Origin of the sequence: Colwellia sp. RE-S-Sl-9 (assembly GCF_048296855.1) — a bacterium.
In the GTDB taxonomy this organism is placed as follows: Bacteria; Pseudomonadota; Gammaproteobacteria; order Enterobacterales; family Alteromonadaceae; genus Pseudocolwellia.
Genome location: NZ_CP182631.1, coordinates 2306860 through 2364530 on the forward strand (window position 1 = coordinate 2306860; position 57671 = coordinate 2364530).

Below are 57671 nucleotides of genomic sequence, written 5' to 3' on the forward strand. Positions count from 1 at the left end.
ATAGTGAACTTGTTTCCTGTTCAACATCAGCGCGAGTAGTGTTTTCAGGCACCCATAATAAATTTTCAAAACGAATATCTTCACCATCATAATATTCTTCATATAATCTAACGGCTGCTTTTTGAGTATCAATTAAATACCAACCATTTAACATATCGCTAGAATAAGCTGAGTTAGTACCGACTAATCCTTCCATAAATCCATCAGGAACAAAAGGCTGTTCACGAGCAACATCAGCAATAGGAATTTGCGAGAAAACTTGCCAAGTATCTACAGGGGTCAATTGCTTAAAGTTACCATTTTCATCAACTTGTGATGTGTCAAAATGTTGTGTGGTAGCGTTAGTAACTTGATACCATTGTGATTCAAACTCTTTAACTCGTTGAGCCCATTTACCACCAAACTCAATCTGGTTAATGTTTTCATGATCAAGATCCCAATCAAAATCTAAATATATAGATTTATTTGTATCTTTAGTACTTCGATTCGTACGGGTGATTTGCTGTACCGTATTAGCATAAGGGTCTGTTGGGGAATAACCACCAAATGCACTAGCAGAACTACCTGCTACGCCATCAGGTTGTGCACCTAATGTTAAATCAGGTGGAACAACAACCATTTGGCATCGACCTAAAGTACAATCGTATCCATTAGGTATGATCTGATCTGATGGTATTTCAAATTTTTGATTGTTGGTTAATCGTCGAGTACTAATACCTAGCGTGTTGCCTGAACCGGGTAATAAATCTAAATCGGTTTTAGAAAGCCCCGCTGATAAATCCATTCTAAAATTATCAGTAAAATAATGACTTAAAGATAATGTTGCTACTTTGTTCTTTGTTTCATTAATACTAACAGATTCGTTATTTCGACCAAATGATTGACGGTTTAAAAATTTAACAAATCTTTTATTATTTGGATCAAGTGTCCACCAATCTTCTTGAGGATCTAATACTCTATCACCGCCGTCTGAACCTGGAGTGGGATCGTAATAGTTATCTCCATCAACGTTACCTGTACTCTCATCTATATCGCGTACATAGCCACTAGCATACAAAGGGCTCATCATTAATTCTTGATTATTAGTATGCACAGTTTGGTTGAATGCACTTAAACTTAACTTAATTTCAGTGTCTTCAGCAGGTACATACTGAAAAACCGCATTGAGTGAGTCTCGGTCTCGTGTATTTTGAAACATTTGATATTTCATTTCTTTGTATACCATACCACCAACACCAGCACTGTTATCACTGCCATCAGTGGTAGAGTAACGCCCGCCTTGTGCAAAAATTTCTTCTGGGGAGGTTTGGAATTGATCGCGTCTTATATCTTGTGTTTCTGTTGTTCCGGTGATCATTGCAGCAAAATTATCGGTAAATTTATGAGAAAAAGTACCCGATATTTTATTATTATCTTTTTCTGAAAATTCATTGTATCTATATTGAACTTCAAGCTGACGTCTATCTTTATCAAAGCTAAGTGGGCTTGGGGTTTTTAATACAACATTCGCGCCCAAAGCTCCTTCATCTTGATCTGCGCTAGATGTTTTGTATACTTGAATTGAAGCGAGTATATCTGATGAGAAACCACTCAAATCTACAGCTGATGAACCATCATTACTCGTTAACTGAACACCATTTAAACTAATATTATTAAAGCTGGCTTCAGTTCCTCGAACTGAAATACGAGTTCCTTCTCCATCTTCTGTTTGAATAGAAACCCCTGTAACTCTTGATAATGCATCAGCAATGTTTTGATCTGTATTTTTACCTATATCTTCAGCAAAAATAGAGTCAACAATACCTGATGAGTTACGTTTATCTGAAATAGATCTCAGAATACTCCCTCTATAACCAGTTACTTCAATTACCTCTACAACATCTTTTTTGTCTTTAGCCTTCTCATCTTTGACTTCATTTTCAGCAGCGTATGAGACACCACTCACTACAAATAATGATGCTATTGCTAGCGACAATGGTTTTAATTTGAATTGATTGACCACTTCGTAACCCCTTTATTTTATTATTTTATAGAAAATACGTTCACAGATTGAAGCTGCTAAAAAGTAACTAATATTTTCTTTATTTTATTTGATTTGAACAAAGCTTACTTTTATTTAAACTCATTCCATTAATGAAAATTGAAAATCATAAACAGTAGCCAACATCATAAACAAACCAGAAACCGTACAGTAATTGTACATTGAAACATACTAACACCCTCAAAAAGAAAACAATAGGTATTTTTTATTTAAAAAACGAAAATTAAATATGATTTTATCTTGTTGGTGATTATATGATTAGAGATCTATCAAGTGCTCTAAAATATGCCTATTAACGAGTTAAATATTTAGAGATATATTCCTAGCTGCTTATTTGATAATGGTTATTTCCTAATAAATATGATCCTAAAACGTATTCGCTTCGTAATAATAGAGTAGCCGTACTATTGTTTATTAAAACAAGAAAATAACTTAAGGATAAAAAGGTATTTATGAGTGATATAACTTCAAATTTACTTAATGATATAAATACACCTGATTGGTTGGTTCAATTTCAGGTGGTATATCAGAGCTTGTCTAAAGACGACTTAAATTCATTAACTCTGGTTTACCATGAAAATATCGTATTTGAAGATCCACTACATAGAGTTGAAGGGTTGCACAACCTAATAACTTATTTTGAAAATTTATACACTAATGTAATTAGCTGCACCTTCGAAATAAATCATTTTATTCATACCTTTGACGAAGCCGCTATATATTGGGAAATGCGATACCAGCATCCAAAACTTAATGCAGCTAAAGTCATATCTGTATCAGGGCACTCTCGTTTAAAAACCATGAATAACAAAATAATTTATCACCGAGATTATCTCGATGTTGGTGCTATGTTATATGAACATGTTCCATTACTAGGCAGTGTTATTGGTTTATTGAAGAAAAGAATAAACAAATGAAAACTATACTGATCACCGGAGCGTCTTCAGGAATAGGAGCTGCAACCGCACTACTTTACGCGCAAAAAGGTTTTACTGTTTTTGCCGGTGGGCGTAATCAGCAACGTCTTAATGAGCTCTCAAAGCAACATGAGAATATTACAACATTCTCTTGCGACTTAACCAGCAAAGCAAACATACAAAACATTGCACTAAGCTTCCCAAGTTTAGACATATTACTGCTAAATGCTGGTGGCTGTGAATATATTGATGATGCTGTAAATTTTGATGGCGATTTATTTGCCCGCGTTATTCGCGATAATTTGATTTCAATAGGCTATTGCTTAGATGTTTGGTTAAAACTCATTAAACCCAACGGACAACTTGCAATAACCAGCTCATGCGCAAGTTTTTTACCTTTACCGCGAGCTGAAGCCTACGGCGCATCAAAAGCGGCTTTGAACTATTTAGCTAAAACATTAGCTATTGATTTAACCCCACAAAAAATAAATGTCAGTGTGATCAACCCTGGGTTTGTTGAAACTCAATTAACCAATAAGAATACCTTTAGCATGCCTTGCATTATTACTTCTGATGCTGCTGCTCAATATATTTTTAAAGGTTTATCCCGTAAGCGTTCAGAAATCAACTTCCCTAAACGCTTTACGTACTTATTAAAACTACTCTCTTTGCTACCATTTTTTATATGGAAATTCCTTGCAAAAAAAATGGTAAAAGGACAATAAAATTATGAAAAATATCGCTATTATTGGCTCTGGCATATCAGGCTTAACCTGTGCTTATTTACTTAATAGAAAACACAGGGTTACCGTATTTGAAAAAAACAATTATATCGGTGGACATACTGCCACTAAAGACATTGTACTTAATAATAAGTCATACGCTATAGATACCGGATTTATTGTATGTAACGATAAAACCTACCCTAATTTTCTTAAATTATTAAAGCAACTTAAGGTTGATTTACAGCCTACAGAAATGAGCTTTAGTGTATTCAATAAACAGTCAAATTTAGAATACAACGGCCATACACTAAACAGCTTATTTGCTCAACGTAGTAATATTTTCAGCATTAAATTTTGGCGTCTAATTAAAGCGATTGTTCGTTTTAATAAACGCTGTAAGGCACTCTATCTAGAAGATAATATTAATAAAAGTGTAACTTTAGGTGATTTTTTAAAACAACATAATTTTTCTGATTACTTTAAGCAAAACTACATTTTACCTATGGGAGCTGCAATATGGTCTACCAGCTTAATAGAAATGGAAGCTTTCCCACTACATTTTTTTATTCGCTTCTTTCATAATCATGGTTTATTAAATATTACCGATCGCCCGCAATGGTATGTGATACCTGGAGGTTCAAGAGAATACATAAAACCATTAACCGAATCATTAGCTGATTGTATTAAACTTAATATTCATATTCGCCATGTAATTCGTCATAAAAACAATATAGAAATAGTTTTTGAAGATGGTACTACAAGACTTTTTGACGAAGTGGTTTTTGCTTGCCATTCAGATCAAGCATTGGGGTTATTAAAAGCACCAACAAAATCTGAAATAAATATACTCGGGAATATCTCCTATAGCGGCAATGAAGTGGTATTACACACTGATACTAATTTGTTACCCAAGCGTAAATTAGCATGGGCCAGTTGGAATTATTTGTTAGACAACACCAGTACAAAGGAACAATTAACTCGTCCGTCTTGTGTTACTTACAACATGAATATTTTACAAGGTTTAAGCGATACTGATGAAACATTCTGTGTAACACTCAACCAAACAGATAAAATTGATCCTAGTAAAATTATCGACATTTTTGTTTATCATCACCCTATTTTTAACCAACAAAGTTTAGATGCCCAATATAGGCGACATGAAATTTGTGGACAAAACCACACCCACTTTGCCGGAGCCTATTGGCGAAATGGATTTCATGAAGATGGTGTGGTGAGTGCACTTGTTGTTGCTAAACGATTCGGAATTGGACTTTAACTGTGCAACCTACTGCAGAAATAAAAAAATGTGAAAGCGGCATCTATCAAGGTGTTGTTTCACATAAACGCTTTTCGCCTAAACATCATGAGTTTTCGTATCAACTATCTATGTTGGGTATTGTAGTAGACGAACTTGATCAAATAACCAATCAACACTCTTTGTTTGGCACTCAATGGTTTAACCCTATTCGATTTAATGAAAAAGATTACATAAAAAGTGAACTAGGTACGTTAAAGCAACGTATAGCAAATAAAGTAAGTCGTTTAGGCGGTGAATGGGACGGACATAAAGTTTTAATGATTGCCCAATGTCGCTGTTTAGGTTTGTATTTTAGCCCAATTAACTTTTATTACTGTTTTGATAAAAATGAACAATGTTTATTTATGTTGGCAGAGGTAAGCAATACTCCTTGGAATGAAAGACATTATTACCTTGTAAATTTAACCGTAGCATCAGAATGTAAAACAAAGAATAAATTAAAAATAACTAAAAAAGAATTTCATGTTTCACCCTTTATGGAATTAAACATGAATTATCACTGGCGTATCAGTCATCCGTCAGAAAAAATATTAGTTAATATTCAAAATTTTACACCCAACAACAGTGAAAAAGTATTCGAGGTAAATATGAAGCTAAACAAACAGCCTCTTAAATCACTCACACTAATAAAGTCATGGTTATGCTTACCTTTTACTATAGTAAAGATTGTAACGTTAATTTATTGGCAGGCTCTACAGCTATTTATTAAAAAAATACCGATTGTAGACAAAGAAAAGCATTAATTTGAGGTAATTATGGAACAAACAAATCATTTAGTACTAAATAACAAACTCAGCTGGTTTGAACAAAAATGCAGAACGCTTGTTTTAAATACTCTCAATAATATGAATGATGCTTGTATTGAAATACATGAAAATTCTTACAGTGAGATATGCGGCGATCCAAAAGCCTCATTAAAAGCCCATATGCAAATTCACGATGCCTCAATTTATGCAGACATCGTAAAAGGCGGCAGTATAGCGGCAGCTGAAGGTTATTTATCACAAAAATGGACATCAACAGACTTAACGCAATTAGTGCGTGTTTTAGCTCGTAATCAAAAAGCGCTTGATAGTGTTGAAAACCAAAGCAGTTGGCTAAACACACTACAAAATAAACTACTTAATTTTAAAAACGCCAATACATTGGGTGGTTCAAAGAAAAACATTCTTGCTCATTACGATTTAGGTAATGATCTTTATACACGCTTCCTTGACCCAGAAATGATGTATTCATGCGCACTTTATTCCGATGAACATACCACATTAGATCAGGCACAAAGGCTAAAGTTAAAAAGCATATGCGATAAATTAGACTTAACAAGCGAAGATCATTTAATTGAAATAGGCACGGGCTGGGGCGGTTTAGCTATTTATGCAGCAACCCACTATGGCTGCAAGGTAACCACCACCACTATTTCAGATGCACAATTTGACTACGCCAAAGAGCGAGTTAATAAGCTAGGATTAAATAAGAAAATCACCTTATTGAAAAAAGATTACCGCTTACTTGAAGGTCAATACGACAAACTTGTTTCAATAGAAATGATTGAAGCCGTTGGACACGACTTTATGGGTGAATTTTTTAAGCAGTGTAATAACTTACTCAAACCCAACGGTAAAATGCTTATACAAGCTATAACCATTGCTGATCAACGTTACGATAATTATCGGAAAAGCACCGACTTTATCCAAAAGTATATATTTCCTGGTGGTTGCTTACCTTCTATAGCCGTAATAAGTGATCATATAGCCCTATCTACCGACATGATGATAGATAACATAACGGATATGGGCTTACATTACGCAAGAACACTAAGTGATTGGCGCAAAAACTTTGATAAAAATTGGGCTAATATTCAACCTTTTGGTTTCGATGATCAATTTAAACGTTTATGGCATTACTATTTTGCTTACTGTGAAGGCGCTTTTATTGAAAGGGTTATAAGCACACATCATATTGTTGCACGCAAACCTGAATATAAAGATGTGAATGATGAGACTATTCTCACTTATTAATTTTATTACCTTTCAGCTTTGTTGGTTTGTATCTGCAACATATCAACAAAGCGGAATATTAATAATCATTGCCTTACTGTGTACTCATTTTACATTAAGTCCCAAAAAAATAGCCGACATTGAAATACTTCCTATTGCTTTAATAGGTATAACCGTTGATCAGTTATTAATTGCAATACAAATAATACAACTGCCTGAAAATTCTGTGTCACCTTTCATAATACCCGTTTGGCTGATGTTTTTATGGTGCGCTTTTGCTTGGTGTTTAAATCATAGCTTACAATGGTTAATTAACTTATCAACAACGAAAGTAACCGTTATTGGCGCGATTTTTGGGTCGTTAAGCTATTACGTTGCTTTACAGCTAAATGTATTTAACAGTGTTTTATCACCTCTATATTTTGCACTGGTTATGGCATTTATTTGGGCCTTACTACTGCCACTATTTACACATATGCACCGCTATATTTTCAAGTAACAGTTAATTTAGCTGCAAAAGAGTTTTATAAACAAGGTAAACACAATGCGTTATATATTATTGATTATAATTATTTTTTCGACTACAACGTATGCTGAGCAACTAACTGACTACGACATAAAAGTTGCAGCTAATGCTGCTAACGTTAATACCGACTCATCATTACTGTCTTCATTAAACAAAATAGGTGAAGGGCAAATGAAAGTACTTTTTTGGAAAGTCTACAAAGCTGAATTTTATACATCAGGAAGCGTTTACCAAGAACAAACATACCCAAAAGCACTAAAACTTACCTACCAAAGAGATATAGAGCAAAAAGAATTTATTGATGCAACAAAAGATCAATGGAATAAATTAAATGCTCACTTCAACGAAAGAATAATTTCTGAAACACTAGAAGCTCAATGGGTAACACAACTCAAAGATATTTTTCCTAATATTACAGAAAAAGATGTGATCCTTTTTATTTTAACTGAACAAAAACAAGCTCACTTTTATCTTAAAACCTTCGATAACAATAAAAATCAATATAACGAAACCTACCAAGTATTAGGCACAATAAAAGACACCAATTTCGGTGATTACTTCCTGTCTATATGGTTATCTGAACACACCACAGAGCCAAAATTAAGAAAACAACTTATTGAAAATAAAAAATAATCAGGCGTACTGATTAACTTACCTATCACCCATATCATCAATAAAAGAAGCGAGATAAACGAATGAATCAATTAATAAAAAGCTCGGTATTGTTAATCTTGTTGTTCTGCGTAACGTCTTGTTCGTCACCCAAAATAGAAGATTACAAAAACACCACACCTGATTTAGTGTTAGAAGATTTTTTTAATGGAAAGTTAGTTGCTTACGGTATAGTACTTGATCGTAGCGGTAAGCTTTCTCGTCGATTTACCGTTAAACTTGAAGCCTATTGGGATAATAACAAAGGTACGATTAATGAATGGTTTGTGTTCGATGATGGTGAAAAATCAACAAGAACTTGGCAATTAATTAAACAAAAAGACAATATATATACCGGAACCGCAAACGACGTAGTAGGAACAGCAAAAGGACAAACAAATGGTTCCGCACTTTATTGGCAATATGACTTATTAATCACTGTTGATGGAAGTGAATATCAAGTTACCTTAGATGATTGGATGTATTTAATAGATAACAAACGATTATTTAACAAAACCGATATTATAAAATATGGTTTAAAGGTAGGCGAAATCATTCTTTACATCGAGCAACTTTAATTGACAACAACGTAAGCTTTACATAAGATTTACACAATATTAACACTAAAAATTTTCTTCAGTGTAAGATTCAGTGTAGTATTAACGATAACTATTATTATTAAAATACTTTAGCAGCTAATCCATTGATGAAAAATTTTATTGTATACTTAATTACCAGCTCAATATTACTATTTGGCGGCTTTAAAACAGTTTACGCAGTAGAAAAACAAGACTGGGTTTATGTTGTTGCTAATGGCGATAGCCTTTGGAATATCACCTCAAAATTCCTTAAAAAAATAGACTATTACACACAGCTACAAAAATTAAATAACATAAAATATCCTAAAAGAATTCAACCAGGTAGTGTCATTCGCATTCCAATGGAATGGATAAAACACACACCAGCCTCTGCCAAGATATCTTTTATACAAGGTGAAAGCTTACTCGTTAGAAATAAAAAATTAAGTCCCCTTACTGTATCTACTAGTTTAATTTTAGGTGATGAAATTCGCACCTCAGATAAAGGCAGTGCAACCGTTGTATTTGCCGACGGTAGTGAAATGGTATTATTTAAAAACACAATTATTGCTTTTGACCATTTATCGTCGTACGGAAAAACCGGCATGGTGGATACGCGCGTTAGCGTAATTCAAGGTAAAGTAGAAACTAACGCAAAGAAAAATAAAGGCCCTGGTTCTCGCTTAGATATTTCAACACCCTCTGCAATTAGCTCAGTTAGAGGAACCATGTACCGCGTATCTAATACTCAAAAAAACATATCAACCGTTGAAGTTATCGAAGGAACAGTGGCTGTTGCTGGAGAAAAATCAAACAATTCTATAAAAGTCGCCACAGGACAAGGTACACGCATAGAAAAAGGAACAGAGCCTACTAAACCCGTTCCGTTATTATCACCTCCTAACATATTAACCACGCAAACATTTTTCGAACAAGCACCTATAGTAAAATGGGATAGTATCGATAAAGCTCAGCGATATAATATTCAAGTTTCACCACAAAAAGATTTTAAAAGTATTGTCTGGGGGCAACTAACTACAGAGACCTCAATTGTATTACCTGAACTTAATGATTCCATGTACTACTATCGCATTACGGCTATTGACTCATTAGGCATTGAAGGTAAGCCTGCCTATAAAAATTTCACGTTAAACTTATCACCTAGAGCACCTCAATTAAAAAATACACCTGAACGTATATTAGGTAATAACGCATCATCTATACTTAGCTGGGAAAACTCTCAAGATCCCGTTGACCGTTACAAAATAGAAATAGCCAAAGATGAAAAGTTTACTCAGCTAGTATTAAATAAAAGCATGACTGGCAATCAATTAGCTCTGCCGAATAACTTAGAGTTTGATCATTATTATTGGAGAGTATCTTCTATTACTGATACCGATAAAGGTCCTGCTTCAGCTCCATTAATGTTTAATTGGACAACAACAATAGAAACACCTAACTGCAATGCCGTTGCCTCATCAGGTATTGTTGATATTTCTTGGAAAACAATAAAAAACGATCGCACTATAATCATTGAAACAGCTCAAAATGATCAATTTACTCAAGGCTTAAAAACTTATCAAATAAGCTCTGAAAAAAATCATATTCAACACACTACAAACGATGAATTATTTGTTCGATGTAAAATAACCGCATCATTAAACGATTCCACACTAGAAAGCCCGTGGAGTAAAACTCAACATGCAACTCAAATAGATAAAGGCATAATGTCTCTATTTGGCCTAATATTGTTAATCATATTAATATGAGTTTAGCTGTTGGCACTCAACCAATGAACTCGCCAACAACTTGGCGCAACAACAAGTTGCGTCTCACTATATTTTTATTAGGTATTTTAGTTTTATTTACAAATGAATTTAATAAATTAGATACCTTGATTTATGATTGGTTATTAACTAAAAATCCTCCCGTTGTTGAAAAAAATACCGTTATTATTGCGATAGACGATAAAAGCATCGGTGAGATTGGTCGTTGGCCTTGGTCAAGAGATGTCCATGCAACGCTGCTCAACACCTTAGAAACATCAAAGGCTAAGGCAATAGGTTTCGATATACTCTTTACCGAGCCAGACAAAGAACATCCTATTCGAGACACTAACTTTGCTAACGCAATAGAAAGAAACAATACGGTAGTTTTAGCTGTAGCTCCCCTTGCTCCACAAAAGAATATTACTTCAGAGCTTTTACCCTTTTCAATTTTAGCGGATAAAAGTGCAGGTCTTGGACATGTAGACTTAGAAGTCGACAACGATGGGCTTGTTAGATCTGTGTATCTATTTGCTGGATGGAAAGAATCAAAATGGCCAAGTTTTTCTTTAGCGCTAGCAAGGCTAGCTGAACCCAATAAAACGTTTGAAACCACAACACTTACTGTTGGCAACTATTGGACAAGACGTCAGCCTATTCTAATTCCTTATACAAGTACTTCAGGCTCAGTCCCCATTTATTCTTATATTGACGTGTTAAACAAAACGATTGATGTTAATACGTTTAAAAACAAAGTTATTCTAGTAGGTATAACCGCCACAGGGCTAAGTGAAAGATTTACAACACCTTTCTCATCAAACCATCAAAACATGGCAGGTGTCGAGATCAATGCACATATTGTTAACGGTCTAATTAACAAAAAATTTATATTAAAAACAGAGCCTTGGTTAAGTCATTCAATTAAATTTATTATTATATTACTAAGTCTTTTATGTACTTATTTTATCGCCAACTTATGGTTAATTCCGGGACTGATTGCCCAAGTGTTATTCAGTGTGGCCATCAGTGCTTTCTTATTATTTGGCTTCAATTTATGGTTTGAACCAGCATTAATGATTATTGCTCAAATACTTATTTATTGTTTAGCCTCATTTATTCACACTAAAAACAATCACAAAACCATAGCCGTATTGGAAAAACATATTGGTTACGATCCCGTTACCTTACTTCCCACTCAGCAGCAACTAAAAAAGAATATTGTAAAAGCACTTAGACAATCTAACGGTAGTTTGAATTTCGCTATTGTTGTCATTAATTTAGGTAAATTTAAAGATGTTAATGAGCTACTAGGATTTAAAGCAGGTGATCACTTATTAAATATTGCATCTACTCGTATTAATACCTGTATAGATCATAAACACGAATGTGCAAGATACAGTGGTCCAGAATTCACCATATTTTTTAAAGATATATTAAACAAAGAACAGCTAAGTCTATATTGCGATGCATTATACGATCTTCTCGGTAAACCTTATCAAATACAAAATGAAAGATTTATATTGCCTATTAGTATTGGTGCTAGCTTCTACCCGGAGCATGCCAATAAAATAGACGATCTATTTGACACCGCTATTACCGCCATGCAAAAAGCTAAAAAGCAAACAGATCGAGGGATTTGTTATTATGATCAAACAATCAAACTCGATATTATTGAACATAATAAACTCATTAATGATCTTCATAACGCATTAAGCAGAGATGAACTTGAAATCTATTACCAACCTCAAGTTACAGCTAAAAACAGTAAAATAATTGGTGTTGAGGCACTTGTTCGATGGAATCATCCTCAACGTGGGCTTATCCAGCCGGATGACTTTATCCCTATGGCAGAAAGCACAGGGTTAATTATTCCGATTGGAAATTGGATACTACAAACAGCATGTCTTCATTTAAAATCTTGGCATAATGCAGGCCACCGTCACTTAAAATTAGCCGTTAATTTATCTACTGTTCAGTTTTCTACTCCTGATCTTATAGAACAAGTATCATATGCACTGAATAATGCACAGTTATCTGCTAACGACCTTGAATTAGAACTTACAGAAAGCTGTTTAATGAAAGATATGGATAGAGCAATAGATATACTTACCAAGCTAAAGGGTATGGGAATTAGATTATCTATAGATGACTTCGGTACAGGCTATTCCTCATTAAGCTATTTAAAACAATTCCCTATCGACAGAATAAAAATAGATCGATTATTTGTAAGTGAGCTAGACACAAGTGTCGATGCAAAAGAAATTACTCTTGCTATCATATCGATGGCCCATTCATTGAAAATGTCGGTTATAGCTGAAGGCGTAGAAACCGTTGAGCAACAAAATTTTCTCGACACAAATAATTGTGAAGAACTACAAGGGTTTTACTTTAGTAAGCCAATCACACAAAGCGACCTAATAAAATTACTAAGTACATCTCCCCTTCACAAAGAATGCTAATTTCAACCTCTATAAAATTCGGGCAAAAAAAAGCGCAAATACAAAAGTAAATGCGCTATAAATAAACATGAAACACTAAGGGAATTAAGGTCTCTATTAAGTAAGAACATGCAATACACATTTAGTTCAAAAATTTTTGTACAATTTTATCTTCTTTTTATAGTCCTATTTAACACCATAAAATTCAGACAAAAAAAAAGCGCAAATACAAAAGTAAATGCGCTATAAATAAACATGAAACACTAAGGGAATTAAGGTCTCTATTAAGTAAGAACATGCAATACACATTTAGTTCAAAAATTTTTGTACAATTTTATCTTCTTTTTATAGTCCTATTTAACACCATAAAATTCAGACAAAAAAAAAGCGCAAATACAAAAGTAAATGCGCTATAAATAAACATGAAACACTAAGGGAAATAAACTTTACATTAAATAAGAACGCTCGAATTCAAATAAGTTCAAAAATTTTTGAACAATTTTTATCTTCTTTTTATAACCCTACTTAGCTCCGTAAAAATCAGGCAAAAAAAAGCGCAAATACAAAAGTAAATACGCTATAAATAAACATGAAACACTAAGGGAATTAAGGTCTCTATTAAGTAAGAACATGCAATACACATTTAGTTCAAAAATTTTTGAACAATTTTTATCTTCTTTTTATAACCCTACTTAGCTCCGTAAAAATCAAACAAAAAAAAGCGCAAATACAAAAGTAAATGCGCTATAAATAAACATGAAACACTAAGGGAATTAAAGTCTCTATTAAGTAGAACATGCAATACATATTTAGTTCAAAAATTTCTGATCAATTTTTTATCTTCTTTTTATAGCTCTATTTAACACCATAAAATTCAGACAAAAAAAAGCGCAAATACAAAAGTAAATGCGCTATAAATAAACATGAAACACTAAGGGAAATAAACTTCACATTAAGTAAGAACGATCTAATTCAAATAAGTTCAAAAAATAATGAATTAACTTTAATTTGTAGAAATATTCAATTTTTTTGTGAAACGGGTAGTAAGAGTATTTAACTTATCGATACACAAAGGTTTGCTATATAAATACCCTTGTAGTTGATAACACCCTTGTTCAATAAGAAAATCAGCCTGAAGTTGAGTTTCCACCCCTTCACAGCAAACCCTTAAATTTAGCTGTTTAGCCATTTCAATAATAGTTTTAGTGATTGTAGTAGCATCATCAGAAATGCCCACATCATCTATAAACTGCTTATCAATTTTTAGTGTATTAATAGGTATCTTAGTTAAGTAGCTTAATGATGAATATCCCGTACCAAAATCATCTAACGCAACGGTTGACCCCATATTGGTTATTTGTGTAAAAAAAGCATTAGCTTGTTCAAAGTTTTCTAAATAAGCAGATTCCGTCACCTCAAACTCAATACATTCAGGTAAAACATCATATTTAATAAAGAGCTGCTGAATAAACTCAAGTAAGCCTTCACCTCTAATATCATGAGCCGATAAATTAACAGACACTACAGTATCTATATTAAACAATGCATATATTTTGGGTAAGTCTTTACAAAGTTGTTCTAACACCCAATGAGTTATCGGTATTATTTTACCAGTCTGCTCAGCTATAGAAATAAATTCATCCGGTGGAACCGTACCTAAAGGACCTTTATGCCAACGAATAAGAGCTTCAAAGCCAACAACTTTTTCTTGTGGTGATAACTTACATTGATAATACAATTCAAATTCATTGTTGTTAATGGCTGAAATTATAGAGTTTGCAATAAATAGCTCACGTTTATTATTATCCTTCATTTCTTGAGTAAAAAAGGTATAACGACCTCTTCCTCGATCTTTAGAACAATACATAGCTATATCGGCATGATGAACAAAATCACCTACATCAAAATCAGCATCTATAGCGCTTGCTATACCGCAGCTTGCTCCCACATGAATTTTCCAGCCATCAATTAAAAAAGCATTATTGAGTTCTTCCACAATATCTCTAGCAATATTTTTAACCTTTAAGTAACTGGTTTTTTTGTCCATTAATACTAAAAACTCGTCACCTGAAAGCCTAGAGATAAAACTTTTTTTTGCTGTTGATTTTTGTAATCTATTTTTAACTTCTATTAATAACTTATCTCCCGCATCATGCCCATAAGTATCATTAACCGCTTTAAAACCATCTAAATCGATATAAATTAAAAAAAGATTATTATCTTCTCGCTGCGCATCTGCTAATTCTTTTTTTACTTTTTGCATAAAATGCTGACGATTAGACAAACCAGTTAAACTGTCGAAATTAGCTAACTTTTCCATTGCATACTGTTGTTGCTTCAACTGCATCGTATATTCGGCATTAATTTGTGTTTCTTTATTTATAGCCTGCATCATTGAGTTAACATTATGGCTTAAGCTAGCGACCTCCGTTTTTCCTTCCACATCAACTCTTAAAGAATAATCTTTTGTATTTTCTATTTTTTTTGCGAGTAAAGAAAGGCGAGTAAGGGGAGAAAGTAGTTTGTTGTGAAGCCACAAGGAAAATAGAATAACAATAGCCAAAACAGCTAATATAATAGGAAGCGCTTGTTTTAATAGACTAAGTTTACTTCTATCTAAGGGGCCTTGATAGTCATTAATAATTAATAAATAACCTAGAGGCAAATGTTTATCGCCAATATATTTAAATGAAATAAGTTCTTCTTTATTGGTAGATATACCAAATGGGATAGTATTTAAATTATATTTATTAAAATAATATTTTATATCTTCTGAAGGTATATTAGCTTTACCTATATAAGTTTCAACAGGCGTGAATTCAGGGGTTAGTACTGCTGCAAATTTAACGTTTTCATAATGGTCTAAACGCAATAAAACCGTTGTAATATAAAATACATCTCGTGTATCTCCTATCAAAGGAACTAGGTCATTGGTTATATTTTCAGATAAACCATCAAGATCACTTTTTACGAATTTTTGATAAAGATTTTCATGCTCAAATATCGATACAACAAGCACACTAAAACTAACAGTAATAATGGTAAAAATAGTTAATGTTGCTAATGTTGATTTTACACTTTGAAAAATCATTTTTTCCTACTTATCAGAGAGAATTGTATTGCCCTCTTCTCTAGTTACTAAAAATAAAGCTAATTTTCTAGAACCTTTCGTTCCTTCGAAATGTTTTTTGTTAAAATTGTACATATTATACACAGCAAAAATATGACTAAACTCACTTCCCTGAAGAAAAACCAAGCTTAATTTTAAATATGCCGTAAAATCATCCATATACTAACAAAAATCATCAATTAAAGTTGAATTAATACTCACAAAAACACAGATTTTTTTGTTAGACTGTTACCACATTATACAAAGTTAAAAGTACCCCCAAGTGTCTGTATTTAGTCCTTCATCTCAGTTCAAATATATTTGGTTAATTATTATTCTAATAACACCTTATAAAACATATGCAACCACTGATAAAGTTAACATATCTGGCTTTGCCCGATTAGTTGGTGGGTACCTCGATGAGAGTTCTGCTGAATATCAAGGTTATGACAATAGTCTAACTTTTTCTCCTGATAGTTTACTCGGTATTAAAGGTGAATACAGATACAACGACAAACTATCTTTTGTTGCTCAAGGTATATTTACTGAAAGTAGTTTACGTAAATCAGGTTTTGATTGGCTCTATGTATCTTATAAACCCTCAACAGATTGGCAATTTGACTTTGGTCGTTATCGCACACCTTTTTTTGAATACAGTGAAGTAATTAATGTAGGCTTTGCTTATCCTTGGGTTATTCCTCCACAAACCACCTATGTAAATGCTTTATTTGCCTCTATTGATGGTGCTAGAGCCACCTATTTATTCAATATAGATAAGTTTAATTTTTCACTGAGCGCTTTTGGTGGTCAGTTTGACAGTAATGTATTTAATGTAGAAAACAGTACAACTGTTGATAGTGATTTACTGACCGGTATTAACCTGCGAATGAATACAGAAAACTTTAAAACTAGAATAAGTTACGTGACTGGAAATTTCAATTTAGAAATCAATGACTTGCCAAGACTTCAAAATATACTCAAATCATATCATTTCGATAAAACTGCAAATGAATTAGAAATAAAAGGCGATATAGATATTTATCAATTTAGCGCTGCTTATGAAACCTTAAATTATTTTGCACTAACTGAAGCGACCTTAATTGCAGGTGATTCAAAATTGATCGCTAACATAGAAAGTTATAACTTAACTTTAGGTTTATTTCACAATAACTTTACCTATTATGGATCAGCCTCAAAATTAAGAACAACAAATAGTAACGTCGAGAATCAAGTTCCTCTGGGCGTATCTCCTGAATTAACAGTATTAAATAATCTAATAGAAAAATTACTTAACGGTAGGCTCAATGAAGATGTAGACATTACAAGCATTGGTGTTAGATGGGACATAAAATCTAATTTAGCATTTAAAGCAGAAATAGATTTGATTAAAGGGAAAGATGGTCAACGTTCTACTTTTAGTAGAATAGATAAGTCTAACTTTAATAATTATTCTACCTTATATTTATTTAGTATCGATTGGTTATTTTAATGAGTAAATGGCTCGTATTTTCGATAATTTTTAGCCTATTGCTATTTTCTCAATTTGCTTTCGCAAATAAAAATAGCACAGAGGTTATTATTGTTAAAAATATTGAAAACCCAATAAAATCCATTACAAAAAGCCAGCTACGTAATGTATTTTTAGGGAGAAATACGATTATGTTTGAACCTGTTATTCCTCCTGTGGAAACTATTACTCGTATTATTTTTAATACAAAAATAATTGGCTTAAATGAATCTAGAATACAGTCGTTTTACGCTCAAATGCGTTTTTCAGGTAGAGCTAGGCCACCAAAAGAGCTTCCAACAACGGAGGCCTTACTACATTATATATCAACAACCCCAACTGCTATTACTTACGTTCCTCAAGGAACAAAACTACCTGAAAACGTTGAAATTATTTACACTATTGTTATTTAAGTAATAAAATAATCACACTGTTTTATTTGTCTCATTCACTATTTTACCCACATAATTTATACCCGTTACCAATCAAGATGTGTATTTCAGAGTGCTTGAGCGATATCAATTCAAGGCAGTGCTTTGTAATAATGGTCGTTCCCTTATAAAAACGCTAACGAAAAAGTGATTTTGCTCAAGCGCTTCTTCGATAGGTCTAAAAACAATTTATGCTTCGTTATTAACTTTAGTAAGGTTCTTACATGGATGTAGACCTTAGATTTCGTTTGGAACGTGAAACCTGTGCCTAAATTGTTTTTAATTCCCACTGAAACCTGCATATTGAATGGTACGGGTATATATCCTTTAAAAAAACTTAACCGAATTTTGTTCTTCATCAAAAAAAACAATCGTAATGATATTGGTTCTTATTTGTATTACATTTGTTTGTTGTATAGAATACCTGCAATTAAGCAATACAAAACTAATTGAAATCATGAACCTCATAAAATTTGAGGTTACTTCTTCAGTTGATGTAGTTATTAAAATTTATTTTGGTGAATTATGAATATTAAAAAAAGTGCACTTAGCTTAGCAATTATCTCTTCGTTATTATTAACCGCATGTGGCGGTTCAGGTAGTGATACATCAACGCCTAAAGTAGAAGAGAATACAGCTCCTACAAACATCACATTAAGCAATATGGCTGTTACTGAAAATAGCATGGCTGCGGTATTAGGTAACTTATCAGCAGTAGATGCTAACACTGGTGACACTTTCACCTTTTCAGTTTCAGATGAAAGATTTACTGTTTCAGGTAATGAATTAGCGCTTGCTGAAGGCGTAGTTCTCGATTTTGAAGTAGAACCAACAATTGAAATAGAAGTAACCGTAACTGATTCAGGTTCAAAAACATTCACGAAATCATTAACCATTGCAGTAACAGACGTATTAGACACTTATACATTTGATAGCAAGTTTATAACTGGCGAATCAAGTGTTTCATATAGCGGTCAAATAGCTCGTCATACCTTAATTGCCGAATTAAACCACTACATTGGTAATCAATTAAAAGCAGACTTAGACGACGGTACATTACTTACTAGAGAAGCAGTTAAAACTAAACTAAACAGTTTTTACCAAACATCCGCGGAACAATACGACAACTTCCCTATTACTTTTATGGCCGATACAAAACAAAAATTTCTTGCTGATATTTCAGGAAGCCTTAAAAATTTAAGTGGTAAAATTGCAGGTAATGACTCTGGTCAGCATAAAGATTGGAATACAAATTTTTCTGGTTGGGGCGCTACAGGGTCAACCACACCAGAAGGATTAATTGGTATTTTCTTTGATCAACTTGCAGATAATGCTGAACAACATATTAACGGTATTGTTCGTCAATCTGTTACTAATGAAGCCATAACAGATATTTATTTAAATACTAACGGAACAGATCTTAAGCAATTAATTCAAAAATTCTTATTAATGGCAGTAACTTACTCTCAAGGTACTGACGATTATTTAGATAACGCTGATGCCGGTAAAGGCTTAAATTCTGACTTTATGCAAGACGGCTCTAAAGCATATTCAGTTTTAGAACATCAGTTTGATGAAGGCTACGGATACTTTGGTGCTTCACGTGAATACTTAGCCTATAACGATAATGAATTATCGGGTAAAGCAGGCGAAGGTGATAGAGCTGATTGGAACAATAACCATGATACGAATGCTGATGGTGAATTTGATCTGACCTCTGAAGTTAACTTTGGTAATTCTGTAAACGCAGCAAAACGTGACCGCGGTACAGTCGGTAATACAATGCCAACTGATTACACTAAACAAGTGATGGAAGCCTTTATTGAAGGTCGTAAAATAATTAACGATAATGCTGGCGTTGCATTAACTACAGAGCAATTTACTGCTTTATTAGCACAACGCGACATTATTGTAGACGGTTGGGAACGAGCTATTGCATCAACAGTTGTTCATTATATTAATGACACTCATGCAGATTTAGCTAATGTAGGTACTTCAGAGTTTAACTTTACTGATACGGCTAAACACTTTTCTGAATTAAAAGGTTTTGCATTGGGTTTACAGTTTAACCCCTATTCAAAAATAACAGACGAGCAGTTTGCTGAACTTCACACATTAATTGGTGACAAGCCGGTATTAGAAAGTACTGATATTGCGGCATACCAAGAAAAACTAATAATGGCTCGTGGTATTATTGCTAGCGCATTATCATTTGATGCTGAGAATGTGGAAAACTGGTAGTCTAATGCTGCAATTATTTATGCCCAAATAATGGGTATAATTTACAGGGTTAATAATATTATTAAGCATGGAGCTTAAGCTAGAAATAGCTTGAGCTTTGTTCGTATTTAAGGGTCCAAATAAGTGTTACATACAAAAGCAAAATTACTCTCTGTTGTCGTTAGTACAGCATTACTTTTAACGGCGTGTAATCAAGATGTTAGCAGTTCACAAGGTGAAGACTTTAACAGAGGAAGTGGCGGAGAAAACACCAATACTGATTTTAATCAATTAACCCTAATTACTAGCCTTACAGATAATGTTATTTCTCCAACGTTTGAAGCATTTAAAGTTGAAGCAAAAAAACAGCAAGAGCTGGTCGCTAGTTATTGTAGTAGCGAATATAGCTTTGCTGAGAGCACCATAGAACAATCAGCTTTAGAGCAAACAAAAAATAACGCTAAAGAACAATGGCGTGCCACTATGAATATTTGGCAACAAGCTGAATTAATGCAATTAGGCCCGCTATTAGAAGATGATAACTTATTACGAAACAATATTTATTCTTGGCCAACAGTAAGTACCTGCGGCGTTGATTTTGATGTCATGTTTTTTAAAGATGGTACCGTAAATGGGCAACCTTACGACATCAGATTTCGAACAGTTTCAAGAAAAGGGCTAGACGCCTTAGAATACTTACTTTTTAATGAAAACCTAGAACATAGCTGTGAAACCAGTGCTGCGCCTACAGGCTGGAATAACCTTACCAATACCGAACGTAAAACTACCCGTTGCGACTTTGCAGTAGAAGTAGCTAAAGACATAGTAAACAACGCTGATATTTTATTAACACAATGGAATACTGCACAAGGTTATGCAACTCAGTTAAAACAAGCAGGAACCTCAAATAGCCTATTTACTACCGAACACGATGCAGTAAATGCTATTAGCGACGCACTTTTTTATATTGATTCATTTACTAAAGATGAAAAATTAGCGATTCCTCTTGGCTTACTTGCAAACAAATGTGGTTCAAGCGCTTGCCCTGAAGATGTGGAATCACCGTACAGTAACCACTCACTTACCAACATTAAAAATAACTTATTAGCCTTTCAGAAATTTTTTACGGGTAGCGAAACAAGCATTGGATTTAACGATTATTTAGTTGATGTAGGTAGCACAATCACCGCAACAGAAATACAAAAAAATATCACCAAAGCATTAGCCTCAATTGAGAAAATTAACTCAAGCTTAGCTGACACATTAGAAAACGAACCAGATCAAGTTGAACAAATACATACCGACGTAAAAGGTATAACGGATCAGTTAAAAGCAGACTTCATTACCAGTTTAGCCTTAGAACTCCCTGCAACCTCAGCGGGAGATAACGACTAATGACATTTTCTCTTAATAAATATCAAGATAAATCTATAAACATGATTTCAAATAAAACGTCAAATACGAACTCATTTACTAAAGTAGCCTTATCAATTGCACTATCACTTGCAGTTGCCTCAACAGCATTTGCAGAAGAAACTAATACGCAAATAGCAGCAAAAAGTGCCGCTACCGAATTAATCGAGAAGTTACAAATTATCGGCCACAGCGATAAATTACGTAAAGAAGCGGGTTCAGCAACTTTAATTGGCGAAGTAGAATTAGAAAAGTTCAAATTTACCGATATCAACCGAATTTTGTATAGCGTACCAGGCGTAAATATTAGAGAAGAAGATGGTTATGGCTTACGCCCTAACATTGGTTTTAGAGGCGTAACACCTGAACGTAGTAAAAAAATCACGGTCATGGAAGATGGTGTTTTAATCGGCCCAGCCCCCTACTCTGCCCCCGCTGCTTATTATTTCCCTATGATGAGTAAAATGACCTCATTAGAAGTCTTTAAAGGTCCTGCGGCAATCAAATACGGCCCTAACACGGTTGCTGGTGCTTTAAACATGACAACCCGCGCTATTCCTAAAGCTAGTGAAGGGAGTATAAATATTGCTGCAGGTAGCGATGGTTTTAAAAAGGCATCTGGCTATTACGGCAACACCAATGGCAACTTTGGTTACTTGCTTGAGCTAAACCACTTACAAGCAGACGGTTTTAAAGAACTTGATAGTGCTGATGGCAAAAGTAAAGATACAGGCTTTAAGAAAAACGACGCCATGTTAAAGCTTCAATACGATTTAAGTTCAGATAACAACTTACAACTTATTGAATTAAAACTCGCAACAGCTAATGAAAAATCGAACGAAACGTATTTAGGTTTAACCGATGCCGATTTCGCTAAAAATCCTAACAGACGTTATGTTGCCAGCCAAAACGATTTAATGGACTGGGATCATCAGCAAATACAACTTACTCATTTGTTTTCTAATGATAACTTTGATGTAACCACGCGCTTATATCGTAATGATTTTGAACGTTCGTGGAACAAAATTAACGGTTTTAAAGATGGAGCGACGAGCCAAGACTTACAAACCATTTTAGCTCAACCTGAAAACTACGATCCTTTATATCAAATACTGACAGGCGTACGTGATACACAGCGCGAATCAGAAAAAATAATTTTAGGGGATAATGCCCGTAAATATTATTCTCAAGGTATTCAATCAGAATTAAACACAACGTTTACTCTTTTTGATTTAAACCATAAGTTAACTGCTGGTATTCGCTTTCATCAAGATCAAATTGAACGAAACCACACTGAAGATGCATTTTTCATGCGTTCTCAACAACTTGTTAGCGATGGTTCCGATACGCTAAAAACAACAACTAATATTGAAGAAACCAACGCACTAGCTGTATTTATGCAAGACACTATTAGCTTAAATCAACTTGATTTAAGCTTTGGTTTGCGTGGTGAATACTTTGATTCTTTATATCAAAACAAAGCCCCTAATCAAGAAAAAGATTGGTTAGAAAAAAGCTCGCATATTTGGTTACCAAGTATCAGCGGTTTTTATACTATTAACGACAACTTAGGGTTTCTATTCGGTATTCATGAAGGATTTGTACCAACCAGTCCACAAGAAAGTCCAGAGATAGAAATTGAAAACAGTGTTAATTATGAGTTAGGTGGTCGATATAACAACGGCAATACTAAATTTGAATTAGTCGCTTTTTATAACGACATTAAAAACTTAAAAGAAGGTTGTACCTTTTCAACCGCTTCAAGGTGTAGCAATAGTTTAGATGCCGAGTTTAATGGCGGTAAAGTTGAAGTATACGGTGTTGAACTATCAACAAGTCACAATGTGTCATTAAATAATGGCTGGGAAGTCCCTCTTTCATTGGTTTACACGTATACCTCGTCAGAATTTAAAACAAGTTTTACTTCAGACTTTCCTATGTGGGGCGAAATTACCGCTGGTGACGACCTCCCTTATTTACCTGAAAATCAATTAACCGCAAACATTGGGTTAATTGCCAATAAATGGGAAATTAACGCGATTGTTCGTTATATAGATGAAATGAAAGAAGCTTCAGGCGAAGGTGTTTTATTATCTGGCGTTACAACCTCAAGCTATACCATTGCAGATTTATCAGCAAGTTACAGCCTTGAGCAATACGGTAAACTTTATCTCAAACTAGACAACTTATTTGATAAACAAGAAATTGTGAGCAGACGCCCTTATGGAGCTCGCCCTAGCAAACCTCAACAATTACAAATAGGTTATCAATACAGTTTTTAAGCTGTGTTAGAAAATGACTATTATTGATTTTTTTACGAGTAACTTAGCAGAACTTGCTTCATACATTAATGACGCAAATAAACGCCTTTATTGGGTTTATTTAGCGTCTGCTATTGTATTCGCGATACCTGTTTATTATTTACAAACGAAAAAACAAAAAGTCCTCAATAGTGCTAACGACAAAAGCACTATTGAAAACACCAGTAAAACAGATACTAAACCTAGCAATTTTTTTACCTTTTTATTCCCTAAAAAAGTCTATTTAGCTCAATCGTCGCGTATCGACTACCAATTACTTATTGTTAATAAATTTATTAAAGCCGCGCTATTTCCGCTCATTATTTTTACCATGGCGCCTATCGCGTTATCACTATCATCAGCACTAGAAAGTATTTTAGGTACTCGAGATTTTTTACCTTGGTCTTCCACCACGATCGTTGCTATTTTTACCTTATTACTTTTTTTAGTTGACGACTTTTCGCGTTTCTTTCTACATTACTTACTACACAAAATTCCTTTTTTATGGGAGTTTCACAAAGTACATCACTCAGCTACAGTACTAACACCTTTTACTATTTATCGCTCGCACCCCATAGAAAACTACCTGTACGCTTGTAGAATGGCGTTAACTCAAGGTGTTGTTGTGGGTATTTGTTATTATTATTTTGGCCCTACATTAAAAATGGCAGACATTTTAGGGGCTAATGTGTTTATCTTTTTGTTTAACTTTTTGGGCTCAAATTTACGCCATTCACACATTTGGCTTAGCTTTGGAAACCCTATTGAAAATTGGATAATAAGCCCAGCTCAACATCAAATTCATCACAGCACCAACCCCAAACATTTTGATAAAAACTTTGGTACGGCTTTAGCAATATGGGACAGAATGTTTGGCTCTCATATTACAGCGAAAGGCGAACAAGTTTTGTCCTATGGTGTAAGTAAACACACCCCCGATCACTCCTCTCTTATTAAAGTTTATTTCTCTCCTTTTAAAGCACTCTTTAAAAAATAATTAAGCAAAACTTCAACTGACCTTAAGTTTCATTTATTACCTTTATCGCACGATATGCCAACACAGTAAGTATTCGGTTGAAAATATTATTGATAGAGGCATACCTAAAACCCATAAAAAGTAATTCGTATATCTTCTCTCATTTATCAATAATAAATTCACTTCATAAATGTTATGTTATAACATAACACGGTATTCACTTAAAAATTAAAAAAAGGGACGGTAATGCAAAAAGACATGATTGTATCCTCATCGCTAAGTGTTCGCTTTGAGCAGCAAACAGTACTTGATGAAGTTAACTTTAAAGTAGGACAAGGGGAAGTGTTTGCCCTACTAGGTGGAAACGGTGCAGGAAAATCAACCACACTTAAAACCTTTTTAGGCACGGTTTCTCCAACAAGTGGCTCAGCTACCGTGATGGGAATGTCGGTTGCAACAGATATCGACTTAATTAGAAGAAAAGTTGCTTACTTACCAGAATCAGTGATGCTTTACGGCCACTTAACAGGCGTAGAAAACATTGAGTATTTTCTGGCATTAGCAGATATCAAAAAATCTGAATCTGAAATCGAACAAGCTTTATTGCGCGTAGCATTACAGAAAAGTGCTTGGCATAGAGCAATGTCAAATTACTCAAAAGGTATGCGCCAAAAAACAGCGATAGCACTGGCTTTGCTTCGTGATGCGCCTGTACTGTTTCTTGATGAGCCAACATCAGGCTTAGATCCTAACGCCATTGATGAATTCAACCAACTTATTACTACCTTAGCATCAGAGGGTTCAACGATCTTTATGGTAACCCATGATGTTTATGGTGCGTGTCAAATTGCCCACCGAATAGGTTTGTTAAATAACGGAAAAATTGTCGGTATGTTTGAACGTGGCAATAATACTCATATCGATACTGAAGAAGTGCATGCAGCCTTTTCAGCGAGAAATAAACAATGAAAGTCATCAATCAAGTAACACGCGATGAATGGCGCTTTTGGCATCGCACTAAATTAGCAGCCACCATTCTGGTTATAGGTACATTATTAACCATTGTTTCCGCCATAGTGAACACAATAGAAATAGAGCATGCTGCGCATGAACGCGAGCACCTACAGCAAACGTCTGAAGCGCAATTTTTAGAACAACCCGACCGTCATCCACACCGTATGGTGCATTATGGTCATTATGTATTTCGTACCCCTTCGCCACTTAGCATTATTGAACCTGGGGTAGATGCATTCACGGGTACTTCTATCTTCCTTGAAGGGCATAGACAAAACAGCGCAATGTTTTCTGATCAACGTCAAGCATCGGGAATGACAAGGTTTAGCAGCTTAACACCTAGTTTTTTATTACAAGTGCTGGTACCACTTTTTATTATTTTGATTGGCTACGCCAGCGTTACCCGAGAAAAAGAAGCAGGTACACTCCATATAATAATCACCCAAGGAGCTAATTTATGGCACTTATTATTAGGTAAATACCTTGCATTAGTCAGTAGCGGATTACTCATGTTGCTGCCTTTAGTGATTGCCGCGATTTGGGCGACATTCACAGGTGAGTCATTACTGGTAACAAGCAGTTTTGTTATTGGCTACGTACTTTATATTTTAGTGTGGAGTGGTATTGTTTTAACCGTATCAGCGCTAAGTAATAAGAATGGTGTAAGTTTCGCCACCTTAGTGGGTTTATGGATTGTTTTTTGTATTTTAATACCTCGAATTGGTAGTTCTAGCGCTGCAGCCATTGCGCCTTCACTAGGTAAATTAGAATCTGACTTTGCCGTAGTAGAAGAATTACGAAAATTAGGTGACGGACACAATGCTGCCGATCCCGCATTTGAGCAACTCAAGAAAAACCTATTCAAAAAATATAATGTCGACAAAGTAGAAGACTTACCCATTAACTTTCGCGGTACCGTTGCCCAATACTCAGAGGCAAAACTTACCAAAGTACTCAATAAATTTGCCGAACAACGTATGCAAGAAGAGCTTTCGCAAGCCAAAATAGCTCGACAATTTGGCTGGTTAACCCCAACAACAGCAATACGTTCTTTTTCAATGATCATTGCAGGAACAAGCTTGGAAACCCACCATAGATTTCTTCGTGAAGCAGAAGATTTGAGATTCGACTTTGTTCAATCTCTCAATAAAGTCCATCAAGATAACTTAAATTATCAAGCGGATATGAATCGCCATAAAGATAATAAAGCTGCGCGTGTTAATGCTGATAACTGGCAAGTATTGTCTTCGTTTTCTTTCCAGCCTGACACCGCAACAACAAGGTTGTCACGCAGTGTTCATTATATTTTTCAATTAATTTTTTGGGCAGCCTTAGTATGTTTTTCCTTACGGTTTGCCGTTAGGAGAATAAGCTAATGACTTTATTTTCAAATATCGGTAGAGAAGCCAAATTCCTCGCTAAACAGCGATATATTTTAGTATTGCTGAGCATTGTTTTTTTGTTGTCTGTGTTTGCAGTATGGTCTGGCATCAGCGAAACTCGCTCTCAAATAAGTACTATTGAAAGGCTTATTGAAAAAGATACTATCGATCGCGACAGCGTACTTGCCAAACAAAAAGATTATGGCAGTGCCGCCTACTATAGCTTTAATTTAACCTACTCTTCTCCGTCAGATATCGCTTTTGCGGCGATGGGACAACGCGATATCTATCCGTGGAAACACCGTATTCGTATGCTTGCCATCGAAGGGCAAATATATGAAACCGACGCAGATAACCCCGAGTTATCATTTTTAGGACGATTTGACTTTGCGTTTATTGCCAGTGTTTTGTTGCCACTATTTGTTATCTTGTTGCTGCATGACTTGCGTTCAGCCGAGCGTGAAGCCGGTCGTTACGATCTACTCATTACTACCGCGAGTAAACAACAAAATCTTTGGCTATCAAGAGCTATGGTTTTATGTTCAGCGCTTGCCATTGCGCTACTTGTGCCTTTTCTTATAGGCGCTTTAGTTACGCAAGCACCTTTAATATCAGTTGGCTTTATGGCACTTGTTGTTATAGCGCATTTACTGTTTTGGATGTTATTAGCCTTATTGTTTACGGCGAGTAAAGTTGCCGCTAAGCAAAGCTCAGCACAAACCGCTTCCGTGTTACTTGCAATATGGCTTGTTGTCACTGTGCTTATTCCTGTTGGTAGCGATATGGCCATTGATGACATGGTAGAAAGCCCGAACGGTGGTCAAATAGTACTAACACAACGAGAAGCCGTAAATGATGCTTGGGATCTTCCATTTAATGCTACTTGGGAGGAATTTTTAGCAACACACCCTCAATGGAAAGACAAAACTCAAATGGGCGAATCTTTCGAATGGAAATGGTACTACGCCTTTCAGCAAGTTGGTGATCAAAAAGCAGAAGCACTATCAAAAGCATACCGCGCTGCAACGTTAGAAAAAAACACGCTAGCACAACGCTTTGCCTTAATATCTCCGCCTATGCTGACGCAAAGATTGATGTCTGCCATCGCAGAAACAGATACAAACGCAGCCATAAAATATGAGCTAGCAATACGTGAATACCATAAAGCATTACGCCAATTTTATTATCCGCTAATGTTTAACGAAGCAGAATTTACGCTCGAAAACATGTCTGGTTTACCTAAGTTTTCAAACACAAAAACATAATTAAAGCCTAAAAAGGAAAGAATTAACATGAAATGCCCCCCTTTCAATCGACAGATAAAACCGTTAAGTCTGTGTATCTGTGTTGCATTATCATTGCCATTAACCGCTCAAGGCGCTGATGTAAAAAAAACAATAAAAGAGGATGTTGAACGCATCGAAGTAACGGGGTTACGCCAAGCTTATCGCGGAAATGTGCCAACAAAAGATCTACCGCAATCTATCGCTACAATACCTTTTGAAACGTTGGAACTTGCTGGTATTACTAACCTACAAAGCTCACTTGAATTAGTAAGCGGTGTAACAAGGCAAAATGATTTCGGCGGTTTGTGGGATATGTTTGCAATTCGTGGCTTTGCCGGCGATGAAAACTTACCTTCAGCTTATTTGATTAATGGCTTTAGCGCAGGGCGAGGCTTTAGTGGAAACCGTGATATTTCTAATGTTGAATTAATCGAGGTGCTTAAAGGCCCAAGCTCTGCACTTTATGGACGAGGAGAACCCGGAGGTACAGTTAACATTACCACGAAAAAGCCACAGTTTAATCAAGAAGGCTATATCAAGCTAACTGCGGGTAGTTTTAACACTTATCGCACTGAAGGTGATTTCACCACAGGATTAACTGATGATCTTGCTTTCAGAATCAATGGAGCCTATGAAGATGCTGAAAGCTACCGAGATACCGTCACCAAGAAAAAGACAGTCCTTACACCATCATTTCTCTATAAATTAAGTAATGACACACTCATAAGCTATGAACTGGAATATTTAAACCAAGAAGCCGATATGGATCGCGGTGTTGTGTTTGTTGAAGGTAAAACATTCTCAGATTCAAATTTTTATGGCGAACCTGCTGATGGACCAGTAGAAATTAAAGCCATAGGCCATCAACTAGAATTTCAGCATGATTTATCTGACGACTGGGCAATTAATGCAGGTTTAAGCTATCGAACATCCTCTTTTGAAGGCAGTGTTTCAGAACCGCGTTGGTATGATGCCGATAGTAACTCTATTATTCGCCAACGTCGTTACCGCGACTTCGATGCTGAAGATCTTTCTGGTCGCTTCGAATTGAGTGGTTCAAGCAAGTTATTCGGTTTAGAACACAACCTACTGATTGGTGCTGATGCTTATGATTATGAATTAGATCGCACAATTTTACGCTATCGCCATAATACCGCACTAGCAGATAGCCCAGAGAGTGATTCATCGTATTATGCAATCGACTACGATAATCCAGTGTATCGAGATACTCTTCCTAACATGATTGATAATACTTCTGATCTTGAAGAGCAAAGTGGTCAAGGGATCTACCTACAAGATCAAATTAACCTGTCAGCTGATTGGAAGGTCATGTTTGGCATGCGATACGACAATTTTGATCAAGACATCACCAATAGATTAACAAACAACACTAAAATCAGCGTGTCTAAATCTTACTTTAATCCTCGTTTTGGTCTAGTTTATGAAGTATCAGATGAAACACGTATTTACGCTAACTACTCAGAAGGTGCTCGTCCTAACTCAGGTGTAGATGCCAATGGAAAGGGTCACAATCCTGAAGAAAGTAAATCTTATGAAATTGGTTTTAAATGGGATCTTCCTACGCAAGGCTTCAGCGGTACAGCAGCAATATTCACAACAGAAAAGTCTAACATTCTAGCCAGTAGCCCTAATGGTGATGGCTCTACTGAAGCGTTAGGTGCAGCCGAAAGTGAGGGCGTTGAGCTTGATATGTCTTATAAGCTAGCACCTAATACCGTTGCTTCAATGTCATACGCTTATGTTGACGCGCAAAACTCAAAAGAAATAAAATTATGGGATTTTTATGTCATAGAAGAAGGTGCTCGTTTAGGTAACGTACCTGAACACAGCGGTAGCATTATGCTTCGTCATTTTACTGAAATTGCAAATTATGAAGGTAGCGTCGGCTTAACCATTCAATACGTTGGTACTCAATTAGGTGACTTTCTTGAGCAAGACTATGAACTACCTAGCTACACACTAGTAAACTTATTTGCCAACGCAACCTTAACCGACAATTTAGATTTGACCATCAACATCGATAATCTACTTGGTGAAGAGTATTACGCTAATTCGTATTTTGAAGAATGGACAATGCCCGGCGCGCCGCGATCAATTAAGGCGAGTGTGAAATATTCATTTTAATAAAAACTCTTCGTTCGTTTTATTTAAGTCGGCGTAATAATACGCCGACGTTCACAACACGATTAGATTGGTTTGTATTGAAAAACGAAGTATTACAAAACTTATATCGATAATAATAAGATAATAATATCAGACAACACTAGGTGCTTTAATCATTTCCTATGCACATGTTAAAAACTTTACCTTATGCCAACACCACGACAAATGTGGTTGTTCAACTAGTGAAAGTTAGCAAAGTAACCAACCTTCTCTTACCCTTCCACTCAAACAAGTTAATCTAGGCTAATTATCTGTTTAGGCTAAGTCTATCTTAAGTTTGCTTCAATAAAATAAAAACACTGAGTAAAAGGTGTTTTACCAGTAACGTCAGACAGCAATGTAAACAGCGTTGAATTTCGTATTACCACTAAACATTCATTTTAAGACTTATACAATGACAAACATTATTCGTTATTTTAAACAGATCCAATTAACCACTAACCAATTGTTATTAATTACTTGCAGTTATATTGCGCTGATATTAAACCTGCCATTTTTAATCAAAGTTTCAACAGCTATTACCTCATTAAATAATTACAATATTTGGTTTTTATTATCACTCCCTATTTTTTTACTGTGTTTAATCCTTATAATTCAAGGGCTAGTAGCCTTTCGGTGGATAACTAAATGCGTTTTAATATTAACGGTTGTATGTGCTGCTTTAATTTTTTATGCAACTGTTACCTATGGTATTGTTTTCGATTATGGCATGGTACAAAACACGGTTGAAACAGATACCGCCGAAGCCCTTTCTTATGTAAATATTTACGCTATTGTTTTTTTTCTCATATTTGCGGTTATTCCAGCTTGGTTAATTTACACCGTTCAATTAACGTATAAACCTTTTGTAAAAGAGTTACTGGCTCGTATAAAGCTACTCAGTGTAAGCCTAATGGTTACCGTTATTATTGGTTGTCTATTTTCTTCTAACTACGCTTCTGTCGGGCGAAACAACAAAGATCTTATTAGCTATATAACACCTTATAAAATGTTTGATGCTTCATTCAAGTTTGTTAGAAATCATTACTTTTACCCACCACTTAAATTTCAGGTATTAGATACAACACCATCCATTGAACGAACCAACCATAAAAAACATGTAACAGTTTTAGTGTTAGGAGAAACCGCTCGTTCAACAAGTTTTTCCTTAAACGGTTATAAAAAAGAAACCAATAAATATACGGATAAATTAGGTGTTGTGTCGTTTTCTAACGTGACATCTTGCGGTACAGCTACTGCTGTTTCAGTACCATGCATGTTTTCAAGACTCAATAAAAACAATTACGATAAACGCAGAGCCATATCGCAACAAAATGTGATTGATATTGTACGATTAGCTGGAGCTGACGTGCTATGGATAAGCAACAATAACGGTAGCTGTAAAGGCGTTTGTACTCGAGTTCCATCTGAACAAATACCAACAGATAAAAGCAACCCTTTATGTGATGGCGAATATTGTTACGACGAAGCTTTACTTCAACCACTACGAAAAAAGCTGAATAACTTAACCAATGAAAATACTTTAATTGTGCTCCATATGATTGGCTCCCATGGCCCCACGTATTTCAAAAGATACCCAAAAAATAAACGAGTATTTACTCCAGACTGCCAGCGAAGCGACATTCAAAATTGCACGCATGAACAGTTGGTTAATAGTTACGATAATACAATCGCTTATACCGACTATGTGCTTTCACAGGTGATAGCTGAAATAGATACGTTGGCAGTAGCTGAAAATGTTGAAACGTCTATGTTATACGTTTCTGATCATGGTGAGTCGTTAGGTGAAAAAGGTGCTTATTTACATGGTTTACCTTACGCATTTGCGCCTGATGAACAAACTCATGTTCCTATGATTTACTGGAATGATGACAAACAAACAGACTTCAGCCTAAATTGTCTTGATGGAATATCTCAACAAGCGCTTAATCACGATAATATTTTTGATACTGTACTGAGCATGATGTCTATTAGAACTAAAACTTATCATCCTAACAACGACCCTTTTATACATTGTAAATCGCAAATAGCTATTGCACGAACGACTGTTACTAACAAATTAAATCAAGAGAGAATAAACTAGTGTTTGATAATAAAAACAAGCCAAAAGGCTTAAAACGCATATATCTTGCCTCGTTAAATTCTTTTAGAGCATTTAAATGGTTATATCAAAACGAATCAGCTTTTAAGCAAGAAATACTCCTACTGATTGCAGCTATACCCGCCACATTTTTTTTTAATATTAGCTATAAAGAACAAGTTGTTTTAATTTTATCTATCCTCTTTATTATTTTTACTGAGGTCATAAATACAGCGATTGAAGCAGTTGTAGATCGAGTTGGATTAGAAATACATCACCTATCAGGATTAGCGAAAGACTTAGGATCTGCGGCAGTTTTTATTAGTATGATAATCGCGGCAAGCATTTGGGCGGTGATATTACTATAAGTCCTTAATCTTGATATTTCTGCTCTTTTTTCCAAGCTAAATATCAGTTTCAGTTAAGTAATCCTTAAGTTTCGTTATTTAAAGTAAGCATTGTGTTTTATTTAAAGATATTCAATACAATGCTTACTACTGCTTTTTACTTAATACGTCCTTTTTTACTGTTTACCTTGTTACTAGTTTTTACCTTGTTTATTTCTAGACTGGGCTTAGGACTCTGGCAGTTTGACCGTTTTGACACCATTCAATCTTTTATCACGCTTTTATTAAGTGGTATCAGAATCGATTTAAGTACTATCGGTTACCTGTTAATTATTCCGGCCATTATTCATCCTTGGGTAATGGCGCTGTTCAAAAAAAACTACCTGTGGTTAAAAATACTTAACGTAATATTTTTTGTAATATTTATTAGTATTTTATTTTTTGAACTAGCGACGCCAGCCTTTATTATTGAATACGGGTTTCGTCCTAACCGCTTGTTTATAGAATATTTAGCATACCCTAACGAAGTAATGAAAATGCTTATTAATGGGCATTCAATCACATTAATTATTGTGTTCGTTTTGCTTATACTGCCTTGTAAAATTTGTTTAAAAGTATTTACCAATATCCTTGCACAAAAAAATAATCCTACGCAAAATAACATCGCCTCATCAGCTATTTCGTTTGTTGTATTGTTATTAGTATTATTTTCATTTGCTCGTGGTACTTTTGGTCATAGGCCTATAAATCCTTCTTTCGTTTATTACTCAACAGACCCATTAATCAACTCGTTAACACTTAACTCTATGTACAGTGTGGCTCATGCCTTTAAACAACTTGGAGACGAGAAAAATGCAGCTAAAATGTATGGAAAAATGGAGCAATCTAAAGCTATAGAAATAATTAGACATGAAACCGGGCTAGCAACTAATACTTTTAAATCTTCCGATCAGCCCTCATTAAATACCCGTTTACCGGTTTATCAAGGTAAACCCAAAAACCTTGTTATTATTCTTGAAGAAAGCTTAGGCGCACAATTTGTCTCTTCTTTAGGTGGGCTCCCACTTACACCAGAGTTAGATAAACTCAGCAATAATGCTTGGGCCTTTAAAAACTTGTATGCCACAGGTACTCGCTCGGTTAGAGGCATTGAAGCGGTTATTACCGGATTTACTCCAACCCCTGCTAGAGCTGTTGTAAAATTAGATCAATCTCAAAGTAACTTTTTTACCATTGCTAATTTATTAAAAGCTAACAATTACGCGACACAATTTATTTATGGTGGTGAAAGCCATTTTGATAATATGAAAAGCTTCTTCTTAGGTAATGGTTTTACCGATATCGTTGACTTTAACGATATAGAAAAACCTAAATTTGTTGGTTCGTGGGGAGCAAGTGATGAAGACTTATTTAACCAAGCCGACATTGAATTGAATAAATTACATCAATCAAATAAGCCCTTTTTTAGTTTTATCTTCTCATCAAGTAATCACGACCCTTTTGAAATACCAGACAATGTTGTTACCCCAATAAAATATACTGAAGATCAAAAAGAACACTACAACGCAAAAGAATTATCTCGCCATAAAGCTATTCAATATGCTGACTATGCCTTAGGAAAATTTATAGCCAAAGCCAAAACACAAGCTTATTGGCAAGACACGGTTTTTTTAATTGTGGCAGATCATGACGCAAGAGCATTAGGTAATGATTTAGTGCCTATTAAAAACTTTCATATTCCTGGCGTTATACTCAACTCAGGTAAAAACGCAAGAATGGACGAAAGAGTGATAAGTCAAATAGATTTAGCGCCCACTCTGCTTTCGTTAATAGGCATTGAAAATACATCACCTATGTTAGGCCATGATCTTAACCAAAAAGAAGCATCAGGAAGAGCCATGATGCAATACGCTGATAACTTTGCCTATATGAAAAACAATGAAGTGACGATTTTACAACCACAAAAAAAACCAATGAATTTTTTATACGATTCAGAGAGTAAAAAACTCACCAACACAAAAGACAATATATTACTCGCAGAAATAGCTCTAGCCCATGTATTATGGGGTTGTTTAGCGTATGAAAACCAATGGTATAAATTTGAAAATACACAAATACTTACCAACAATTGAAAATAAATACGAAATTCTATTGGAAAGCCATCGAATGCACCCTATATAATAGAAAGTAACTCAACAATAAAAGCATTAAGATGTTAAAACTTTTATATTCGCTATCATTATTAATTATCTCAAGTCTCTCATTATCTAATGAGCGAATTGATGTTGACCTAAATAATGCAAGCAATATTAATGTTCAATTTAATTTAGACACGCCTCCAGAAGACGAGCATGAATTAGATATAAAAGCTAAACCGCCTTTATTCTATTTAGGTTTACACGCATTACCTAAAACTAACGAAAAACCAGTTTCTACACAGAGTAACTCCCTCCTTCTTAATTATATTTTAACTTTTAAACAACAACGCGCTCCTCCTCTATATTCCTAAATTTTTGTTTTATAAAAATTAGACTTATTAATACGTTTAAAAATTATTTGTTTTAACCACAAATAATGCAATTAAGTGATGTTAATGATCTCAACAATAATTTTTATAATCTCACCTAAAAAAATACAAATTTTTAGCTAATAAGCTGTTGTTTTAAAAATAAAAAAGCAATTTCGATACAACATAACTGTTTCTCGATTGCTGATTTTAAAAAGATTATTAAGGAATACCTCATGAAAAAATTAACATTACATAACTTAGAGTTAGTTGACGAAATTATATCTCCCGATCAATTCATCGAAATGACATTACTTTCACCCGCGACTGATTTTTTTACTGACTTTAAAAAACATAAAGCATTAGTGATTGAAGCAAATACTTTAGCCACTGACGCATTAAAGTTAATGCAAAAATCTCATGTACAAATGGAAATTGTGGTATCTGAAAATTCAAAATTTTTAGGCGTAATAAGTACTAAAGAGTTAACAGAGCGCCACATAATGCAAAAAGTATTCAACGGAGCAATAAGAGAAGAAATCACCGTTGAAGATATGATGATACCTCGTAATGATTTACATGCATTTTCTTATAGCGATATTAAGAAATCGAATATTAATAATGTAATCAATACGCTAAAAAATTACGGGTTACGTCATTGTTTAGTAATAGATAAAGAAAATCACCATATCAGAGGCGTAATTTCATCAAGCGATATAGCACGCAAGTTACAGCTACCTATTGAAATTAATACCGCGACTTCTTTTAGTCGTATCTTTGAAAAGGTTCAAGCTGTTATGTAATACCCATTACTATTAACGTATATCCGTTAACAACTAAGAAGAGGTGCCAATAATATTCGCACCTCTTTTGTTATATACCGCACTATTTTTATTAACTAACACTATTGTAAAAACTACTGGAACCCCGATGCTAGAATACATCCTTATTTTCATTGCCTTACTTGCACTGTTAAGTATTGTTTTTGAAGAAGTTACTCATATCAACAAAGCAACTACCACACTTTTTTTAGGCTGTATTTCATGGCTTATTTTATTTATGAATGCCGCACCGGGTCACGATAAACTTATCACTCACCAGCTCAACGAAAACCTTTTAGAAATAGCCGTACTATGGCTGTTTCTTATGTCTACCATGACCTTTGTCGCCTATTTAAATGCCAAAGGTATTATACAAATGGCGGTTCAGCGTTTATTTCCCGCTGAAATTTCCGCTAAAGCCTTAATGTTTCTTGTGGCTATATTTTCTTTAGTTCTTTCTGCAATTTGCGACAACGTAACCGCAACCTTAGTTTCATTAACATTATTAGAATCTTTTAACTTACCTAAAAAAACTAAGCTTAGAATGGCAATTTTAATTGTATTCGCGGTTAACTCAGGCGGTGTAGCGCTTATAACAGGTGACGTTACTACACTAATGATATTTTTAGATGGCCATGTAAAAATGTCGCAATTATTTCTCTTACTTTTACCTTCTTTAGCCAGTGTCATGTTTTTAGCCGCTTTACTATCAAAAGGAGCCAGAGGAAAAGTGATTACTGAATCTATTCCTAATAACTACGAACGCGTTGATATTTATATCGCTGTTATATTTTTTGGCACAATAGTAATGACCATGCTAATGAATGTTCTGTATGGCATTCCACCTGTACTTACCTTTTTAACAGGCTTATCACTCATGTTTTTAATCGGCAGAATTTATAGAAACGATGCCGAAGAAACCCAAATATTAGAATACATACGTAAAATAGAATACGACACTTTATTGTTTTTCTTAGGAATTTTATTACTTGTTGGTATGTTAAAAGAAATTGGAATATTAACCCTTGTTGCTCAAATATATGCCAACTTCGATCCTAATATATCAAGCTATTTCGCAGGTATTGGTTCAGCATTATTAGACAACGTACCTTTAACCGCGGCCTTATTAAAAGCAACACCTGTACTTAATACTCCACAATGGTTAGCATTAACATATGCAGTGGGTGTAGGTGGTTCGTTACTGGTTATAGGATCTGCCGCGGGTATTATTGCCATGAGCAAAATGAAAGAAATTACGTTTATGTCTTACATGCGCTACATTCCAGCATTACTTGCCGCCTATACTTTAGGTTATGTATTAACGATACTATTGGCTAATTACTTTTTTAATTAATATCAGGTAAAGCATTGATAAATAAGTTACCCCAGTGGATAAAACACAGCGCATTTATTTTAGCCCTCGTTGCAGGGTGCATAAATGCGATAGGTTTATTGGGTTTTGAACACCAATCGGTATCTCATGTTTCAGGTACCGTTACACTGGTAGGAACCACTTGGGTTAATGGCTCAACACACGCCTCGCTACAATTATTAGGTATATTAATATCGTTTCTTTTAGGTGCAAGTTTGTCTGGTTTTATTGTGCATTCAAGCACCCTTAAAATAGGACGCAATTATGATGTTTGCTTAGTTGCAGAATCTATATTGATATTTATCGCATACTTCTTATTAACCAATCATTCTTTTTACGGACTATTTGCCGCCACAGCAGCATGTGGCGTTCAAAATGCTCTTGCCACAAGTTATAGCGGAGCTATTATACGCTCAACGCATTTAACCGGTATCTTTACAGATTTAGGACTTATGTTAGGTTCAGCCCTGAAAGGAAAACCATTCGACAAAGGTAAAGCAAAACTATTTATTTTTATTATTTTAGGATTTGTTTTAGGTGGAACCTTAGGAACTTACTTATTCGCTTATTTTGAGTTTTCTGCGCTGTTATTTCCCGCCGTTATTTGTTTACTGCTCGCGGCTATTTATCATTTCACCATTAAGCACACAGTAAATGCAAAAGTGTAGATAATCCAAAGTTGGGTTAGGTAAGATAAAAGCAGTGTCAACCTCATTAGTCGGTTATTACTGAGAAGTATCCGTAACAACCCGTAACTTGAGATACATTAACACTCACAAATTAACCCATTAAAAATTAAGTACTTAATAACCATTCTATAAGTATAAATCACTAATAAGTCTCAGTAATATTCAATAAGAGTTTATTTTGGAAATATTACTGTTTCTAATTCATTGAAATTATGGAATATTAAGCAATAATAAATTAATTTTATGAGACGGACATTAGTGAGAAGTCTCAATAATGAGCTGTTAGCAACCTAAAAGGGTTTGAGTGTGAATCTAAATTCTAAGCAGAGAAAAGTATTTGTTCTAGGGCTATTTTTAATTATTGGTATTTGCTTATTTCCGCCTTGGATTCAAACTTTTTCGAACAAAAGTACCTATTCAGAATCTCCGCTGGGATACAGTTTTATTGCAGAACCTCCAAGTCCTATATCTTTTAAACGCCAATACGGTGTTAAAATTGATATTGAGCGTTTAATTCTACAACTTATAGCTGTAATGGCTGTAAGCGGTATTGGTATAATAGCATCCAGAGAGAAAGCATCTAACAAGAAAATCAACAACACGTAACAGTTGGCTACGCTTCGCTACATGATTTTAGTCAACCATGACTTAGCCTGTTATTTGGGCTTTTATATTTAAGGACGAATATGAGTACCTCTATCCATACAGTTGATGCCCGTGGACACATAATACTTGAAACTATGCGAGACTATTTTGGAGCTACGCCAGATGTAATGCTTCGTGAAATACAAAATATGGTAGCCACAACTATCGACGTACTTAAAGACAAAGGAATCAAATACCAGGAATTACGAACAGCATTGGTTCCTAGAACAGATAGAATTGAAGCAGGTTTTATTTTTAACACACAAGATATAGTGTCTTATGGATATGGGAATGAGGTAATGAAGCAATTGTTGCCACTCTTGAATCCTAAATCAAATTATAGCATTCAGTGCGGGGACTTAGTTGGAGAGGATCAAGAATTCATATTTTCGACTCTCCAAGAATTTCTGTTACTTTCAAGAAACTTAGATTTTGTTCATGGTAGCGCCCTGTATTGCGTTTACATAAACAATTTAACTGAAGCAGGTTTAGAACGAATAAATAAATCTCTTTCTAGCTTTAAATCATATGTGGGCTATATTCCGTGTACATTCTCATCGAGAGCAAGAGTTTATTTATCCACAATACTCGTGAATAGTTTCCTAAAGCATGGCAATAAAGTGATTATGGGGCATGAGGATGATCGATCCAATAAAGAAAATATAAATATAAAAGGTTATCCATTCGAAGACTTTGGAATGGATGTATTTAGTCTCCAGTCAGTTTATTTTGACGTATTTTTAAGTTACAAAATTGAAAGACCTGTCTTTAAAGGCTTTGAATCAGATACTGAACTTTCATTGAACGCAATATCCTCTCAGATACTACCAATAGATAAATTTAATGTAGAAATTGAAGAAGCAAAGCATGGATATTTAAAATCTGATAAGTGCGGCAAGCTTGAGAAAGCAGGCATTGAAGCTTTAAGTAAAGATGAACTTTCCAACCTGATCCGTTCAAAAATATCTGAAAGCTATATATATAATTTGTCATATTCATCAGAGTATGATGTATCAAAGTTTAACATTATGCTCGAAATTCCGAGGTTGGACGGTGGATATCCAACAAGAGTAGTGGCGGCTCTTGAATATAAACCAAAAGACCAACTATTACGTGTAATTACTATGCACTAAAAACATACAAATCACTATAGTTAAATCCCCCACCTTTATTTAGAACATCAGAACATCAAGGGGTCAGCTAACTTAGAACATCAAGGGGTCAGCTAACTTGATTTTCGTTTTTACTACTAACGATTAGATTACAAGCACTTACCACATCAGCTCGGTAAGACTCTATAATTTCAGCTAGCTCTTTATCTGATTTAGCTAAAAACTCAGCGGAACATCTTGCTCTAACATGCCTTAAAGGTAAATGATCCGTATCTGATGAAATTACGCTAAAAACATGAAATTCAGTATTCCAACATTGACCATATTTTTTATTTCCAATTCGACAAAGACTTATAACTGTATTTAAGTAATCATCATCACTTTGAAGTAATTTAGTAGCAAGCTTTATAGCGTCTTCTGACATTTAATTAACACCAAACTTTAGAAACGTATAATGTCTCAATAAGAGACAAATGATAGTTAGTTAAAATAAGCGACAAAGGAATAAAAACCAACTGTTATTTATCCTTTTGAATGACCTGTATTGCTATTTTTATGACTCCTATAGTAGCAACCCCAACTATGCTGCGAATGTTTTTAGTACATCACTAATACAATTAACTGCTGATGCTAGAAGTCATTTGGTGGATCTAGCTATAGCCACTCCCACCCTTTCATTAAAAATATAATAACGCTATAGCACTTCCTCTAGCTATTGGCGTTTGCTCTAAAAGCTGAAACCTTGGTTAAATAATAAATAGCAGGCAGTACGAGTAAAGTAAGTACTACAGCGCTTGCCATACCACCTACCATAGGCGCGGCAATTCGGCTCATAACTTCTGATCCCGTGCCTGTGCCATATAGAATAGGTAATAAGCCAACAATGATTGCTACTGCCGTCATCATTACGGGTCGAACACGCATGCCTGCACCGTCTAATACCGCTTTGGCTAAATCCGTTTCGTTAGGCTCTCTACCTTCCGCAACACAATGCTCTTTCATTGCTTTAAGTGATTGATTTAAATAAACCAGCATAATCACACCTATTTCAACGGCAACACCTGCTAGTGCTATAAAGCCAACACCTACCGCGACAGAAAAATTAAAACCTTGTAGGTACATTAACCAAATACTGCCAACCATGGCTAACGGTAAGGTCCCCATAATAATGGCAACTTCAGTAAAATTTCTAAAATTTAAGTAAAGCAGCACAATAATAATGGCAAGCGTTAATGGCACAACGTAAGTGAGTTTTTCTTTGGCGCGTAACATGTACTCATACTGACCTGCCCAAGCAATAGAATATCCTGCTGGCAGAACAAGTTGGTCGGCCACAATTTTTTGCGCGTCAACCACATAAGAGCCTACATCAACGCCTTCAATATCTACAAGTACCCAGCCATTAATACGCGCATTTTCACTCTTAATACCCGGAGGTCCATCTTCAATAATAATATTAGCAACGTCTGCTAATAAAATATTCATGCCATTTGGCGCAACAATAGGTAAGCGCGATAACGCTTCAGGTGAGTTCCGGTAGTCTTGTGGATAACGTAAATTCACCGGATAACGCTCTTGCCCTTCAACCGTTTGTGTTACGTTCATACCACCAATAGCTGATGAAACAATTTGTTGTACGTCAGCAATATTTAGCCCATATCTCGCGGCTTTTTCTCTTTGAATATCTACTTTTATATATCGACCGCCAGCAACACGCTCAGAATAAACAGAAGCGGTGCCACTTACATTCATTAATATTTTTTCAAGTTGCTTTCCAATATCTTGAATTACCTCAAGATCAGCACCTGCTACTTTTATACCTACAGGCGTTTTAATGCCGGTTGCTAGCATATCAATTCGGGTTTTAATCGGCATTACCCAAGCATTAGTAACACCGGGGAGCTTCACTAAGTCATCAAGCTCTTTTCTTAAACTTTGCGTTGTTACACCTGCGCGCCATTCAGATTTAGGCTTAAATTGAATAATGGTTTCAATCATGGTTAATGGCGCTGGATCTGTTGCTGTTTCTGCTCGGCCTATTTTGCCAAATACCGTATCAACCTCAGGCACTGTTTTAATCAGCCTATCAGTTTGTTGCAACAACTCTCTGGCTTTACCAATAGAAATACCGGGATAAGTGGTTGGCATGTACATTAAGTCGCCTTCATCAAGTGGCGGAATAAACTCACTGCCTATTTTGTTTACAGGCCAAAAACCAACAATAGTCACTAAAAGCGCAATAACAAGGGTAAATTTAGGGAATTTGAGTACTAAATTTAACGCGGGTAAATATATCGTTGTTAATAATTTATTCACCGGATTTTTATGCTCAGCTAATACTTTACCTCGAATGAAATACCCCATAAGTACAGGCACTAAAGTAATCGCTAAAGCCGCTGAAGCCGCCATGGCATAAGTTTTAGTAAAAGCTAAAGGCGAGAACATGCGCCCTTCTTGTGCTTCTAACGTAAATACTGGCACAAAAGATACGGTAATAATGAGGAGTGAGAAAAACAATGCGGGCCCCACTTCGCTGGCTGACTCTGCTACAACCTGCCATCGGTTTTCTTTAGTAAGCGGTGTTTTTTCCATGTGTTTGTGCATGTTTTCAATCATGACTATTGCGCCGTCGATCATAGCGCCTATGGCAATAGCAATACCACCAAGCGACATGATGTTGGCGTTAATTCCCTGTATATGCATAACAATAAATGCGGTAAGTATGCCTACAGGTAAACTAATAATAGCGACTAACGATGAACGAACATGAAACAGAAATACGATACAAACTAGCGCGACAACAATAAATTCTTCTAGCAACTTATGCCAAAGATTACTCACCGCTTCACCTATGAGTTTAGAGCGATCGTAAACCGTCACTATTTCAACGCCGTCAGGTAAACCTTTTTGCAATAATGTAAGTTTAGCTTTAACACCATCAATGGTTTTTTGAGCATTTTCGCCGTATCGCATAACAACAATACCGCCCACTACTTCACCCTCACCATTAAGTTCTGCAATGCCTCGGCGCATTTGTGGACCTGTTCCTACTTGAGCAACGTCTTTTATACTTAACGGTGTACCTTGCTCGGTAAGCCCTAGCGGTATAGCTTCAATATCTTCAATACTTTTAATGTAGCCTGTTGTGGTTACCATGTATTCGGCTTCAGCCATTTCAACCACTGATGCGCCTGTTTCTTGGTTCCCCCTTTTTAACGCCATTTGAACGTGGCTTAGCGGAATGTTATAGGCTCTTAGTTTGTTAGGATCTACCTGTACTTGGTATTGCTTTACCATACCGCCTATAGCAGCAACTTCAGACACTCCTGCAACTGTTTGTAATTCATATTTTAAAAACCAATCTTGCAGGCTACGCAATTCGCTAATATCTAAATTACCGGTTTTATCGATAAGTGAATAAAGATACACCCAACCCACACCGGTAGCATCTGGTCCTAATTGCGGACGAGCACTTTCTGGTAAAGATGGAGCCACTTGGCTTAAATATTCCAATACTCGGCTTCGCGCCCAATATAAGTCTGTAGCTTCATCGAAAATAACGTAAACAAAGGAATCACCAAAAAAGGAAAAACCACGCACAGTTACTGCTCCGGGTACTGATAACATAGCCGTAGTTAATGGATACGTGACTTGGTCTTGAACCACCTGTGGCGACTGCCCTGTATAGCTTGTTTTTATAATAACTTGCACGTCAGACAAATCAGGTAAAGCATCAACTGGCGTATTTTTAAGTGAATATAAGCCTCCACCAATTAATATCAGCGTTGCTAAAATAACAAGAAAACGATTGCCGATAGACCATCTAATAATAGCTTCAATCATGTTAATTTATCCCTACCTTAATGACTTAAATGGTCTGGTTCTGATTCAACTTCGGCTTTACCCATAATATGAATAACGGTTATTTCATTGCCACCTTCATCTGTTTTTCTCACCTCAAAATGTAATGATTGTCCTGCCTGTAGCGTATCTACGTTTATGCTATCTGCAAGGTCAAAGTTCATTGTCATTTCGGGCCAGTCCCAAGCTTCTACAGGTCTGTGAGTTATATTAATCATACCTGCGTCTTTCATCACATTATTGACTTCACCCTGTATCCAAACCGAAGTTGGCATTTCTTCATGAGTCATACGTTTAAAGTCTGAATTTTTACTCGACTCTGAATCAATTAAAAATTGTGCTGATGTTACTACCACATCATCTTCATTAAGCCCGTTAAGTATTTCAATGCTTTCTTGATCAACTCGTCCAATCATCACCTCAATGGATTTAAACTGACCGTCGCCTAATGCAAGTACCACACGGTTTTGTTTACCTGTACGTATAACCGCTTCTTTAGGAACTAAAAGTGTATTTTCAACACCATTGGCATGTATAACCACTTGAGCAAACATATTAGGTTTTAGCTCAAGGTTTTTATTATCAAACCTTAAACGAACGCGCAGCGTACGACTTTTCGCATTTAATGTGGGATAAACGTAATCAATTTCTCCCATCCATTCTTTACCGGGTAAATAATCTAAGGTCATCGAAACCGTTAAACCTGCTTTGATTAAAGCCGTATCTCTTTCAAAAACGTCAGCTTCAACCCACACTTGATTGAGCTGAGCAATACTCATTAAGGTTTTTGCGGGATTAACATAAGCACCTTCTCTTATGTTTAATGCTTGAAGTACACCTGATTGTGGAGCATAAAAAGTAACATTTTGTGTTAACGCTCGCGTTTTCTCTAATGAGTTAATAAGGTTAGGTGAAATCTGTAATGTTTCTAATCTCGCTTTTGCCGCTTTGATTAAGGCTGTGTTATTTCGCTTTAAAGCAATCAAAAACTCTTCTTGGGCGTTTACCAATTGTGGCGAATACAAGGTATACAAGGGCTGCCCTTTTTCTACGGTATTACCTGTTGCTTTAACAAAAAGTTTTTCAACCCAACCATCTACACGTGGAGCTATATGCACCAAGCTATCTTCATTGTATTTAACATAACCGACTGTTGAAATTTCGGTATGCATTCGCTTAACTTCAACGGAAGCGGTTCTTACACCAAGGTTGTTAATTACGTGCGGAGCTACTTTTACCGCACCGGGGCCAAAATCGTCTGAAGACTCATCTTCTGCATAGACAGGAACAAGATCCATTCCCATAGCTGATTTTCCCGGCTTGTCTCTGCGGTAATTAGCGTCCATAGGCGCAACCCAATAAAGAGGTTCTTTTTCTGCTGACTGCATGGCTTCACTGTTATTTTCAGGTGACATTGATGGTTGAAAAAGACTAAGTGCGCCAGCTCCTAAAGCAACACCAACGATTAAAGTTATAAAAGTTTTAGTATATGACGACATGGTTATTCTCCAGACATTGAGTTGTTAACTGTTTCAGAAGCAATGTCTGATTGAGTAAAAAAGTAATTAATGCGCGTAACCGTTTTTAACGCGTCAATATCAATATTAAGTGCGGAAATTTTTGTATTAAGTTCGGTGATTCTTGCTCGAACCACTTCTGAAAAATCGCCATCATCGTTGGTATAGGCACTAAGCGCGACTTCAGCTTGTTCATGTGTTTGGGTTATTAGTTGAGTTGAATAAAGGGTTTGGCGTTCTGACAAACGTTTTAGTTGTCTCACTTCTTTTTCGATATTGCTGATCATCATTTTAGTGAGCAGTAGTTTGTCTGTTTTAATCGCTTCAGACTGAGCAATAGACGCTGCGACTTCTTTATCTTGGCGGTTTTCAGTAAACAATGGCACGTCAAACGTTACTCCAACAGAGAATAAATCAGCGCGGTCAATACCTGACGGCATATCGTCTCGGTAGGCGTAACTTGCATTAACACCCCACTGAGGTTTGTATTGTTGGTTAGCTAAATCAACGTCTTTTTTAGCGGCTTGTTGTGATAAGTTAATAACCAACAAAGAAGGATGATTAACTAGCGCTTGAGCTAATTTATTTCGGGAAAATGGAAGTTCTTTAAGTAAAGCAGCGTTATTTAAACGAATAACAGGTAATGTATTTGAAACTTTAAATGTTGCGGCTTGTTCGTCAAAATTAATGGCATAATTTGAATCGCTCTCATCGTAACTATGTAACCATTCGTTTAGCTGGGCGATTAACGATTCAAACTTTTGATATTGCACGCTTAAACGATCTTCTAGCTGTATTAACTCAAGCTGTGCACGAATAACATCTTGTTGTCTTGTTTTGCCAACCCCTGTTGAATAACTCGCTTTAACCACATCAGCCATTTGTTCAAATAGCCCTTTGTCGTGATTAATTAATTCAATGGTTTTTTGAGCAAGGTAAGCATCTAGCCATAGTTGCGAAACTTGGGCTTTCAACTTAGCTTTTCTGTCTTCGCGTAACAACGGAAATTTATGCGACTCAACCTTCAATTTTGATTGCCTGATCGCTAAAGAATCTCCTCGTGGAAACATTTGACTAACGCCCACTTTCAGCTGAGTCATGGCTTCTTGATCAAGATCCCAAGTATCTGTTGGAGTATTCAACAAACTTAATGACACTTGAGGATCAGGGAGTGTTCCCGCGGCAATACTTTTAAGTTGAATAGCCGATTGTTTTAACTTGTTTCCATGGAGCCAAGGATCGTTATTTTGAGCCTTTTCAATAGCATCATTCAATGAAATCACTTGTTCAGCATTTACGCTTGATACTGATAAGTTTAATAACACACCAAGTAAAACCATGGTTATTTTTGATGTATAACCAAAAGAATTTACAGCTACTGATTCAAATAAGAAGCGAGATTTATTTACAAACATTTTACCCTCCAGAATATCTGGAATAAGCTTTAGTACGCGTGAACAACACTAAAACGATTAATAAAGAATTGAGTTATACGCTTAGTTAATCAATATGATTATTAGCGGTATATGTGCAGTCAAATTTTAGATGCACTGATCCTGTATTAGGTAATAATTGGAGGGCGGTAAAGGGATTTACTATAAGAAATGGGGGTTACAGAATTGAAAAAGTTAATCGCTTCTGAAGATTCTTCAATTTTAAATAAAGAATATTCTGAGTGAAAAACTGAAACCGATGAACATGCTTGAGTTGGGCAATCACAATCAGTGTCGCAGCAGTCGATGTTAGCACTAGATTGTTCACCCATCATGCTATGGTCCATATTACTCATATCGTCCATTGAAGAGTGGTCCATCATCATTGATTTATTATGATCACAATCCATCATATTGCATGGCATAGCCGTATACGCCAGCGCTTGACCAATAAAGGTCAGCAACATAGTCGTAATAACTAATACTTTTGCAAATGATTTCAATAGAACATTCTCAAGATAACAATCTCTTTTAAAGTACATTTTAGATGTATAAAAGTAAAGCGTTTTAAAAGACTGCAGGGATATACGATGCAATTTAAAAGGGTAAATTATCTTTTAAATACAATAACTAAAACACATAAAAGATAAAGTGACAATTATTACCTAAGGTATTTCATGGAAACAAAACTCAAGCAGCACCGAGTACAATTTAGGTATTGCTTAAGTTCATAAAAACTGAAAACTATAACTAACACGCGCTTAAATGTTATAAATTTTCTTCCGCAAACGATGCTAAACGGCTACGAACTACTCCATTTAAGTGCACGGTTGTACTACCTGGGAAGTTTTTAAAACGTTCAACAATGTAAGTTAAACCTGATGTTACTGCGGTTAAGTAATTACTGTCTATTTGCGCTAAGTTACCTGAACACACTAACTTAGTCCCCTCACCACAACGAGTAATAATAGTTTTTAACTGTGACGCGGTTAAATTCTGACACTCATCAAGTAATACAATGGCATTTTGAATACTGCGACCGCGCATAAAGTTAACGGATTTAAATTGAATATTTGCCTTATCCATAATGTAATTTAAACTGCCATTCATGTTCTCGTCACTCTTATGCAGTACTTCTAATGAGTCTGTAATAGCTGATAACCACGGAGCCATTTTTTCTTCTTCCGTACCGGGTAAAAACCCGATAGATTCAGCTATCTCTGGCGTACTTCGGGTAACAATAATTTTATCGTATAAACCTCTTTCAACTACTTGTTCTAATGCCGACGCTAAGGCTAAAAGGGTTTTAAGGTATTATAAATTCAAAATAGATACACCGACCGACCGATTAAGTGTTATTATTTGCAATCATTTATCTGAAAGTCGATACAATTTTAAGGTATACCTAAGCTAGTCCTATGAATGACAATAAAAATAAAAGCATCCTCAACATCGACAATACAATTTTTCAAAGCTTAGCCCCAAAAGGCAGCTTTTTACAACATTGTTTAATCAATTCTAAATGGGATGATGAAAACGAAAAAACCTCATCTCTAGCGCATTATAATTTACGATTAGCGATATCAAAATTGCTACAGCTAATAAATACTGATGAAGAAGATCACCAAGCACTAATCCATTTATTAGTGAGTAAACCAGAGACTGTAACCATCAAAGATCTAATCCAAGGTTACAAGTCAGTTGATCTAGCATTAGTAAACAGCTTTCCTTTGAGCAGAGCCAAAAGCTACAGCACCGCAGTCAGAAACTTTTTCAATTCATTCAGTGCTCCCATAGAAAATGGTTTTAATGCATCAGAATTAACATATGAAACACTATTATCAACAAATGTAGACTTTAAGAAAAATCCCAACATCGATCTTTTTGCCATTGATGTAAAAAATAAGATTAAGTTTACCGTTATTGATCCCGACACTTTGCCAAATCTATTTGTTAAAGACTCGGTTTTACACGATCTTCTGATCAATTTAGAAAACGCTTCAAAAGAACAGCCATTTGAATACTCCGTCATCGCAGGCTTTAAAAATGTGTTACGCGAAATTGACAAGTGGCCTGAAAATTCTCAGATAAAAATACTACTCAACAGCCCATTAAACGAATTAACGCTAAATACAATTATCGATTCGCTAATCGATTTTGAGAAAAACTTACATAAGGCTTTACCAAATAGAAAGTTGAATCAGCCAAGTACACTGTTTAGACAGAAGCTCTTTGAGCATGGGCTAACTGCTCCTGAACTAAATAAAGCGAAAGACCTCTTCAAAACCAACTTTAACAAAGCTGGTCAGTTAAAATTTAAGCCACGCTTCATAATACAGTGTGAAAACAATGAGCATATTGTAGATTCATTTCAACTACCATTAGTTCTGCCGTTGGAGAGTGTGGGCGAGGATTGTTTTAGTCAGTTCGAAAAAATATCAGAAACCAGCCCTGCCGATACGGACAGCGTAACTGACCTAATAGAAATCTTGATACTGCTTCAGCAAGGGGGATATAGTGATGGGAGATTACTATTTGCTAAAAAGCCCGAAGACTTGATTACTTATAATGTTTCCAAGGGCTTAATCGATCTAGAGTTATTAATCACCGAACACTTCCCAAACAATAAGCAAGAAAAGCTGCAACTCATTCGTGACTTTCTGAACCTATGCGAAACCCCAACTCAAAGTGGAAGGTTACTAAAAGATTTTGAGATTGATTCGACTATTAATCCAAAAGAAAAAATTAATACAATGGCTTTTCAAGGTTATTCCAAAGCTAACGGTAAAAAGAATGATATCACCGTAAAATTTAACCTGACCAAGCTAAAACCTTTGTTGAAATTAAACAGTGTCTTAGTCACAGCTTTGAATAAATTACAAACGCACACAGCGACTACACCAATGCCTGCCACATCTTTATCTGACATAGAGCGGACTTTGGGCTATATCGTAGATACATCACTAGAGTCAGCACAAATAAAGCATATCCTTACCAACCCACTGTCTGAATTAGAACAGCGAGATTTCAGGTTAGGTTTTGCTCAGCTTGAAGACATCATCGATGAGATGGATATACAATTAAAGGCACTTAGAAGCCAAGGTCTACGTACATTCTTAAGTAATCATGCTGGTAAAATCAACGGCTTGATTGATATAAAAAACTGTGGTTTTAAATCTAGATTTAGCGCATCTGACGAAATGAATGCTCAAAAGCTAATTGAGCCTGTTGATGAGAATGGTGATGTATTACCCAGCCCTATTCAAAATCAACAACAATCGCTATCAGAGTTAAGAAAAAATGTACAAGAGTACTTTGAAAAGCCAATTAACCAGATACTAAATTCGTGTAAGAAAGAAGTTGAATGCTATAAGCAGCTTGTATCTACTTTTAACACTTACACGAAAAAAGACGAAAATGGGGTTCACATCAAAAATATCCCAGAAGAAGTTACTGCTTTAGTTAAAAACAATCAAGTTGAGGGAGGTAGAGGAATTCTAAAGTCACAAGCGAGTGCCATTAGAAAAGAATTTACAAATGAAGTTGTGATGGGTGCTTACCTTCGGCATCAACTATCCATTGGAACAACAAGCACAACCTACTGCTCTCAAAAATCTGAGTTAATCCCAACTTATGTGAAACATTGGTTTCCTAACTCAAGTACAGGTATGAGAGACTTCTTTTGGTCAGGCATATTTTTACCAAAAAACATTCTTCTTGTGTGCTTTATCAGATTAGCTATTAGAACCACTTGGAATAAAGATGTAATAGCTACGTTGACTCGTGCAAATTTGCCAGAGCAAATACCAGAAGGACCTTTTGTACTTGCTGGGTTCAAAGAAAAAGTAGGTAAAGAGGCTACGCCCGTTACGATTGAGCCACATGAAAAAGAAATTCGTGAGGTGATCAGCTTTCTTATCCAACATCATGACAACATGGTGCGAATGGGCTTTAAGCAAGAGAGTATTTGGGATACTCCGGGTTCGACAAAACTAAATTTCCTATCGGCAAGTATTTTAGACAGGCTACGCGATCACTATACCCTTCCTTATTTTCGGATGGAGTTATTAGCCAAACATCAAATGAATCTAAGAAAAGGTATCGACGGTAGCTTAGTAAATTCACAACGTGAACGAAATCATGCAACCAGTAGAGTAACTTCTGCTTATCTAACGCACCCTATCGCCGTGATTGAATATGAAGCCAACAATGCAGACTTCCAGCGAAAATTTGAAACAACCGTTCAGTTTAGACATAAAGAAGCATCTATAGAGAAATACGGCTTAGATCGTAGCAACATTGACGAGGATTTGATCGTAGCACCAGCAGAGCATAAAGAAGAATTGCCTGAATGGTTTATTTTAGCAGACGGCTCATCATGCACAGACATCTTCGCTGCTGTTGATAAATCTAAACAGGATAGTATCTGTAAAGGTCGAAAGTGCCATTCAGGAGAAGGTTGCGAGTTCAATCGCGTTGAATTGGGTGTTGATGAATTTGTACGAACCCTGCGACATCAGGCTTATTACATAGCACGTGGAGAGGTGCTGTTGGCAAAGCATGGTAGAGAATATTTTGATGAGTATATTGCACCTGACATGCGATTTACGTTTGGTTTGGTGAAGTATGTAGAGTTATCCAATCCTCTAATGTTCAAAGAAGCTAAAGGGAGATTAGAAAATGAACAGTAATCTTAAGTACCAATTCTTAGAAGATATAAAGCCGGAAGACATACTGGAAGAGCATGATGATCTGCTTTTAGAAAATGCAAAACTGTTGCAAGTTACAGATGAAAAGCTCTCTATTGAAGGTACTGTTTTACATTATCACGCAAAGATAACTGGCGCTAAAGCCAATGAAACGGTGCTACAAAAAGGCTCTGTAGATCTGCGAGATATATGGGTTCCCGGTGCTGCGGGGTGGCAGCACCCAGTGCCTATATTGGTTTACCCTGACTATGCCAAGGCACTTGTTGAAATCATCGATATCTATGCAAACAGAGCTAAACATACGCCGACATTTGTAAAAACAGGGGTAATGTCGCAAGTTAACGTTGCAGCGCAATTCATTGAATATATGTGCTTACATGGTCATCTCGTACTAAATGGAGTAAATCAAAAGCAAATCGATAAGATGAAAGTAACGCTCAAAGAAGGTGGTATTCCAGCAACGCTGGCCTTGCATGACCGAGTTAATTCATTTGTCGATTTGTTAATCGAGAATGACGAACTAGAGCCATTTTTAATCAAAGACGGTAATACCGAAAACTCTAAAGTAACGAGTATAAGAGTACCTAAAATTGCCCAATGTATCGGTGCGGTTAGTCTTGAAAATCAAGTTCCAACTAGTGTTTACCAAAGAGTAACAGAACACCTAAAATCAAAGGGAGTTAAAGTCGGTGCTCGTTTAGCATCCAAAGGCGCATCTTCACCTTCTCAACCAGCCGTTAAATCTTTGAATAACTGGTTTGGTACTTGGAATAGGTTTGCAAAACTAGATAACGAAGATCGGATGCAGTTTATTCCTTTTCCTAACCCTAACCAGCTTTCTAAAAAGCTAGGTAAAGTAGCTGGTCGCACAAAAAACTTGGATTTAGAACATGTTGTTGATCTATTGGGCGGTTCACACCTTTGGGTATACGAATATTCATCCAAAATAATTTCATTAGTAAATGAAATTACCAACTTAAAAAATCAATACCTTGATGAAGGGCTTCGCCATCGAACACTGACTGAAGGTAGATTTCCAGAATTTTTAGTTAGCTCAAAAAAAGTTAAAGAGCTTGAAAAGCTGCTTGGCATTGAAATCCATAAATCGAGTTTAACTGCTTCAGATAAAGAATCAGAGGCGTTCTCTGTAACCGAGGTAATCACGTTATTGATGACCGCATGTTATGTCATATTGCAAACTTACAACGCAAGAAGACAAGCAGAAATCCAGCACCCTCTCATCGGTATTACAGAAGAGTTCTTCCGTTGCAAAGATAAAAAGTTCAATTGGTATCAAGCCTGCTTTTATAACGAGAAAAATGGTGAGCGCCGCTGGTACACAACTAATAACGGTAGTACCAAAGCAATTCAATGCTTAATTAAATTGAAAAAAGCATGGGGGGCTGTTGATGTTGACGGCTTGTTTAATGTGCCAACCTTTAGAATTGATGAACAAGATAACTTCAAACACTATAAATATCATTTTAATAAGGGAAAAGATTCAAAGATCACTGGCAACGCCTTCTTAAAAATGATGCTAGGTGATGCAGAAGTGGATATGAAAAGCCACCCATTCAGACGTATCTATGCCGTTATTTACCATTATCAGTACAAAAACGCAGACTTACTAGCATTATGTCACCAGCTAGGACATGTTGATCCCGATGAAACAACTGTGTATGTGACGGAGCCTGCCGCTAGAGAAACGCATGAGCAACTTCATCATAAAACCAAGCTGACTCGAAATGAGAGAGCTGAATCTACCATTGCGATTAAAGAAGAAAACAAAGCACTAGATAAAATAATTGCTGAAGTAGGTGTTGAAACAACGGCAAAAGATATTCTGGCTCTACTTATGGGCACCGAAGAAATGGCAGGTAAATATACTTCTTATTTGAAAAAGGTTTACCGAGTTTTACAAAAGAGTGTCAGATTCAACAACTATACCAAAGACAAGTACGGTAAAGGCTTTAGCGAATTACCTGACGAAGAAAAAAGTAATGAAATGGCTCAAGTGCTGGATGCTAGAGGCCACAAACACAAACCTAAACCACATGCTACTTGCCATAAAAAAGAGGGAGAAGCTAAAAAGCATAAGGCACCTTGTGAACCATCTGTGTGTAAAGGCTGTGCATACCAAGAAGTAAAACGAACCCAGCTTAATATTATGAAAGAAGACTTAATCGCGCTAAAGGCAGTCCAAGCTGATTATTTGACGCTCCCTGTTGAACGTATGCGAGCTAAGGAACAAAGCGCTAATTTAGAGATTTTAATTGAAAGCCATGAACGCACAATGAAAAGAAGTAAGAGTATTTTCCAAGCGGAGCAACCTAATGGCTAAGACAAAACAAACCCAAGATCCCCAACAAAAAGAAGCTTTTGAGCGCATTGAAAGAAAAGTGGAAATACTTGAAAAGTGGGCAAGCGAGGGAATCCCCTTTGTATTAGTTAATGGTAACAAACAGGTTGATGACAAAGGAAAATATGTCCTTGAATTCTTCCCTACCAGCCCTACAGGGCTTAGAAAGTGGAACGGTAAACAAAATAGTAAGGATGTTGTTAAGCAATATGATATTCCGACATATACAACATCTGCAAAGTCTCTGGATGCAATACCTACGAGCTTAAAGCTAAGAATTTATGGCGATAAAAATAAACTAAACATTTGGGAAAGACTGAAGTTTAAGGCCAAGCTGCAAGCCAACACTAAAGAAAAGAACGCCCTGCAAGAGCTAGAGGAAGAGCTTAAAGTATCTAAAGTTAATCACCAAGGGCTAGCAAACGAATTAATTGAACTTAGAGTGACTAACAAATACTTGGAAGAAGAGAACTGCACGTTAGAAAACCAGATTGAAAGTATACGTTTGTCTATAAAATCCCAGCTTGATCTGAAGAAAAAATTACTTAAGCAGTCTGAGCTAAAAAGTAAGAAACTCAGTATCGAAAATACAAAGCTGAAAAAGCTTTTAGACGAACATGGTATCGGCTACGAAAATGCTGACGAGAGCACCTCTATTATTGATTTTTCGGGGAAGTAAATAATGGTGAATAAGCGCAGAAAATCTTCTCAGGATATCGGTAAACAGAATGCTAAAAAGATAGCTGATTGGGTAAATACTTCGCCTGTTATCCCTTTGTATCAAGGTCGGGTTAACAAGACTCAAATTTTCAAGATGCATAATGTGCCTAAATCAACCCTAGATACGAATGAAGATCTACAAAAATTATTTGATCCTGATGGTCCAATAGAGAAGCTAGTTCGAAAACAAAAAGGGCTTGAGATTGAGCTGTCTAATGATGTTGAAGAAGAAAATTCAGTAAAAGAAAATCTAGAAAATACGGTTTCAAATAGTGAGCTTGAATTGAAAGTTAAGGCATTAGAGACACAGCTTAACTCTATTCAATTAGATCTGGCTTCAGAAGAGTTTTTGTTGGCAACAGGTCGGTATATTCCAAAACTTTACTTGGATGATGGTGACGTGTCATGCAAATAAGCAATATATCGTTTCACGAAGATGTTAAGCAATTAACAGGCGTAGTCACTTTAGTTCGGCACCATACACAAGATAAACGTGGTATTTCATCTATTTTTTTATTAAAGGTTGCACGTGAAAAAATAATCGTGAAGGCTGAATTCGGTGCAATCACCTCAATCCCACAAACAGGAGAAATCTGGAGGGCGACTGGTGATTATTTCTTTGATAAAGAGTATGGCTCACAGTTTGTTGTTAATGAGGCTTCAAAGCAGCACCCCAGCGCAGAAATTACAACAGATGTTCTTTGTGATTTTCTTATCTACAACGCCCATTTCGTCGGGATAAATAGCTATTGGGCGAAGAAACTTAAGCTCGCTTTTGGTGAAGATTTATTAGCTGTTTTACAAAGTTACTCAGCTAAAAAGTTATCTAACTGTAAAAAGCTAAAAATCTCACCAGTTATGGCCCAAAATCTTTGTGATGGTTGGGCTAAAGCTGTTGGTGAAACTGAATTAAATCTATTTTTTGAACGACACGATTTACCAGTTGAGTATGTTGAAGCGACTCGTCAGCTATTAGGACATGACGCAAGTAGCCTGATAAAAAAGAATCCATATCTGCTCTATCCTATAACCTCTGTAAATGCTGCAAAGCGGAGATGGAAATCACTAGACAAAAAATTAAGAGTTAATTTTGATATCAATTTGAACGATAAGCGTAGAGCGATTTCATTTATTGAATCACTACTCTATTCAGCACTAAGCAATAACGGTGATATGGCATTACCTGCTGATGAAGTCAAAACTGAGCTGATTGAAGCGGGAATTGAGCTAGAACTTGATGAAGTTGAAGACTGTGCTTTTCAGACGCTTTGTTTCAACAAACAAAATAACACTATACAAATTTTAGGTCATCAGGCGATTGAGAAGGCAATAAATGCATTATTTCACAGGCGTTTATCTAAGATAAAGCAGCTATTTGATAGGAGTTCATTGGCGTTTGGCGAAACGTTATCAGTACTAGAAAACAATAATATTGAGCTAAATCCTCTCCAGTTACAGGCATTAGGTAATGCCTTTAATCAGCCTGTTTCTTTTATTGTCGGGGAAGCTGGAACAGGAAAGTCTTTGCTATCCCAGATCATCATTGATGTATGCCTTAATAATGGTATTAACGTTTGGAAAGTTAATTCAGTTGTTCGTAATGAAGATAATATACTGCCTAATTTAAAGGGAGAATCTATTAATCGCTTCATTTCACAGGCAAAAAAGCGAAACCTAAAAGGCGCATTGTCTGAGGCACTTATCCTGATAGAAAATTCAAATTCAGTTGATATGTTAACGCTGTATAAACTTTTAAAGGTTATTCCTCTTAACGTTCACATTTGCTTTATTGGCGATAAATTTAAATTACCCCCTATAGGTCCGGGATCGTTTTTCAAACAGGCTGTTGAATTAAAAGATGAAGCCCTAACAGAGTTAATTGAAGTGAACGGTGCCGAGTCCCAGTCTGATATCCAACGGCTGTATAGCTCTTTAATTGGTGGCGCTGCATCATCAGTATTTGATGCTATTCCTGCATTTGACGTGTCAGAAGAACAAAGCCTAAGTATTTACCATACTGAAGATAAATCTCACGAGATGCTTAGTACCGTTGCGACCAATATTTGGTTTGAATTGACTTCAATGTTAAGTGATGTACCTAAGATCATTTGCTCTAGTCCTCAATTGTGCGATGGCATAAATTCCCAAATTCAACGGGTTCGTTTTGATCGGAAAAAAGTAGCAAAGCTAGAAATTGGAGAATCTATTTTCTACGCGGGGGAGCCAATTATTTTTGCCAAACCTAATAAATTTGTCGATGTACCAGTTGGCACATTAGCAGACATTGTAGAAGTTTACGAAAAGCCTGTCGTTGCATATGGACGTGAGTGTTGGATGAAGATAGACATTGGCGGTGATTGTATCGATTTGTCATTAAATGATATTGAAAGTATTGCACTTTGTTATGTAATTACGGCTCAGAAGGTTCAGGGTAATCAATTTAATCATTCTTTAGTTATTTTGGATAATTTCTATTTGATTGATAAATCATGGCTTTACACATGTATAAACGCATCTAGAGAGTCGATGTTATTTATCGGCAATAGGAGTCAATTAGTCAATGCGGTTGATGCCTCAGAGTTTAGCGCTAAGAGACATTGTGGCGTTCCGCTTAAATTGGAGGTTTCAGATGAGTAACGGTATTACTGAAACAAAGATACGCTATGATCGTCAAGACCACTATGTTTACCAAGATATCAACGGAGAGGTCCTTTGGGGGCC

42 protein-coding genes and 1 pseudogene (2 of these 43 only partly in view) are annotated in these 57671 nt (G+C 35.7%); 35 read left to right on the forward strand and 8 right to left on the reverse strand.

Going from position 1 to position 57671, the window contains the following annotated elements; genetic code table 11:
* Positions 1 to 2002, reverse strand: partial view of a TonB-dependent receptor gene (locus tag ACM9HF_RS09860; RefSeq protein ID WP_473618173.1) — the 5' portion only. It extends 1751 nt beyond the left edge of the window; only the first 2002 of its 3753 coding nucleotides appear in the window; the start codon lies at positions 2000 to 2002; its stop codon lies beyond the left edge, outside the window.
* Between the two features lie 491 nt (positions 2003 to 2493).
* On the opposite strand from ACM9HF_RS09860, the gene ACM9HF_RS09865 reads away from it, so the two are divergent.
* From ACM9HF_RS09865 to ACM9HF_RS09910, 10 genes are all read left to right on the forward strand, one after another.
* Positions 2494 to 2958 carry a nuclear transport factor 2 family protein gene (locus tag ACM9HF_RS09865; RefSeq protein WP_473618177.1) on the forward strand — a complete coding sequence of 155 codons (465 nt, stop codon included), beginning with the start codon at positions 2494 to 2496 and terminating at the stop codon, positions 2956 to 2958.
* Positions 2955 to 3683, forward strand: a complete 729-nt coding sequence (locus ACM9HF_RS09870) for an SDR family NAD(P)-dependent oxidoreductase (RefSeq protein ID WP_473618180.1) — start codon at positions 2955 to 2957, stop codon at positions 3681 to 3683. The genes ACM9HF_RS09865 and ACM9HF_RS09870 overlap by 4 nt, the downstream gene beginning before the upstream one ends.
* Positions 3684 to 3687: 4 nt before the next feature.
* Positions 3688 to 4959: an NAD(P)/FAD-dependent oxidoreductase gene (locus ACM9HF_RS09875; protein WP_473618184.1), complete on the forward strand. Its 1272-nt coding sequence runs from the start codon at positions 3688 to 3690 to the stop codon at positions 4957 to 4959.
* Between the two features lie 2 nt (positions 4960 to 4961).
* Positions 4962 to 5744, forward strand: coding sequence for a DUF1365 domain-containing protein (locus tag ACM9HF_RS09880; protein WP_473618185.1), 783 nt, complete (start codon positions 4962 to 4964; stop codon positions 5742 to 5744).
* A 12-nt stretch (positions 5745 to 5756) separates the two neighbouring features.
* Positions 5757 to 7019: a class I SAM-dependent methyltransferase gene (locus tag ACM9HF_RS09885; protein ID WP_473618186.1), complete on the forward strand. Its 1263-nt coding sequence runs from the start codon at positions 5757 to 5759 to the stop codon at positions 7017 to 7019.
* Positions 6994 to 7497, forward strand: a complete 504-nt coding sequence (locus ACM9HF_RS09890) for a DUF2878 domain-containing protein (protein ID WP_473618187.1) — start codon at positions 6994 to 6996, stop codon at positions 7495 to 7497. The genes ACM9HF_RS09885 and ACM9HF_RS09890 overlap by 26 nt, the downstream gene beginning before the upstream one ends.
* A 45-nt stretch (positions 7498 to 7542) precedes the next feature.
* Positions 7543 to 8157 (forward strand): chalcone isomerase family protein, encoded by a 615-nt coding sequence (locus ACM9HF_RS09895; RefSeq protein ID WP_473618188.1) that lies wholly within the window; start codon positions 7543 to 7545, stop codon positions 8155 to 8157.
* 62 nt (positions 8158 to 8219) lie between these two features.
* Positions 8220 to 8753 (forward strand): DUF3833 domain-containing protein, encoded by a 534-nt coding sequence (locus tag ACM9HF_RS09900; RefSeq protein ID WP_473618189.1) that lies wholly within the window; start codon positions 8220 to 8222, stop codon positions 8751 to 8753.
* A 128-nt stretch (positions 8754 to 8881) separates the two neighbouring features.
* Complete coding sequence (locus ACM9HF_RS09905; protein ID WP_473618190.1) at positions 8882 to 10522, forward strand: FecR domain-containing protein; 1641 nt, start codon at positions 8882 to 8884, stop codon at positions 10520 to 10522.
* 23 nt (positions 10523 to 10545) lie between these two features.
* Positions 10546 to 12978, forward strand: coding sequence for an EAL domain-containing protein (locus tag ACM9HF_RS09910; RefSeq protein WP_473618191.1), 2433 nt, complete (start codon positions 10546 to 10548; stop codon positions 12976 to 12978).
* Positions 12979 to 13960: 982 nt separating this feature from the next.
* Here ACM9HF_RS09910 and ACM9HF_RS09915 read toward each other — a convergent pair.
* Complete coding sequence (locus ACM9HF_RS09915; RefSeq protein WP_473618192.1) at positions 13961 to 16048, reverse strand: putative bifunctional diguanylate cyclase/phosphodiesterase; 2088 nt, start codon at positions 16046 to 16048, stop codon at positions 13961 to 13963.
* 301 nt (positions 16049 to 16349) lie between these two features.
* On the opposite strand from ACM9HF_RS09915, the gene ACM9HF_RS09920 reads away from it, so the two are divergent.
* The 19 genes from ACM9HF_RS09920 to ACM9HF_RS10010 all read left to right on the forward strand — a co-directional run bounded on the left by ACM9HF_RS09920 (position 16350) and on the right by ACM9HF_RS10010 (position 40372).
* Entirely contained in the window at positions 16350 to 17555 is a 1206-nt protein-coding gene (locus ACM9HF_RS09920) for a hypothetical protein (RefSeq protein WP_473618193.1), read from the forward strand.
* Positions 17555 to 17986 (forward strand): hypothetical protein, encoded by a 432-nt coding sequence (locus ACM9HF_RS09925; RefSeq protein ID WP_473618194.1) that lies wholly within the window; start codon positions 17555 to 17557, stop codon positions 17984 to 17986. The genes ACM9HF_RS09920 and ACM9HF_RS09925 overlap by 1 nt, the downstream gene beginning before the upstream one ends.
* 543 nt (positions 17987 to 18529) lie before the next feature.
* Positions 18530 to 20245 carry a DUF4856 domain-containing protein gene (locus ACM9HF_RS09930; RefSeq protein WP_473618195.1) on the forward strand — a complete coding sequence of 572 codons (1716 nt, stop codon included), beginning with the start codon at positions 18530 to 18532 and terminating at the stop codon, positions 20243 to 20245.
* 123 nt (positions 20246 to 20368) lie between these two features.
* Positions 20369 to 21619, forward strand: coding sequence for an imelysin family protein (locus tag ACM9HF_RS09935; protein WP_473618196.1), 1251 nt, complete (start codon positions 20369 to 20371; stop codon positions 21617 to 21619).
* Positions 21619 to 23919, forward strand: a complete 2301-nt coding sequence (locus ACM9HF_RS09940; RefSeq protein ID WP_473618197.1) for a TonB-dependent receptor family protein — start codon at positions 21619 to 21621, stop codon at positions 23917 to 23919. The genes ACM9HF_RS09935 and ACM9HF_RS09940 overlap by 1 nt, the downstream gene beginning before the upstream one ends.
* Before the next feature lie 13 nt (positions 23920 to 23932).
* Positions 23933 to 24934, forward strand: a complete 1002-nt coding sequence (locus ACM9HF_RS09945; RefSeq protein ID WP_473618198.1) for a sterol desaturase family protein — start codon at positions 23933 to 23935, stop codon at positions 24932 to 24934.
* 225 nt (positions 24935 to 25159) lie between these two features.
* Positions 25160 to 25882, forward strand: a complete 723-nt coding sequence (locus tag ACM9HF_RS09950; protein ID WP_473618199.1) for an ABC transporter ATP-binding protein — start codon at positions 25160 to 25162, stop codon at positions 25880 to 25882.
* On the forward strand, positions 25879 to 27303 hold the full coding sequence (locus ACM9HF_RS09955) for an ABC transporter permease (RefSeq protein WP_473618200.1): 1425 nt from the start codon (positions 25879 to 25881) through the stop codon (positions 27301 to 27303). Before ACM9HF_RS09950 ends, ACM9HF_RS09955 begins: the two co-directional genes overlap by 4 nt.
* Positions 27303 to 28574 (forward strand): DUF3526 domain-containing protein, encoded by a 1272-nt coding sequence (locus ACM9HF_RS09960; RefSeq protein WP_473618201.1) that lies wholly within the window; start codon positions 27303 to 27305, stop codon positions 28572 to 28574. Before ACM9HF_RS09955 ends, ACM9HF_RS09960 begins: the two co-directional genes overlap by 1 nt.
* 27 nt (positions 28575 to 28601) lie before the next feature.
* Entirely contained in the window at positions 28602 to 30740 is a 2139-nt protein-coding gene (locus tag ACM9HF_RS09965) for a TonB-dependent siderophore receptor (protein ID WP_473618202.1), read from the forward strand.
* Between the two features lie 433 nt (positions 30741 to 31173).
* Positions 31174 to 32862, forward strand: a complete 1689-nt coding sequence (locus tag ACM9HF_RS09970; protein WP_473618203.1) for a phosphoethanolamine transferase — start codon at positions 31174 to 31176, stop codon at positions 32860 to 32862.
* Entirely contained in the window at positions 32862 to 33227 is a 366-nt protein-coding gene (locus ACM9HF_RS09975) for a diacylglycerol kinase (protein ID WP_473618204.1), read from the forward strand. The genes ACM9HF_RS09970 and ACM9HF_RS09975 overlap by 1 nt, the downstream gene beginning before the upstream one ends.
* 119 nt (positions 33228 to 33346) lie before the next feature.
* On the forward strand, positions 33347 to 35338 hold the full coding sequence (locus tag ACM9HF_RS09980; protein ID WP_473618205.1) for an LTA synthase family protein: 1992 nt from the start codon (positions 33347 to 33349) through the stop codon (positions 35336 to 35338).
* Positions 35339 to 35418: 80 nt separating this feature from the next.
* Positions 35419 to 35715, forward strand: a complete 297-nt coding sequence (locus tag ACM9HF_RS09985) for a hypothetical protein (protein ID WP_473618206.1) — start codon at positions 35419 to 35421, stop codon at positions 35713 to 35715.
* A gap of 233 nt (positions 35716 to 35948) precedes the next feature.
* The gene (locus ACM9HF_RS09990) at positions 35949 to 36515 is read left to right on the forward strand and encodes a CBS domain-containing protein (RefSeq protein WP_473618207.1); all 567 of its coding nucleotides are present in this window, start codon (positions 35949 to 35951) and stop codon (positions 36513 to 36515) included.
* 127 nt (positions 36516 to 36642) lie between these two features.
* A complete protein-coding gene (gene nhaD / locus ACM9HF_RS09995) occupies positions 36643 to 37887 on the forward strand; it encodes a sodium:proton antiporter NhaD (protein ID WP_473618208.1) in 1245 nt (414 codons plus the stop codon).
* A gap of 14 nt (positions 37888 to 37901) precedes the next feature.
* On the forward strand, positions 37902 to 38573 hold the full coding sequence (locus ACM9HF_RS10000) for a YoaK family protein (protein WP_077340891.1): 672 nt from the start codon (positions 37902 to 37904) through the stop codon (positions 38571 to 38573).
* A 327-nt stretch (positions 38574 to 38900) separates the two neighbouring features.
* The gene (locus tag ACM9HF_RS10005) at positions 38901 to 39200 is read left to right on the forward strand and encodes a hypothetical protein (RefSeq protein WP_473618209.1); all 300 of its coding nucleotides are present in this window, start codon (positions 38901 to 38903) and stop codon (positions 39198 to 39200) included.
* Positions 39201 to 39280: 80 nt separating this feature from the next.
* Entirely contained in the window at positions 39281 to 40372 is a 1092-nt protein-coding gene (locus ACM9HF_RS10010; RefSeq protein WP_473618210.1) for a hypothetical protein, read from the forward strand.
* An 88-nt stretch (positions 40373 to 40460) separates the two neighbouring features.
* Here ACM9HF_RS10010 and ACM9HF_RS10015 read toward each other — a convergent pair whose 3' ends face one another.
* The 6 genes and pseudogenes from ACM9HF_RS10015 to ACM9HF_RS10040 form a co-directional block, all read right to left on the reverse strand.
* Entirely contained in the window at positions 40461 to 40775 is a 315-nt protein-coding gene (locus tag ACM9HF_RS10015) for a hypothetical protein (RefSeq protein ID WP_473618211.1), read from the reverse strand.
* A 284-nt stretch (positions 40776 to 41059) separates the two neighbouring features.
* Positions 41060 to 44194 carry an efflux RND transporter permease subunit gene (locus tag ACM9HF_RS10020; RefSeq protein WP_473618212.1) on the reverse strand — a complete coding sequence of 1045 codons (3135 nt, stop codon included), beginning with the start codon at positions 44192 to 44194 and terminating at the stop codon, positions 41060 to 41062.
* A gap of 17 nt (positions 44195 to 44211) precedes the next feature.
* The gene (locus ACM9HF_RS10025) at positions 44212 to 45711 is read right to left on the reverse strand and encodes an efflux RND transporter periplasmic adaptor subunit (RefSeq protein WP_473618213.1); all 1500 of its coding nucleotides are present in this window, start codon (positions 45709 to 45711) and stop codon (positions 44212 to 44214) included.
* 2 nt (positions 45712 to 45713) lie between these two features.
* Positions 45714 to 47144, reverse strand: coding sequence for a TolC family protein (locus ACM9HF_RS10030; RefSeq protein ID WP_473618214.1), 1431 nt, complete (start codon positions 47142 to 47144; stop codon positions 45714 to 45716).
* Between the two features lie 146 nt (positions 47145 to 47290).
* Positions 47291 to 47665, reverse strand: a complete 375-nt coding sequence (locus ACM9HF_RS10035) for a hypothetical protein (RefSeq protein ID WP_473618215.1) — start codon at positions 47663 to 47665, stop codon at positions 47291 to 47293.
* 265 nt (positions 47666 to 47930) lie between these two features.
* A pseudogene (locus tag ACM9HF_RS10040) lies at positions 47931 to 48470 on the reverse strand (PhoH family protein); the annotation flags it as partial.
* A gap of 110 nt (positions 48471 to 48580) precedes the next feature.
* Here ACM9HF_RS10040 and ACM9HF_RS10045 point away from each other — a divergent pair.
* The 6 genes in view from ACM9HF_RS10045 to ACM9HF_RS10070 are tightly spaced (at most 3 nt apart) and all read left to right on the forward strand, a layout consistent with a single transcriptional unit that may run on beyond the window.
* Positions 48581 to 51853 (forward strand): hypothetical protein, encoded by a 3273-nt coding sequence (locus ACM9HF_RS10045; RefSeq protein ID WP_473618216.1) that lies wholly within the window; start codon positions 48581 to 48583, stop codon positions 51851 to 51853.
* The gene (locus ACM9HF_RS10050; protein WP_193332411.1) at positions 51843 to 54212 is read left to right on the forward strand and encodes a hypothetical protein; all 2370 of its coding nucleotides are present in this window, start codon (positions 51843 to 51845) and stop codon (positions 54210 to 54212) included. The genes ACM9HF_RS10045 and ACM9HF_RS10050 overlap by 11 nt, the downstream gene beginning before the upstream one ends.
* Positions 54205 to 54909 (forward strand): hypothetical protein, encoded by a 705-nt coding sequence (locus ACM9HF_RS10055; RefSeq protein ID WP_473618217.1) that lies wholly within the window; start codon positions 54205 to 54207, stop codon positions 54907 to 54909. Before ACM9HF_RS10050 ends, ACM9HF_RS10055 begins: the two co-directional genes overlap by 8 nt.
* A 3-nt stretch (positions 54910 to 54912) precedes the next feature.
* The gene (locus tag ACM9HF_RS10060) at positions 54913 to 55365 is read left to right on the forward strand and encodes a hypothetical protein (RefSeq protein WP_227009439.1); all 453 of its coding nucleotides are present in this window, start codon (positions 54913 to 54915) and stop codon (positions 55363 to 55365) included.
* Entirely contained in the window at positions 55356 to 57587 is a 2232-nt protein-coding gene (locus tag ACM9HF_RS10065; RefSeq protein WP_473618218.1) for an AAA family ATPase, read from the forward strand. Before ACM9HF_RS10060 ends, ACM9HF_RS10065 begins: the two co-directional genes overlap by 10 nt.
* Positions 57580 to 57671: the 5' portion of a hypothetical protein gene (locus tag ACM9HF_RS10070; RefSeq protein ID WP_227009438.1), read on the forward strand. It continues 1258 nt past the right edge of the window; only the first 92 of its 1350 coding nucleotides appear in the window; the start codon lies at positions 57580 to 57582; its stop codon lies beyond the right edge, outside the window. The genes ACM9HF_RS10065 and ACM9HF_RS10070 overlap by 8 nt, the downstream gene beginning before the upstream one ends.

Bases quoted from the DNA above. Each gene is read 5' to 3' on its own strand.
- ACM9HF_RS09985 (WP_473618206.1), top strand. From the start codon at position 35,419: ATGTTAAAACTTTTATATTCGCTATCATTATTAATTATCTCAAGTCTC.
- ACM9HF_RS09950 (WP_473618199.1), top strand. From the start codon at position 25,160: ATGCAAAAAGACATGATTGTATCCTCATCGCTAAGTGTTCGCTTTGAG.
- ACM9HF_RS10060 (WP_227009439.1), top strand. From the start codon at position 54,913: ATGGTGAATAAGCGCAGAAAATCTTCTCAGGATATCGGTAAACAGAAT.
- ACM9HF_RS09940 (WP_473618197.1), top strand. From the start codon at position 21,619: ATGACATTTTCTCTTAATAAATATCAAGATAAATCTATAAACATGATT.
- ACM9HF_RS10030 (WP_473618214.1), bottom strand. From the start codon at position 47,144: ATGTTTGTAAATAAATCTCGCTTCTTATTTGAATCAGTAGCTGTAAAT.
- ACM9HF_RS09960 (WP_473618201.1), top strand. From the start codon at position 27,303: ATGACTTTATTTTCAAATATCGGTAGAGAAGCCAAATTCCTCGCTAAA.
- ACM9HF_RS09970 (WP_473618203.1), top strand. From the start codon at position 31,174: ATGACAAACATTATTCGTTATTTTAAACAGATCCAATTAACCACTAAC.
- ACM9HF_RS09925 (WP_473618194.1), top strand. From the start codon at position 17,555: ATGAGTAAATGGCTCGTATTTTCGATAATTTTTAGCCTATTGCTATTT.
- ACM9HF_RS10015 (WP_473618211.1), bottom strand. From the start codon at position 40,775: ATGTCAGAAGACGCTATAAAGCTTGCTACTAAATTACTTCAAAGTGAT.
- ACM9HF_RS10010 (WP_473618210.1), top strand. From the start codon at position 39,281: ATGAGTACCTCTATCCATACAGTTGATGCCCGTGGACACATAATACTT.
- ACM9HF_RS09870 (WP_473618180.1), top strand. From the start codon at position 2,955: ATGAAAACTATACTGATCACCGGAGCGTCTTCAGGAATAGGAGCTGCA.
- ACM9HF_RS09905 (WP_473618190.1), top strand. From the start codon at position 8,882: ATGAAAAATTTTATTGTATACTTAATTACCAGCTCAATATTACTATTT.
- ACM9HF_RS09930 (WP_473618195.1), top strand. From the start codon at position 18,530: ATGAATATTAAAAAAAGTGCACTTAGCTTAGCAATTATCTCTTCGTTA.
- ACM9HF_RS09965 (WP_473618202.1), top strand. From the start codon at position 28,602: ATGAAATGCCCCCCTTTCAATCGACAGATAAAACCGTTAAGTCTGTGT.
- ACM9HF_RS09980 (WP_473618205.1), top strand. From the start codon at position 33,347: ATGCTTACTACTGCTTTTTACTTAATACGTCCTTTTTTACTGTTTACC.
- ACM9HF_RS09915 (WP_473618192.1), bottom strand. From the start codon at position 16,048: ATGATTTTTCAAAGTGTAAAATCAACATTAGCAACATTAACTATTTTT.
- ACM9HF_RS09875 (WP_473618184.1), top strand. From the start codon at position 3,688: ATGAAAAATATCGCTATTATTGGCTCTGGCATATCAGGCTTAACCTGT.
- ACM9HF_RS09945 (WP_473618198.1), top strand. From the start codon at position 23,933: ATGACTATTATTGATTTTTTTACGAGTAACTTAGCAGAACTTGCTTCA.
- ACM9HF_RS10065 (WP_473618218.1), top strand. From the start codon at position 55,356: ATGCAAATAAGCAATATATCGTTTCACGAAGATGTTAAGCAATTAACA.
- ACM9HF_RS09990 (WP_473618207.1), top strand. From the start codon at position 35,949: ATGAAAAAATTAACATTACATAACTTAGAGTTAGTTGACGAAATTATA.
- ACM9HF_RS09910 (WP_473618191.1), top strand. From the start codon at position 10,546: ATGAACTCGCCAACAACTTGGCGCAACAACAAGTTGCGTCTCACTATA.
- ACM9HF_RS09955 (WP_473618200.1), top strand. From the start codon at position 25,879: ATGAAAGTCATCAATCAAGTAACACGCGATGAATGGCGCTTTTGGCAT.
- ACM9HF_RS10050 (WP_193332411.1), top strand. From the start codon at position 51,843: ATGAACAGTAATCTTAAGTACCAATTCTTAGAAGATATAAAGCCGGAA.
- ACM9HF_RS10025 (WP_473618213.1), bottom strand. From the start codon at position 45,711: ATGTCGTCATATACTAAAACTTTTATAACTTTAATCGTTGGTGTTGCT.
- ACM9HF_RS09890 (WP_473618187.1), top strand. From the start codon at position 6,994: ATGATGAGACTATTCTCACTTATTAATTTTATTACCTTTCAGCTTTGT.
- ACM9HF_RS10055 (WP_473618217.1), top strand. From the start codon at position 54,205: ATGGCTAAGACAAAACAAACCCAAGATCCCCAACAAAAAGAAGCTTTT.
- ACM9HF_RS09885 (WP_473618186.1), top strand. From the start codon at position 5,757: ATGGAACAAACAAATCATTTAGTACTAAATAACAAACTCAGCTGGTTT.
- ACM9HF_RS09865 (WP_473618177.1), top strand. From the start codon at position 2,494: ATGAGTGATATAACTTCAAATTTACTTAATGATATAAATACACCTGAT.
- ACM9HF_RS09895 (WP_473618188.1), top strand. From the start codon at position 7,543: ATGCGTTATATATTATTGATTATAATTATTTTTTCGACTACAACGTAT.
- nhaD (WP_473618208.1), top strand. From the start codon at position 36,643: ATGCTAGAATACATCCTTATTTTCATTGCCTTACTTGCACTGTTAAGT.
- ACM9HF_RS10045 (WP_473618216.1), top strand. From the start codon at position 48,581: ATGAATGACAATAAAAATAAAAGCATCCTCAACATCGACAATACAATT.
- ACM9HF_RS10020 (WP_473618212.1), bottom strand. From the start codon at position 44,194: ATGATTGAAGCTATTATTAGATGGTCTATCGGCAATCGTTTTCTTGTT.
- ACM9HF_RS09900 (WP_473618189.1), top strand. From the start codon at position 8,220: ATGAATCAATTAATAAAAAGCTCGGTATTGTTAATCTTGTTGTTCTGC.